Consider the following 54,030-nt stretch of genomic DNA (forward strand, 5'->3'; position numbering starts at 1 on the left):
GCAGCGGCAATGGCCTGACCGTGTTCTTCCCGATTTGTTGACGGGTGTGAAGACTCAGCCGCCAGGGGCCAGGAGCCCAAAAACACGGTGCTAGCTTCAGTTTGAAACGATCCAAAGCAATGGCAGCTACTGCGCTGAGCGGTCAACTTCCCAAGTACATCGGCAGCACGGGTGGCCTGCTGAACGCTGCAGAAACAGAAGAGAAGTACGCCATCACCTGGTCCAGCTCCACTGAGCAGGTTTTTGAGCTGCCCACCGGCGGTGCCGCCCACATGAACGCCGGCGAAAACCTGATGTATTTCGCCCGCAAGGAGCAGTGCCTCGCCCTCGGCACCCAACTACGCACAAAGTTCAAGCCCCGGATTGAGGACTACAAGATTTACCGGATCTTCCCCGGCGGCGACACCGAATTCCTCCATCCGAAGGACGGCGTCTTCCCTGAGAAGGTCAATGAAGGCCGCCCCATGGTGGGCCACAACCCCCGTCGTATTGGCGCCAACCCCAATCCTGCGAACCTCAAGTTCACCGGCAGAAACACCTTCGACGCCTGATCGTCAGGCCTCGCACCAACTAGCACCTATAAAGGCGGGGCCCAAAGCCCCGTTTTTTTTGCCCACCGGTTGCCCGATGTCCAGCTCCGTTGGCCTAGCCAAGCAAGCCTTCCTCGACCAAGTGGCGGCCGGTAAAAGCTTCATCCCCCTGTGGAAATGCTGGCCGGCCGACTTGGAAACACCCCTCAGCACCTGGCTGAAGGTGGGGGCTTCCAGTAGCCATGGGGCCCTGCTGGAATCGGTGGAAGGGGGCGAGCGCATCGGCCGCTGGAGCTTTGTGGTCAGCGATCCCCTCTGGACCCTCAAAAGCCGAGGTGGGGTGAGCGAGCGCCAATGGCGCGATGGCCGCTCTGAGCAGCTCGAGGGCAACCCCTTTGACCTGCTCCAGGAGTGCCTGGCCCCCCTGGCCACCGTGCCGGTGCCGGGCCTGCCGCCCGTGGGCCAGCTGTTTGGCTTTTGGGGCTACGAATTGATCCGCTGGATTGAAACGAGCGTGCCGGTGCACGCCAGCGACGGCGACTCCCCGCCCGACGGCTGCTGGATGCTGGCCGACAGCCTGCTGGTTTTCGACCAGGTCAAACGCCAGATCACGGCGGTTGCCTATGCAGACCTAAGCGGTGGCCAGGATCCAACCACCGCCCATGGCGCGGCGGTAGCCCGCATCGAGGCCCTGGAGCAGCGCATGCACCAACCCCTGTCCACGGGGATTGTTCCGCTCAAATGGCACGACGCCAGCGCCGCCGAGATCGCCAACAACCTAGTAACCAAGAGCAATGTGGGGCAGGAGGCCTTCGAGGCATCCGTGCGCAGTGGAGCCGCACACATCGAAGCTGGTGATGTGTTCCAGCTGGTGCTTAGCCAACGGCTGGAAACCACGATCAACCGCGATCCCTTTGACCTTTACCGCAGCCTGCGGATGGTCAACCCTTCGCCCTACATGGCCTTTTTCAACTTCGGCGGCTGGTATTTGATCGGCTCGAGCCCCGAGGTGATGGTCAAGGCCGAACCGGCCAGCGACGGCACAGGCGCGGTGCACGCTTCCCTTAGGCCCATTGCCGGCACCCGGCCAAGGGGGCAAAACGAGGCAGAAGACCTGCGGCTAGAGGCTGATCTGCTGGCGGATCCAAAGGAATGTGCCGAGCACGTGATGCTGGTGGACCTGGGCCGCAACGACCTGGGCCGCGTCTGCTGCGCGGGCAGCGTCAAAGTGGCTGAATTGATGGTGATCGAGCGCTATTCCCACGTGATGCACATCGTCAGCCAGGTGGAAGGGCTGCTGGCCCAGGGCAAAACTGTCTGGGACCTCCTGATGGCCTCCTTCCCTGCAGGCACCGTCAGCGGAGCACCGAAGATTCGCGCCATGCAACTAATCCACGACCTGGAGCCCGATGCCCGGGGCCCCTATTCCGGGGTCTACGGAGCCGTCGATCTCACCGGCGCCCTCAACACGGCGATCACCATCCGCACGATGGTGGTGCTGCCCAAAGGTGATGGGGAGTGGCGCGTGCAGGTGCAGGCCGGTGCCGGGGTGGTGGCCGATTCCAAGCCAGAGGCCGAATACCAAGAAACCCTCAACAAGGCTCGGGGCATGCTCAAGGCCCTGGCCTGCCTGCAATGAATATGTCCAATGGGCCAGACACTTTTGCCATGGGCACGACCCGTCTGCTGAAGGGCTTCGAGGTGGAGCTCTACACCGGTCGCCCCGATGGCACCGTGGTGGGCTGTGCGGCCGATGCGGCCAGGGAACTGGAGGGTTTCGTCACCGAGCCCGACCAACGCAACCTCGAATACATCACCGCCCCCGACGCCAGCTACACCACCCAAAGGAAGCTGCTGCTGGAGCCCCGCAGGCGCCTGCGCCAGTGGCTTGCCCCCAGGGGCCTAACCCTGCTGCCGGGCAGCACCTTGAGCCTGGGCGACAGCCACCGCTTTGAGCGCTCAGACCCCCTAAACGACTACCACGGCTACATCGAGAGCACCTATGGCACCCGGGTGGTCACCGCCAGCGTGCACATCAACCTGGGGGTCCCATCGATGGACGCCCTGTTTGCGGGCCTGCGCTTGCTGCGCTGTGAGGCGGCCCTGCTGCTTGCCCTAAGTGCCAGCTCCCCCTTCCTCGATGGGGCCCCCACCGGCGCCCATTCCCAGCGCTGGCTGCAATTTCCCCTAACTCCAGCCCAGGTGCCCCTGTTCAAGGACCAGGCCCACTACATCGAATGGATGGATGAACAGCTGGCGGCGGGCACGATGCAAAACGTGCGGCACCTCTGGACCTCCGTGCGGCCCAATGGCGACAACAGGCCCCATGACCTCAACCGCCTGGAGATTCGCATTTGCGATTTGGTCAGTGATCCCGACCTCCTGCTGGCCATCACGGCCTTTATTGAGCTGAGGCTCCAGCAGCTGTGGCAAGAGAGCGGGCGCTGGGATCCGCTCCTGGCCAGCAGCCTGGGCACCAGCGAATTGGCCGCCCTGGCCGATGCCAACGATCAAGCCGCGGCCCGCAGCAGCCTGGATGCCCAGCTGCAGCAGTGGAGCAATGGGGAGCCCATCGCTGCCCGCGACTGGCTGGCTTCCCTGCTGGCCTCAATGGCGCCCCTGGCCGAACAACTGGAGCTCACAGGCCGGCTCAGCCCCCTGCAAAATGTGCTGGAGCAGGGCAACCAGGCCATGCGTTGGCTCAGTCGCCATCAGGCCGGAGAAGGGATCGGCGCAATCTTGGCCAGCGAAGTCCGCTTGATGGACAGCCAGGAGAGGGATCCTTTGGGATGATCAGCTCCACGAGCACTGGCCTTCCGGCCCCCATGCCGCAGAAACTGCCCAACCCAACCCCGCCAGCCAGCGACCCATCCCCCCGGGTGACTCGTCTGCTGGGCGAGCGGCTCGAGCTGGTAGAAGACCTGTGGCAAACCGTGCTGCGCAGTGAATGTCCGCCTGAGCAGGCCGAGCGGCTACTGCGCCTCAAACAACTCAGCGAACCGGCGGAAGCCGCCGATGCGGCCGCGGCCATCGTGCAGCTGATCCGGGAGATGGATCTGGCCGAGGCGATCGCCGCCGCCAGGGCCTTCTCCCTCTACTTCCAGCTGGTCAACATCCTCGAGCAACACATCGAGGAAGACAGCTACCTCGACAGCCTGAAAACTTTGGTCGAGCCCGTTGACACCGATCCTTTTTTGCCGGCCCTGGCCAGCCAGAGCGATCCGGCCACCTTCCGCCAATTGTTTGAACGCCTAAGGGCCCTGAACGTGCCGCCGGCCCAGCTGGAAAACCTGCTGCGCGACCTTGACCTGCGCCTGGTGTTTACGGCCCACCCCACCGAAATCGTGCGCCACACCGTGCGGCACAAGCAAAGGCGGGTGGCAAACCTGATCCAAAAGCTGGAGCAGGACGAACTGCTCAACAGCCTGGAGCGCCGCAGCCTAAGGATGCAGCTGGAGGAGGAGATCCGCCTCTGGTGGCGCACCGATGAGCTGCACCAGTTCAAACCCACCGTGCTCGATGAGGTGGATTACGCCCTGCACTACTTCCAGCAGGTGCTGTTTGATGCGATGCCCCAGCTGCGCCAGCGAATTCGCACGGCCCTGGGCGTCAGCTATCCGGATGTGGAGCCGCCCCGGGATGCCTTCTGCACCTTTGGCTCCTGGGTTGGTTCAGACCGCGATGGCAACCCCTCGGTAACCCCGGAGATCACCTGGCGTACGGCCTGTTATCAGCGGCAGCTGATGCTCGAGCGCTACATCAAATCGGTCGGTGAACTGCGCGACCAACTGAGCATTTCAATGCAGTGGAGCCAGGTGAGCCCGGCCCTGCTCGAATCGCTGGAGATGGACCGGCTGCGCTTTCCGGAGATTTACGAACAGCGCGCCGCCCGCTACCGCCTGGAGCCCTACCGGCTCAAGCTCAGCTACACCCTTGAGCGCCTAAGGCTCACCCACAGCCGCAACCAACACCTCGCCGAGGTGGGTTGGGAATCCCCCTGGGATGGCCAGGGCAACTCCAGCCAGGAGCTGCACTACAGCACCGTTGATGAATTCAGAAGTGATCTGGAGCTAATCCAGGGGAGCCTCGAGGGCACTGGCTTGAGCTGCGAAGCACTGCAGCATCTGATCAGCCAAGCCCAAATCTTTGCCTTCTGCCTGGCGAGCCTGGATATTCGCCAGGAGAGCACCCGCCACAGTGCCGCCCTAGATGAGCTGAGCCGCTACCTCCAACTGGCCGTGCCCTACGGCGAGATGGATGAGCAGCAGCGGGTTACCTGGCTGCTCTCTGAGCTGCAAACCCGCCGCCCCCTGATACCGGTGGCAGCCAGCTGGAGCGAAGCCACCGCAGAAACGATTGCCGTGTTCCGAATGCTGCAACGGCTGCAGCAGGAGTTTGGCCAGCGCATCTGCCGCACCTACGTGATCTCGATGAGTCACACGGTCTCCGACCTCCTGGAGGTGCTGCTGCTGGCCAAGGAGGCCGGCCTGGTGGATCCGATGGCCCAAATGGCCACCCTGCTGGTGGTCCCCCTTTTTGAAACGGTGGAAGACCTCCAGGGGGCGCCCGAGGTGATGGAGCAGCTATTCAGCCAGCCCTTCTACCGCCGCTTACTTACCAGCAACGAGGCCAACCAGCCCCTGCAGGAAGTGATGTTGGGCTACTCCGACAGCAACAAGGATTCCGGCTTCCTTTCCAGCAACTGGGAAATCCACAAGGCCCAGATCGCCCTGCAGGCCATCGCCATCGGCAATGGGGTGGCCCTGCGGATCTTCCACGGCCGGGGGGGCTCGGTGGGACGCGGCGGCGGCCCTGCCTACCAGGCAATTCTGGCCCAACCCGGCGGCACCCTGGGCGGCCGGATCAAGATCACCGAACAGGGGGAGGTGCTCGCCTCCAAGTACTCCCTGCCGGAGCTGGCCCTCTACAACCTGGAAACGGTCACCACCGCCGTGCTGCAAAACAGCTTGGTGAGTGCACCGGTCGATGCAAACCCCAGCTGGAACTCCCTGATGGGCCGCCTGGCCGCCCGCTCCCGCGACCACTACCGCGCCCTGGTCCACGACAATCCAGACCTGGTGGCCTTCTTTCAGCAGGTCACCCCGATAGAAGAGATCAGCAAACTGCAGATTTCCAGCCGGCCGGCCCGCCGTAAGGGGGGAGCCAAGGATCTCTCGAGCCTGCGGGCCATCCCCTGGGTATTCGGCTGGACCCAGAGCCGTTTCCTGTTGCCCAGCTGGTTTGGGGTGGGGGCCGCCCTGCAGGACGAGCTGGAGCAGGACGCCCAACAGCTGGAGCTATTGCGGCTGCTCTACCAGCGCTGGCCCTTCTTCCGGATGCTGATTTCCAAGGTGGAAATGACCCTGTCCAAGGTCGACATCGACCTGGCCCACCACTACGTACAAGCCCTGGGTCGCCCCGAAAACAAAGAGGCCTTCGAGCAAATCTTCGAGACCATCGCCACTGAATTTGCCCTAACCCGCGACCTGGTGTTGCAGATTTCCGGCCACACCCGCCTGCTCGATGGGGATCCCGCCCTGCAGCTCTCCGTGGACCTGCGCAACCGCACGATCATTCCCCTGGGCTTTTTGCAGGTGGCCCTGCTGCGGCGCCTCCGCGATCAAAACCGCCAGCCCCCGATGAGTGAGGCGATTGGCAGCAGCGAAGACGGCCGCACCTACAGCCGCAGCGAGTTGCTGCGCGGTGCCCTGCTCACCATCAATGGCATTGCCGCTGGCATGCGCAATACCGGCTAGGCGAGGTGCTTCCCTTTCGCAGCCAGCCAGCGCCCCCCTCCCTGCCGGAGGGCTACAGCCTGGTATCCGATCCCTACCCCGATGCCGACGCCCTCAATGGCCTGCTGGTTGGCTGTGGCGACAGGCCCCGGGAAGCCCAGCGCTGGCAGCGGGTGCTCGAGCACAGCATCTGGCATCTCGGCATCTATCGACCCGGCGGCCAGTTGGTGGGCTTTGTGCGGGCCACCAGCGACCTGGCCCTAAACGCCAACCTCTGGGACCTCTGCTGCGATCAGGCTGAAGCCGACCAGGCCGGCCTCCTGGCCGTTCTTGTCTATGCGGCCCTGGGCAAGCTGCGGCGGGAACTCTCGGGCTGCAGCATCTCCCTTTCAGCGCCCCCAGCGGCGGTAAAGCCCCTGGAGCACTTTGGTTTTGTGGTGGATCCAAGTGGCATTAGGGCCATGGGGCTTGCCATAAAAAAAACTCCCCCCGCTGATGCAGAGGGAGCAAAACGAGCATGGAGAGACTCGAACTCCCGACCCTCAGAACCGGAATCTGATGCTCTATCCAACTGAGCTACATGCCCATGCGCTTCTAGGCTTTAGGGCAAGCCTTGAACTGGCAAGCCATAAGCGTTGAGGCCAACCAGGGCCAGGCCCCGATGGCCCTACCTTAACCGCTCATCGCATCAGCCCTATCCGCTTGCACCACCTGGAGCTGCGGCACTTCCGCAACCTGCAGCCCCTGAAGCTGGAGCTGGATGCCCCGCGCCTATTGGTGATTGGCTCCAATGGGGAAGGCAAATCCAACCTGCTGGAGGCGGTGGAATTGTTGGGCAGCCTGCGCTCCCACCGCACCAGCTCCGATCGCGACCTAATCGCCCATGGCGAGCCCAGCAGCCGCCTGGCTGCGCTGACCAGCTCAGGCGACAGCTTGCAACTGGATTTACGGCGCAGTGGCGGCCGCAGCGCAAACCGCAATGGCAAGCAGCTCGATCGCCAACTGGACCTCCTTGGATCGCTGCGCTGCGTGGGCTTTAGCGCCCTCGACCTCGACCTGGTACGGGGCGAGCCCGCTGGGCGGCGCCAATGGCTAGATCGGGTGGTGCTGCAGCTGGAGCCGGTCTATGGCGAGCTGTTGAGCCGCTACGGCCGGCTGCTGAGGCAACGCAGCCAATTGCTGCGCCGCGGCCTGGGCGGCAGTGAAGTCGCGGCCCTGCTCGATGCCTTTGATCTGCAGATGGCCCTGGTCGGCACCCGCCTGCACCGGCGCAGGGCTAGGGCCCTGCGCCGGCTGGAACCCCTGGCCGCCGCCTGGCAGCAGCGGCTAAGCGGCGGCCGCGAGCAACTGCGGCTGGAATATCAAAGCGGCACCTTGCTAACGGGCGATGACGGCGAGGAAGGGCCCTGGCGTGAGGCCCTGGCGGCCCAAATGGCCGCCCAACGCCCCGAGGAATTGCGGCTGGGTCAATGCGCGGTTGGCCCCCACCGCGATGAGGTTGGCCTGCTGCTCAGCGAACAGACCGCCCGCCGCTACGGCTCGGCTGGCCAGCAACGCACCCTGGTCCTGGCCCTGAAATTGGCCGAGCTGGAACTGGTGCAAGAGGTGCTGGGCGAGCCCCCATTGCTGCTGCTCGATGACGTCCTGGGAGAACTCGATCCGGATCGCCAACAACTGCTGCTGGAGGCGGTGGGGGAGGGCCACCAATGCCTGGTTAGTGCCACCCATCTCGGCGCCTTTGAGGGGGGCTGGCAAGCCCAGAGTCAGGTGATCAAAATGCGCGCCGGCTGCCTGGAGATCGGCACTTAAGGTGGCCGGCTTGTCAGCTCGGATTCGATGACCCAGAGCCTGCCCTGCCTCCACCCCAACCCGGGATGGACCGGTGCTGCCTCCATGGCCCCTGCCGATTCTTCCCTTTCCGACACGGTTGGAAAACACTGCATTCTCGAGCTCTACAACTGCGATAGCGCCAAGCTCGACGACGAAGCCTTTCTCAGGACAGCGATCACCACGGCAGCCAAGCAGGCTGGTGCGACGCTCCTAAATCTGATCACCCACCGGTTTGATCCCCAGGGTGTGACGGGTTTGGCCCTGCTGGCCGAATCCCACATCTCGATTCACACCTGGCCCGAATCGGGCTACGCGGCGGTTGATGTGTTCACCTGCGGTGACCACACCATGCCGGAAAAAGCCTGCCAGGTGTTGGCCGAAGAACTGGAATCGGGCCGCCACAAGCTGACCAGTTTCCGCCGGGAAACCCCCGGCTGCATCGCCGGCGCCGAAAGGGATCCAGCCAAAACCGCCAACCCCCTCTAGGCCGATTGGGGGCCAGGGCCAGATGGGGGGCCAGGGCCAGATGGGGGGCCAAAACCGGCCAGATCCCGGTTGAGCTTGCCGCTCACCAGGCCCTCCAGGTCCAGGGCAACGGCGCTGAAGCCGAGTTGGCGAAACTTTGTCACCAGCTCCTGGCGCGCCCCCGGTTCGGCCCAGCCCAGCAGCGCGGCATCCAAACAGGCCTCCGGCAATTCGATTCTTGCCGTGCTCCCCTGGCTGCGCACCCGCAGTTGGGGCCAACCCCGCTGGAGCAGCCAAGCCTCAGCCGCCGCCACCCGCTCCAACCTTTGGGCCGTGATCGGCTCGCCGTAGGGAAAGCGTGAGGCCAGGCAGGGCTGGGCGGGCTTGTCCCACCAAGGCAGGCCCAGGGCCTTGGAAATCTGGCGCACAGAAGCCTTATCAATGCCCGCCTCTGCCAAGGGGGAGAACACCCCCTGCTCCCTTGCGGCCCGAATGCCGGGTCGATGGTCGCCCAGATCATCCAGGTTCACCCCATCCAGCACCCTGGCCCCAGACGCCGCTGCCGCGATGGGGGCCAGCTGCAGATGCAGGGTCTGCTTGCAGGCGTAGCAACGCTCCTCGGGGTTGCTGGCATAGGCGGGATCGGCCAATTCAGCGGTGGCAATTTCCCGGTGGGCGATCCCCAGCCAGGCCGCCTGTTGGCTTGCCTCCCGGCGCAGGTGGGGCGCCAGGGCTGGAGATACGCCGGTAATTGCCACGGCGCGGCTGCCCAACTGCTCCAGGGCAATGGCCGCCACCAGGGAGCTATCCACCCCGCCGGAATAGGCCACCACCACGGAGCCCTCAGCAGCCACCAGCCCGCGGAGCTGGGCAAGGGCCGCCGCCGTGGGCTCCGGCAGGGTTTCAAGCAGGGTGAAGGGCTGGCTCAAGGGCCTGGCAATCGCCGGTAGCATCCAGTCTCACCCCAGCGCCCCCATGGCCCCCAGCAGCACCCAAACGCCGCAAAGGGGCACCGGCAAGGGGATCGGCATCCGCACCGCCGCCGGCAGCGATGAAAGGGCCCATGGCCAGCTGCATGTCTACGACGGTGATGGCAAGGGCAAAAGCCAGGCTGCCCTTGGCGTGGTGCTGCGCACCATTGGCCTGGGCATCTGCGAGCAGAAACGCACCAGGGTGCTGCTGCTGCGCTTCCTCAAGGGCCCCGGCCGCGCCTACGACGAAGACGCCGCCATCGAGGCCCTCCAGCAGGGTTTCCCCCACCTAATCGACCAAGTCCGCACGGGCCGTGGTGATTTTTTTACGGCCGAGGAGGCCACAAAATTTGATCGCCAAGAGGCCCAGCGCGGCTGGGATATCGCCAAGGGCGCCATCGCCAGCGACCTCTATTCCGTGGTGGTGCTCGACGAGCTCAACCCCGTGCTCGACCTGGGCCTATTGGATGCCGCCGAGGTGGCCAAAACCCTGGCCTCTAAACCTGCGGGGATGGAGGTGATCTGCACCGGCAGGGGCGCTCCGCGCGAGCTGGTCCAACTGGCGGATTTGCACTCGGAGATGCGGGCCCATCAACAGGCCGATCCAGGCATCACCGGCATCGAGATCTACACCGGTGAAGGTAAGGGCAAATCCACCAGTGCCCTGGGCAAGGGGCTCCAGGCCATTGGTCGGGGCATCAGCCAGGACAAAAGCCACCGGGTGCTGATCCTCCAGTGGCTAAAGGGGGGTTCTGGTTACACGGAAGATGCCGCCATTGCGGCCCTGCGCGAGAGCTATCCCCACCTGGTGGATCACCTGCGCTCTGGCCGCGATGCCATCGTCTGGCGGGGCCAGCAGCAACCGATCGACTACGTGGAAGCGGAGCGGGCCTGGGAGATAGCCAGGGCCGCCATCGCCAGCGGCCTTTACAAGACCGTGATCCTCGATGAGATCAACCCCACGGTGGACCTCGAACTGCTGCCGGTGGAACCGATTGTGCAAACCCTGCTGCGCAAACCGGCCGAAACGGAGGTGATCCTCACCGGCCGCTGCAAGAACCGCCTGGCCTACTTCGAATTGGCGAGCGTCTTTTCAGAAATGGTCTGCCACAAGCACTATGCCGAGAGGGGCATAGACCTCAAGCGCGGCGTGGATTACTAACCAGTGGTGGATTCCCAGCGGAGCCCTGCTGCTCAATAGCGGGGGACGCTCGAATCGACCTGCTGGCTCCAGGCGTCGATACCGCCCTCCACATTGATCCCTTCGATGCCATGGCGCTTCAAGGCAATTAGGGCCTTGGCGCTGCGGCCACCCAGCTTGCAGTGGGCATAGAGCTGTTTGCCCTCCACCAGCTGTCTGATGCGCTCCACGGCCGTGCCGTTTTCAATCAGATCCAGGGGAAACAAGCTGGCCCCAGGGATCACCCCAATTTCCGCCTCCGGTGGATTGCGCACGTCGATCAGCACCAGGCCGCTGCTGTCGCCATCGAGCAGGGTTTTCAGCTCCGTAACCGAAATGCTTTCCACGGCTCCCGCCTCCTCCTGGCCTGGAGCGCTGCCGCCCACTCCACAAAACTCCTGGTAATCCACCAGCCTGTCGATCACCGGCCGCTCGGGGTTAGGGCGCAGCTTTAACTCCCTGAACTTCATCCCCAATGCATCGAACAGCAGCAGCCGGCCGCTGAGGGTGGTGCCGATGCCCGTGATGATCTTCAAGGCCTCGGTGGCCTGGATCACGCCGATGATCCCCGGCAATACCCCCACCACGCCGCCCTCTGCGCAGGAGGGCACCATCCCAGGCGGTGGCGGCTCGGGAAATAGATCGCGGTAATTGGGGCTCTCCGCATCCAGGTTGAACACCGTGGCCTGGCCCTCAAAGCGGAAGATCGAACCGTACACATTCGGCTTGCCCAGCAGCACACAGGCGTCGTTCACCAGGTAGCGGGTGGGGAAGTTGTCGGTGCCGTCGCAGACGATGTCGTATGGGCGAATTATTTCTAGGGCGTTGTCGCTGGTGAGGGCGGTTTCGTAGAGATCCACTTGGCAGTGGGGGTTGATCTCCAGGATCCGGGCCTTGGCCGATTCGATCTTGGGCTTGCCCACCCAGCTGGTGCCGTGGATCACCTGGCGCTGCAGGTTGGAGTGGTCGACCACATCGAAATCGACAATCCCGATCCGGCCCACTCCCGCCGCGGCCAAATAGAGAAGCAATGGTGAGCCCAACCCGCCCGTGCCCACGCAGAGCACGGCGGAGGCCTTAAGGCGCTTTTGGCCCTCCATTCCCACCTCGGGAAGGATCAGGTGCCGGGCAAAGCGAGCCACCTCATCGGGGCTGAGCTGAACGCCGCTGGTGTCGGGAGGAAGCATGGCTAGAGGATCAGCTCCCCATTCTCCATGGCAGGTGCTGGGGCTTAACACCATTGTCCTCAATCCACCAGCAGCGCAATACCGGCGGACCACCCCCTGCAGCCAGCCCCTGAATCACCATCAACACTGGTGCCACCGCCAGTTCCAGGTCGGTGGCCGATGGATCAGGGCCAGCCTGGGGATGGCTGTGGGCAAATCCCAATACCGCCTGTTTGTGCAGCCGTGCCCATTTTTGAGCCAGCAATTGTTCGCACGGATCCACCGCGAACCTGCGGCCCCGTTCAGCCGCCTCTGGCCAACGGTTACAACAGGGCCAAATCGACCGCAGCACAAGGGCATCGCCCTGTCTTTGCCCCAGCAATAGGGCGCAGCCCTCCTGGGGGTTTGCCGCAGCCAGGATCCGCTCGAGCACCCCAACCAGACGGAGATCCGCCATAACCAGAGCTGGCGTTTGGGGGTGCATACCGATACCTTATGAAGCAATATCCTTTCCCTGTGCGAACTTCGGTCCATGAGTGACTTCCCTACCGACGTGCAGGAGCAGGGCACCGAAGCCAACAGCAACCTTTTTGGTGAAGGCGACGCTGGCACCTCCTTTACAGAGAAATACAGCGATGTGCTGGGCAAAGTCAACGATGCCCTCGACCAGGTCGACTGGAATCAAATGGGTCGGATTGGCAAAGCCACCGGCGTCATCGTGGCCGTTTGTGTGGTGCAGATCCTGATCAAGGGTGTGCTCGACACGATCAATTTGATGCCGATTCTGCCCGGCCTACTAGAACTTCTGGGCCTGGTAATCGTGGGTCAGTGGAGCTGGAAAAACCTCACCACCAGCCAGAAACGTGATGCCGTGGTGGCCAATCTCCAAAACCTGCGCAAGGAGTATCTGGGCTAGGCCCCCAGCTGGGATTTAGGCAAAACCCCAGCTCTCCAACAGAGTGTCGATGCTGGCCTGGGCCTGGCCCCAGTAGCCCCCTCCAAAAAGGTTGGCGTGGTTCAACAGGTGGTACAGGTTGTAGAGCTCAATGCGAGCTCCTGCTCCGGCTTCTAGGGGCCAAACCTCCCCGTAACCAGAGAAAAACGCCGGCGAAAAGCCCCCAAACAATTTGGCCATGGCCAGGTCCACCTCCCGGTCGCCCCAATAGACCGCAGGGTCAAACAGCGCCGCTTCTCCGTTTTGCAGCAAGGCCCCGTTACCGCTCCAGAGATCCCCATGCACCAGGGCGGGCAGCACCGCATGCTGCAGCCGTAGGGGCAACTGCTCCAGGAGTTGCTCTGAACCCCTGGGGCGATGGCCCTGGCGGGCCGCCCAGTCCAGTTGGGGGGCAAGGCGACATTCGCTAAAAAACACCCCCCAATCGGAGCGCCATTCGTTGGACTGGGGTGCCGCGCCGATGAAGTTGGCGGAGGGCCAGCCAAAGCGCTCTTGGGCTGCGCTACTGGCCAGGTGCAACTCGGCTAGGGCCGCCCCAAAGGCCCGCCAGCCCAGGCTGTTTTCCCCTGGCCTGGCGCTTTGTAAATCGAGCCAAGGCAGCAGCAGTAAAGCCCGATCCCCCGCAGCGCCGAGATCAGCTACACCCATCGCCAAGGGCTGGGGCACCCGGATCGGCGGCTGCGCCCACCGGGCCAAAGCCTGCAGCCCGGCAGCCTCGGCCTCCAGCAAAGGCAGGGCGGTGGGGTCGTTGCTCTTCAGGAAAAAGCGGCGGCCATCGCCCAGCTGCAAACGCCAGGCCCTGTGGATGCTGCCGCCACCCACCCGGGCTATGGCTGCCAACTCCAGGGGGCCTGGGGCCGCCAGCTGCTGGCCAAGCCACTGGGCCAATTCAGGCTTGGGTAAAAGCGCCAACCACGCGCCCGGTATCTAGCTGCCAGCATGCCGCCTGAGCTTTAAACCTGCCGCCATGGAGCACCGGGTTGACGTGGCCGTCGTTGGGGCAGGCATCGCCGGGCTGACGGCAGCAGCCCTTTTGGCCCGGGCTGGCCTCAAGGTGGAATTACTAGAAGCCCACAGCCAATCCGGTGGCTGCGCAGGTACCTTCCGCCGCGGGCCATACACCTTCGACGTCGGAGCAACCCAGGTGGCCGGCCTCGAAGCCGGGGGTATCCACAGCCGCCTATTTGCCCACTTGGGGGTACCTGCCCCAGAAGCCACCCCCCTTGACCCTGGCTGTGTGGTGGATCTGGGGGATGGCAGCGCGCCGATCCACCTCTGGCGCGATCCAGAGCGCTGGCGCCTGGAGCGGCAGCGCCAATTTCCCGGCAGCGAGCGCTTTTGGCAGCTCTGCGCCGCAATCCATCGGGCCAACTGGCACTTTGCCGCCAAGGATCCAGTCCTGCCGGCGCGGAACTGGTGGGATTGGGGCCAACTGCTGGGTTCCCTGGGCCCCGGCAACCTGGCCAGCGGCCTCCTGACCGGCGCCACCATCGCCAACCTGCAGGACCTCTGCGGCTGCGGCCAGGACCAGCGGCTACGCCGCTTTTTGGACCTACAGCTCAAGCTCTATTCCCAGGAGCCGGCTGATCGCACGGCGGCCCTGTACGGGGCCACGGTTTTGGCCATGGCCCAGGCGCCTTTGGGCCTATTTCACCTCCAGGGCTCCATGCAGAGCCTCTGCGATGCCCTCGAAAGCGCCTTAGCAAGCGGCAGCGGTGGAGGCGGCGGCGGCGTCCTAAGGCTGCGCCATCAAGTTGGGCAGCTGGAGGCCGCCAACGCAGGCCAGGGCTGGCGGGTGCGGGGAAAAGTTCTTGCTGGCAAAGGTTTGGCTAACGGCAAAGCAACCAAGACCAACTTGGAAAGCTTTGAGCTGGAGGCGGCCGATGTGGTGATTGCCATCCCGCCCCAGGCCCTACCACCCCTGCTCGGTGACGGCTTGAAGGCCAACTACAAGCAATGCCTCGAAGGGCTGGGGGAGCCCTCGGGTGCCCTGGTGCTCTATGGCGCCGTGGATCGATCGGCCCTGCCGCCGGATTGCGCCAGCCATCTCCAGCTGGCCTGGGAGGAGCCAGGTTCGCTGTTTGTCTCCATTAGCCAGGAGGGCGATGGGCGGGCTCCTGCGGGCCAGGCCACGGTGATTGCCAGTGTCTTTACCCCAGCCAAGCAATGGTTTGGCCTTGAGCCCCAGGCCTATGCCGCCAAAAAAGCGGCGGCCCAATTGGGCATCAACCGCGGCCTCTCGGCCCTATTGCAGCTGGAGCCTGGCGACTGGCGCCACCAGGAACTGGCCACCCCCAGGGGCTTTGCCGGTTGGACCGGCAGGCCCTGGGGCTATGTGGGGGGATTGGGGCAGCACCCGAGTCGGTTTGGGCCCTTTGGCCTGCCCAGCCGCACGCCCCTGCCGGGCCTATGGCTCTGCGGTGATGCCATCTACCCCGGAGAGGGCACCGCCGGGGTGAGCATGTCGGCCCTAACCGCCTGCCGCCAGCTGCTCCAGACCCGGGGCATCGGCCTGGCGCTGGAGCGTTAGTCGGGCGCTGGAGCGTTAGGGCTGGCAGCCACAAATTGCGGCCGCAGGGCCTGGGCCTGGGCGAGGGTCGCCTGCAGATCCTGCCAATGGCCCTCCTGCAGTTGCTGCTCCAGGGCCTCGATCCCCTCGCGATAACGGCCCAAGGCGGTGAGCAGGGCCGCCCGGTTGGTGCGCGCCATCAGGCTGCCCAGCTCAGGGTTGCCCCCACCCACCCGGGTCGTGTCGGCAAAGCCCGTGGAGGCAAGCGCTCGCACCAAAGCAGGCAATTCAATGCCGCCCTCCTGGGCTGCCCCATCGGCCACCTGCAACAGGGCCGCACCGGCCAAAACGGGCAGATGGGAGATGAGGGCCACAGCTTGGTCGTGCAGGCGGGGATCGCAGGTAAGCCACTGGGCCCCGAGGGCCAATGCCAAATCACGCACGGCAGCGAGGGCCTCCGGGTCCGTGGAGAAATTGGGGGTGGCCACCCAAGGTCGACCGGCAAACAACCCGGGCAACCCCGCTTCCACCCCCGCCTCGGCGGTACCCGCCATCGGATGGCTGGCCACAAAGCGATCCACCAGCCTTTGCCAACGCTCCAAAACGGAGCCCTTCACCGAACCCACATCCGTAACCACGGCGGCCTGGGGAATGGCCGCCAACCATTCGGGCGCCGGATCCAGCAAACGGTCTAAAGGCACGGCCAAAATCACCAGGCCGCAGCCCTCCAAGACCGCCGGATCGGTGCTGACCGTGCCGGCCAAGCCCCTGGCCAAAGCCCTTTGGGCAGTGACTGGGCGATGCACCAGGGCCCGCACCTCTGCGCCGAGGCGACCCAGATCAAGCCCAATGGAACCGCCGATCAGGCCCATGCCGACGATGCCAACGGGCTGGCTACGCCATAGGGGGGAGGGGGCGTCTGTCATCCCTGCTGCAGTGCGATGACGCCAGCTTCCTACGCTTTTGGTCCGATGGCCGATCGCGGATGCTCGAAGCCCGCGCCCACCACCAACTCAAGGCCCTGCTGCAAAGGGAGGGAGCCCATGGCTGGCCCCACCACCTGAGCATGGGCCGGCTGGTAGCCCGTAGCCTGCGAAGGCAGGACCACACCCTGCTGCGCCTGGCCCCTGGCAGCGAAGAGAACTGGTGGATCAGCCTGCTGGTGCCCCTGGCCCTGGCCGAAGAACGGCTGGCCTTGGTGCTCAGTGAGTCAGCCCGCCAGCGTCTCCAACAGGTGGAGTTGCCCCGGCTGGCGGCAGCCGACGCCTGCCTCGCCCTGCCCTGGTTTGAAGGGCCCACAGCACCTAGGGAGGCGCGGGTTTGGGTACTTAGCCACCGCCAACTGGTTGAGGCCTGGCAAGCCGGACTCCTGGACAACCGCCAACTGGTGATCCCCGAAGCAGAAAAACTGGACAACCAGCTGCGCCAAGCCCTTGCGGTGGTTATCCAGCCGGGGCACTGGGACCAACTGCGGCGCGCCCAGCCCAGGGCGGAAGCGGGCGTACTGGCCCTCCATGAACGGCTCAGCCGCCAACTGCTCGCCCAGCCGCGCAATCCCCAAAAGCAGGTAGCCATAGCCCCCGAAGACGAAGCCCCACTGCGCCACCTGCTCCAGGTGCTTGGCCCCTTGCCCCAGCCATGGCCGGCCTGGCTAGCTGCCGCGGGCCAGGGCTGGACCAGCTGGGCCCAGGTGGATCCCAACCAGCTGCAATGGGAGCTACATCGCCAGCCCCTGGAGCCGGAAAATGCCTTGCCAGGGATCCTGGAGGCACGGGGCTGCATCCTGCTCGGCCAGGGCCTGGGCCCAGAACAAGGGGGCGCCCAACAGCTGGGCCTGGAGCCAAATGTGGTGGTCGACCTTGGAGATCCGCCGCTGGCGGACCCACTGCCCCTGTTTGCGCCCCTGCGCCAACCCCTGCCAAACAGCCCTCACTACGGCGAACACCTTCTCGACCAATGCCGGCGGCTAGTGCTGGGCCAAAAGCAATTGAGCGTGGTGCTGCTCGACGACCAGGCCCTCAGACTCCAGCTCACCAGCGGCCTGGCCGCGGAATTTGGCAGTCGGGTTAGCCACCAGAGCACGGCCCCCGATAGCAATGGGGTGATCTGCGCCAGCTGGGGTTGGTGGATCGAACACCAGGCGCGCCTGCCCCTGCCCGGCCAGCTGGTCGCCGCCCTGCTGCCCCTGGCCAGCCTGGAAGATCCCCTCACCGCCGCCAGGGTTGGGGCGCTGCGCCAGGAGGGCCGCGACTGGTTCCGCGAACGGCTCCTTCCCGACGCCCTAATCCAAATCCAATTGGCCAGCGCCGGTGTAAGGCGCAACGGCGGCCGCCTGGCCGTGCTCGACGGGCGCCTACGGGGCCGCAGTTGGGGACAAAACGTTTTTAGGTGCCTGGAGCCCTGGGTGGCCTTAAGCCGGTTGCTGCCTCATTAGCCTGGACCTATCAGTAAGTCCCTAACCCAGTTCCGATGGGGGAAGCCAAGCGTCGCAGCAGCCAGGGGCTGCCACCGAAATCGCCCAAACGCAACCAGCCGGACACCTCGCCGCGCCTGGTGGAGTGGTTTCCCCTGACCCGTAACCAGGCGGATCAATTCGTGAAGGTGAGCACCAAGGGTGCCTGGGTTGGCATAGCGGCCCTGGTGTTGTTTTGGGTGATCGTGCGCTTCATCGGGCCGGCAGCTGGCTGGTGGTCGCTAGCCGACGGCTAAGGGCCACACCATCAAGGGGAAAATGGTTAGTCGCATCGACGACAACCGCAAATCTGAAGAAAACCCTAAAATCAATCCATCTGAGCGGATGGCCCATGTTCCCCCGGCTGGCTGAGCAATACCGATCTGTGGTTCAAGACCTGGTGATGAGCCTCCAGGCCCTGGCGATCAGCCTGCAGGATCGGGAAATCGCCGCCAGCTGCTACATCTGCGGCGATGGCCTTGACGGCAAAGGAGCCTCCTTTGTGGCCAACCTCGGCGAAAATCACATGGTGCGCTTTTTGGTTTCCGATTTCGGCATTAGCTGGGTCGAATCCCGCAATGGCCTCGAGCTGGTGAAGCTAGAAGGGGCAGAGGCCATCCAGGAACTGCAGCGGATAGCCCAGGCACTGCAACACCCAGCCAAGACCAGCAAGACACAAAAAGGCGCCGTCACCGGCGCCTAATCGTTCAGATTCAGCCCGCCACTGGCAGCTCCTCTAGGGCCTCCATGGGTGTTGCGGCGGCAGCCTTAGCGGCAGCAGCTAAGGGCTTCATTGAATTGGCACTGACCTCGGAGCCCTCGGTGAGCTTCTTCCGGGTCAGCTGCTCAATCACCTCCTTTTGCCCAGGGTTTTGCTCCAACCAGGTGATGGTGTTGTCGCGGCCCTGACCAATGTTGTCGCCGTCGTAGCTGTACCAGGCGCCCTTGCGGGTCACCACGCCGGTCTCCTCAGCCAAGTCGAGGAGGCAACCCAGGATGCTGATGCCGCGGCCAAACAGGATGTCGAACTCGGCAATGCGGAATGGGGGCGCCACCTTGTTTTTGGCCACCTTGACCTTGGCGCGGATGCCGTATTCCTCGGTGCCACGCTTGAGGGTCTGAATGCGCCGAATATCCAGACGTACAGACGCATAGAACTTCAGGGCGTTACCGCCGGTGGTGGTCTCGGGGTTGCCGTAGGTAACTCCGATCTTTTGACGCAACTGGTTCAGGAAGATCACGGTGCAACCCGATTTGCCGATGTTGCCGGTGATCTTGCGCATGGCCTGGCTCATGAGCCGGGCCTGGGCCCCCACGGCCAAATCCCCCATCTCACCCTCAATCTCAGCCCGGGGGGTGAGGGCCGCCACGGAGTCGACCACCACGATGTCTACGGCCGCAGAACGCACCAGCTGGTCGACGATCTCTAGGGCCATCTCACCGGTATCCGGCTGGGAAACCAACAGGTTTTCAATGTCCACACCGAGGGCGGCGGCATAGACCGGATCCAGGGCATGTTCCGCGTCCACAAAGGCCGCCACCCCGCCACGCTTTTGCACTTCGGCAATGGCGTGCAGGGTGAGGGTTGTTTTGCCAGAGCTCTCGGGCCCATAGACCTCCACCACCCGGCCCTTCGGATAGCCGCCACCGAGGGCCAGATCCAGGGTCAGGGCACCAGTGGAGAAGGTCTCCACCCGCATGCGGGAGGCATCCCCGAGGCGCATGATCGAGCCCTTGCCGAAGTTGCGCTCGATGTGGTTCAGCACAAGGCCTAGGGCCTTGTCCCGCTCTGCCGCAGCGCGGGAATCTGCTGCTGCAGAACGGGAATCTGCTGCGCTGGAAGCTCCCCCAGATGCGGGCGAAGCGCCTTGGGCGGCCTTGGAATCAACGGGCATGGCAATCAAACAGAAAGATGGAACAGGCCGCAGGTATCGCGCAGTAGCCGTGCAAGACCAGCCCGAGGGGGCCATCCTGCGACCTCTAAGCAGCAAGTGCCACCTGAGGGGGCCGGCGTATCAATTGCGCATAGTACGCACGTACTCTAACTGATTAGGGCCATTGCGCCAGGGGGGCTGCAAAAATCTCCGGCTCCAACCAATGGATCCCGTCGGGCAATTGCTGGTGATCCCCGGGAGCTAGATAACCCCAACTGACCAAAAAACAACGCACGGCCGCAAGCTCGGCCTGGGAGCGCACCAGCTCGAGGGTCGGTCGGCGGTCTTCGACAAACCAAATCGGCCGGTATTCGCTGGCCAGCAACTGGGCCAACACCTCACACTTACTGCCCTGTTCGTGGCCAAATAGGGCCCACGGCTCAAGCCCGGCAGCCTGCAGGATTTGGCGGGCAAACTCGCCGCCCTTGGTGGTGAGCACAGCCCAGGGCGAGCCTGCGCAAGCCAATTGCTGGAGCCGCTCCAGCACACCCGGATAGAAGTGATGTAGGCGCAGCCAGCCAGGTAAATCCTTGCCAATTGCCTCCGAGCGCACCCGCTCGAGGGCCCCCTGGAGCTGGTCGGGGCTGAGGCCCCAGCGGAGCAAAGCCTGCTCCAGCTGAGCTTGATAGGAGGCCACCAGGGCCGCCAACTCCAGATCGGGGCGGCCCAATTCCGCCGCCATCAGCACCATCTCCCACCCCTTGTGGATCTGGGGTCGCAGCTTGGCAAAACCTGCCGGTGCCTGCTCCGGTAGGGAAAGGTCCGGCACTAGGGCCATGGCAGCCCTACGGGCCGACCACCAGTACTCGGCCATGCCATCCACCAGCACGCCGTCGAAATCAAAGACCAGCAGGGGAACCGATTGCTCAGTCATTGATTGCTCAGGCACTGATGAGTCAGGCACCGATGGAGGCTCCTGAAACACTTAAAAGGCCCGTAAAAACTGGGTCGCTAGGATTCGAACCTAGGAATGTCGGGACCAAAACCCGATGCCTTACCGCTTGGCGACGACCCAAAGCCCCGGCAACTACCGGTGCCTAGATAGTTACCCATAGCGCCCGGTCGTTCGTCAACCGAGACCCGCCACGACGGACCCCAATGCCCGCCACTTCAGGCTGGAAATACCCGCAGTCGCTGGGCCTGGCCCCGGCCAAGCACGGCCGTGCGCAGCTGGTAGTGGCCGGCAAATTCGGCCTGCAACTGGCGCACCCTGGCGCTGCGGGGCAATAGGTCCACCGGCTGGCCCTGGGGCAAAACCACCTCCTCAACCGCCAGGCGACATTCCTCCAGCCCCCCCAGGTCGTCGTCGAAATCGGGTCCTAGGGAATCGGCAAGGGCCTCGGAGGCCGGAATTGCCTGGTTGGCCAGCAGCCGCTCCAAGCCCCGCTGAATTTGGGGCAGGGCAGAACTTTTGATAACCAAAATCGGAATTCCCAACTCCTGGGCCTGGCGACGTACGTGGGGATCTCGACCCAGCTGCTGGCGCACGCTCAACACCACGTCCGCCAGCTCCACGCTGCCTGCGGGCTCAACCGGCATTTGCCGTCCACGCACCACCTGCTCCAGCTCACGCCTACTGATCCCAGCCCCGTAGACCCGCAACAGCGGCCGAACTGGCGGGATAAGCCGCAATGGGGAAACTGGCCGCAGGGTTGGGCCTGGCCGCAGGGTTGGGCCTGGCCGCAAGTTTGGACCTGGCCTAAGCGCTAGGGGGGCCGGCAAAACAGGCTCCTGCACTTGCATTTGGCCATCGGCGCCCAGCTCCCGCACCTGGGGCCTGGCCAGCTGCCCCCGCAACAGCAGGTCAACGGTGCCGGCTACCTCCTGGTGAACCAACCAGCGCTGGCGGCTGTGCATCTCCACCGCCAAGGGGAAGGTGGGGTCGGCCGCCCTCTCCAAGACTGTCTTCTGGCTACGGCGCCGGCGGGCTTCCTCATCGCCCAAGGTGACCGTCTGGATACCGCCGATCAAGTCCGCAAGGGTCGGATTTTTAATCAGGTTTGCCAACTCGTTGCCATGGGCGGTGGCCACCAACATCACCCCCCGCTCCGCAATCGTGCGAGCTGCCTGGGCCTCCAACTCGGTGCCGATTTCATCGATAACGATGACCTCAGGCATGTGGTTTTCCACGGCCTCAATCATCACCTGGTGCTGCAGCTCAGGCCTGGCCACCTGCATGCGGCGGGCCCGACCAATGCCGGGGTGGGGGATGTCGCCATCGCCGGCGATTTCATTACTGGTGTCAATCACCACCACTCGGCGGCCAAAGTCGTCCGCCAAAACCCGGGCGATTTCCCTAAGGGCCGTGGTTTTGCCCACCCCGGGCCGCCCCATCAACAGCAGGGATTGGCCCGAATCGAGCAGATCACGCACCATCGCCACGGTGCCAAACACAGCACGACCCACCCGGCAGGTGAGTCCCACGACGGTTCCGCTGCGGTTGCGAATGGCGCTGATGCGGTGCAGGGTGCGCTCAATGCCAGAGCGGTTATCTCCGCCAAAGCTGCCGAGTTGATCAACCACCAACGCCAGATCAGCCCGGCTCACCGCTTCCGTGCCTAGGTCCCGCACCCGATCTGGATAGCGGGCCTCCGGCACCCGACCCAAATCCATCACCACCTCAATCAGTTGATCGCGGGCCTGGGCAGACGCCAGGGCCCTCCTGATCGCTAGGGGCAACACCGTGAGCAGGCGATCGAGATCGTCCGTAATCTGCTGGTGGGTGATCGGTTGGGAGCTCAGCACCGCTGGCCTGGGAATGGCTGCCGTTCTAGCCAAGGCTGCACCAAAGACCGGGCCTCCCCCAGGGCCTGGGGCCACAGCTCGGCATCGGCGAGCAGGCCCTGGCCCCGCTCCTGGGCGGCCAGTAGCCAGGGTTGGAGCAGGCGGCGCGCCACCCCGCCAAAGGCCACTCCAGCCACAAAGGGGGCGAGTTTTGGCCTTAGCTGGAGCTGCACCAGGGTTTGGCCATTGGTACCGCCCGCCAGTTGCAGGGGGCCCGGCGGGGCCAGGGGTAGGCGTGCGGCCAGCAACTTCACTGCGGCATGGGCCATGCCACCCCCCACATCACCGCTCATCGGCCGGCCATCCAACTGCCAAAGCGGCGCCAAGCCGAGATCGCGCAGCAGGCGATAACGCTGCCAAAGCTCCGCAGGCTGCACATCGATGGCCGCACTCACCGCCAGACGCCCCAAGCTGATGCCACTGGCAACCACCTGGCCAAGGCGCTCGGCAAAAGCATCTAGCCGGCCCGGCTGGGTATGGATCTCAACCGCATCGGGCCGGATCGAGGCCAGCAGGGGGGGCACGGCAGCCGGTGCCAGCACCTGGGAGTGCTCCCCAATCAGGCCATGGGGGCAGGCCGGCAGGCAGCGGCCACAGCCATAGCAACGCTCGGCCAGCACGCCCATTGAGCCGGTAGCCGCCTGGCCAATCGCCAGGGCCGGGCAGACCCTTTCACAGGGCCTGGGGCAGCCGGTTGGGCAGCGCCCGGGATCAAACCAGGCCTTGCGGAAGTGGGGATCAGCCCCATCACTGAGGCTCACCATCAGCCAGGGCCTGGTTGCACCGCGCGCCTGTGCCCAGGCGATTCCCCTTTCGATCGCCGCCGCCACGGCCAGATCAGCCGCGCCGTCGATGCAATGCACGCCTGCAAGTGCATAGATGCCGCAGAGATCCTCAATCGCGGCCAAATCCTGGTTGCTCGCCCCACAGATCAACTTGACCCAACGCCCCTGGGCCAGGGCCTGCTCAGCCACCAAATCCCTCAGACCAGAAGTTGCTCGAGGGGCTGCCAACGCAGGGAACGGGAGCCGCCCATTTCCACCACGAGCTTCAGGCGGGGCTCCCGGCGACACAGCGCCACCAGCGAACCCAACTCCGCCGTTGAGAGCACCTGGCCCTCCAAAAGCCAAAGCAGGATGGGCTGGCTGCCCTCCAGCAGGGCCCCCAACTGGGGCATCACCATCTGCACCTCTCCGACCGCTGCTCCCCGGCCCACGCTTTGGTGACCGAGGTGAGGGGGGCGCACGCCATGGAGACCGAGGAGATAGGCCTCCGGGTCACCGAGGCCCCGGGCCGAGGCCATCTGGGCCCGGTAGCCGGCCGCCCGCAGGCGACGCATCAAGCGGGTTTCGGCACCCCCTTCAAGGGGGGCGTACAAAGCCAGGGCGCCGGACCGCTCAAGGTCCTGGCGAAAACCGCGTCCTGAAAGCAGGAGAGGCATTACAAGCAGTCGCGGAGCTGGGCGCCATTCTGACAGCCAACTTCTCCAGTGCAGGGCAGACCGTGGGGTATGTTGGCCAACTGTGCTACTAATTTGTGCCCGTCCGCTAGCCGGGCCTCCAAATCACTGCACAAGGTCACCAGTGGTGGTGACCTACCTAGGCCAGTACGGAAAAAGCCGTTTGCTGTGTAAACAGCATTTCTGCAAAACCGTCGGGAAACTGCCAGAACGCACCCAATCCACTGCGATTGGGCCCGGTTCAGACAAGTCCCAGCCCGCTGATCAGAGCCCTGATCTGTCTCGCTAGCCCCTTGGTTATCGCCCCAGTTGTTGCCCGAGGCTCCGCCTTGGCCAATTGAGGCGTCCCCTTCGAGCTCTAGCCCCACAGTTCAAACGGCCCGATTCAGCTTTCATCGGCCCCACCTTTGCCTCTTGGCATGGATGGTCGATGGTCCAGCTGGCGTTGTACCTCTTCCTATGTCTATCGGCATTCTTGGGAAGAAATTGGGCATGTCCCAATTCTTCGACGACGAGGGCAGATCCATCCCGGTCACATTGATCGAGGCCGGTCCCTGCCGCATCACCCAACTCAAATCCACCAGCACCGACGGCTACGCCGCCGTGCAACTTGGTTTTGGCGACGTTCGCGAAAAGCTCGTGAACAAGCCCGCCAAGGGGCACCTGGCCAAGTCAGGCTCTGAAGTGCTGCGTCACCTGAAGGAATATCGGGTCGACAACGTGGATGGCCTGGAGCTGGGTGCCTCCATCACCGTGTCTGCCTTTGAGGCTGGCCAGAAGGTCGACGTGAGTGGCGACACCATGGGTCGCGGCTTCGCCGGTCTGCAAAAGCGCCACGGCTTCAGCCGCGGCCCCATGACCCACGGTTCCAAAAACCACCGCGAACCCGGATCGATCGGCGCAGGCACCACCCCTGGCCGCGTCTATCCCGGCAAGCGCATGGCTGGTCGCTACGGCGGCAAGCAAATCACCACCCGGGGCCTCGTGATCCTGAAAGTGGACACCGTGCACAATCTGCTGGTGGTTAAAGGTTCAGTGCCCGGCAAGCCCGGCGCCCTGCTGAACATCCGCCCGGCGAACCGGGTGGGCGCCAAAGCTGGGAACTGAGGAAAACACCTATGGCTAACTGTGTAATCCGCGACTGGCAGGGCAAAGAAGCCGGCAAGGCTGCCCTCGACCTCAAGGTCGCCAAAGAAACGTCTGCCCACGACCTGGTGCACCGCGCCGTCGTGCGTCAGCTGGCCCACGCCCGCCAGGGCACGGCCAGCACCCTGACCCGTGCCGAAGTGGCCGGTGGTGGCCGCAAGCCCTACAAACAGAAGGGCACCGGTCGGGCTCGCCAGGGCTCGATCCGCACCCCGCTCCGCCCAGGCGGTGGCGTGGTGTTCGGGCCCAAACCCCGCAGCTACAACCTGGCGATGAACCGCAAGGAACGTCGTTCGGCCCTGCGCACCGCCCTGATGAGCCGCATCGGCGACATCACCGTGGTCAAGGGCTTTGGAGCTGGGATTGAAACCCCCAAAACCAAGGAAATCACCGCCGCCCTCCAGCGTTTAGGCATTGATGCCGGCGCCAAGGTGCTGGTGGTGCTCGATGGCGCCTCCGATGCGATTCGTCGCTCGGTCCGCAACCTCGAAAAGGTCAAGTTGATCGCCGCCGATCAACTCAACGTGTTCGACCTTCTCAACGCCAACAAGTTGGTGCTGAGCGAAGAAGCACTCACGAAGATCCAGGAGGTCTACGGAGATGACTGAACGTTTTGCAGGTCGGCTCGCGGATGTGATCCGCCGGCCGCTGATCACCGAGAAGGCCACCCGCGCCCTCGAGCTCAACCAGTACACCTTTGAGGTGGATCACCGGGCTGCCAAGCCCGACATCAAGGCCGCCGTTGAACAGCTGTTCGACGTCCGCGTGGTGGGTGTGAGCACCATGAACCCCCCGCGCCGTTCGCGCCGCGTGGGCCGCTTCGCCGGCAAACGCGCCCAGGTGAAGAAAGCAGTGGTGCGCCTGGCCGAGGGCAACGCCATCCAGCTATTCCCTGAGTCCTGAGGCGTCTGAAAAACCATGGCAATCCGTAACTACCGCCCCATCACCCCCGGCACACGCACCCGCGTCGCCAGTGACTTCTCTGAGGTCACCGGCCGCGGTCGCGAGCGGGGCCTGGTGGTGGCCAAACACCGCAGCAAGGGCCGCAACAACCGCGGCGTGATCACCTGCCGCCACCGCGGCGGTGGCCACAAGCGCCTGTATCGCATCGTCGACTTCCGTCGCGACAAAGTCGGCGTGGTGGCCAAGGTGGCCGCCATCCACTACGACCCCCATCGCAACGCCCGCCTGGCCCTGCTCTTCTACACCGATGGTGAGAAGCGCTACATCCTGGCTCCGGCAGGCATTGAGATCGGTCAACAGTTGGTGTCGGGCCCCGATTCCCCGATCGAAACCGGCAACGCCCTGCCCCTTTCGGCCATCCCCCTCGGCTCGAGCGTTCACAACGTGGAGCTCTACGCCGGCAGGGGTGGCCAAATGGTGCGCACCGCTGGTGCCAGCGCCCAGGTGATGGCAAAAGAGGGCGATTACGTCGCCCTCAAGCTGCCCTCCACCGAGGTGCGTCTGGTCCGCCGTGAGTGCTACGCCACCATCGGCGAAGTGGGCAACGCCGAGGTGCGCAACACCAGCCTCGGCAAAGCTGGCCGCAAGCGCTGGCTGGGTCGCCGTCCGGAAGTCCGCGGCAGCGTCATGAACCCTTGCGATCACCCCCACGGTGGTGGCGAAGGTCGCGCTCCGATCGGCCGGTCCGGCCCTGTGACACCCTGGGGCAAACCGGCCCTAGGCCTCAAAACCCGTAAGCGGAACAAACCCAGCAATCGGTTTGTGCTCCGGAAACGTCGCCGCACCTCCAAGCGGAGCCGTGGCGGACGCGATTCCTGATGAACCACACCGCTTTGCTTTCTGCTTAAACCGCCATGGGACGTTCACTCAAAAAAGGTCCGTTTGTTGCCGACAGCCTGCTTCGCAAGCTGGAGAGACAAAACGCCGCCGACGACAAGTCCGTGATCAAAACCTGGTCACGTGCTTCCACCATCCTGCCGATGATGATTGGCCACACGATTGCCGTGCACAACGGCAAATCCCATGTGCCGGTCTACGTGACAGAACAAATGGTGGGCCACAAGCTCGGGGAATTCGCCCCCACCCGCACCTTCCGGGGCCACATCAAGGACAAGAAAGGAGGTCGCTGACGCTATGGCAAACACATCAACCAACCAAGCCCTCGCCCACGGCCGCTTCATCCGCGGTTCCGTGTCCAAAGTGCGGAGGGTTCTCGACCAGATCCGCGGCCGCACCTATCGCGAGGCGCTGATCATGCTCGAGTTCATGCCTTACCGCTCCACCGGCCCCATCACCAAGGTGTTGCGGTCGGCCGTGGCTAACGCAGAACACAACATGGGCCTTGACCCATCAACCCTGGTCATCAGCCAGGCGATCGCCGACATGGGTCCGTCCCTGAAGCGTTTTCGCCCCCGCGCCCAGGGTCGCGCCTACGCGATCAAGAAACAGACCTGCCACATCAGCATTGCTGTGGCTCCTTCCGCCTGACCCCCGAGGACACCGACTGATGGGACACAAGATCCATCCAACCGGCCTGCGCCTGGGGATCACCCAGGAACACCGCTCGCGTTGGTACGCCCCCAGCAAGACCTATCCGACCCTCCTCCAGGAGGACGACCGGATTCGTAAGTTCGTACACAAGAAGTACGGCGCCGCAGGCATCAGCGATGTGCTGATTGCCCGCAAGGCCGACCAATTGGAAGTCGAACTCAAAACCGCTCGCCCCGGCGTGCTCGTTGGCCGTCAGGGCAGCGGCATTGAGGAGCTGCGCACCGGCATCCAAAAAACCCTCGGTGATGCGACCCGCCAGGTGCGCATCAACGTGGTGGAAGTGGAGCGGGTAGATGCCGACGCCTTCCTGCTGGCCGAATACATCGCCCAGCAACTGGAAAAGCGCGTGGCATTCCGTCGCGTGATGCGGATGACCGTGCAGCGGGCCCAACGGGCCGGCGTGCTCGGCCTAAAGATCCAGGTGAGCGGCCGCCTTAACGGCGCCGAAATCGCCCGGACCGAATGGACTCGCGAAGGTCGTGTGCCCCTGCACACCCTCCGCGCCGACATCGACTACGCCACCAAGCTGGCCAGCACCACCTATGGGGTGTTGGGCATCAAGGTGTGGGTGTTCAAAGGCGAGGTTCTTCCTGGCCAAAAAGAGCAGCTGCCCGTGGGTGCAGCTCCCCGTCGGCGGACCAGCCGGCAGCCCCAACAGTTCGAAGACCGCTCCAATAAGGAGTGATCAGGAAGCCGAATCATGCTGAGTCCTAGACGCGTCAAATTCCGCAAGCAACAGCGAGGCCGCATGCGCGGTGTCGCTACTCGCGGAAACACCATTGCCTTCGGGGAATTTGCCCTGCAGGCCCAAGAGTGCGGGTGGATCACCTCCCGCCAAATCGAAGCGAGCCGGCGGGCCATGACCCGCTACGTCAAGCGGGGGGGGCAAATCTGGATACGGATTTTCCCCGACAAGCCCGTCACGATGCGCCCCGCCGAAACCCGCATGGGTTCCGGCAAGGGCAACCCAGAGTTCTGGGTGGCCGTGATCAAGCCAGGTCGCATCCTGTTCGAGATAGGGGGTCCCGACATCACCCCCGAAATCGCCAAGGAAGCCATGCGCCTGGCCCAATACAAGCTGCCTTTAAAGACCAAGTTCCTCACCCTGGCTGACCAGGAAGCGGAAGCTCTGGCCACCTCTGGCAAACCCGCCGCAGTGGAGTCCTGACCATGGCCCGACCCAACATCACCGAGGTTCGCAAGCTCTCGGGCGAAGAGATCAACGAACAGATCAATGCCACCCGGCGTGAACTGTTCACTCTGCGCTTCGAGCAAGCCACCCGCAGGCTCGAAAAGCCCCACCGTTTCAAGGAAGCTCGCATCAAGCTGGCCCATCTGATGACGGTTCAGCAGGAGCAGAAACGCTCCGCCGCCACTGCTGACTCCCCCTCCTGATTCCCCCCCCTAATTCCCATGGCAACCAAGGAAAGGGTCGGCACCGTCGTCAGCGACAAGATGGACAAAACGGTGGTGGTGGCGGTCGAAAACCGCTTCCCCCACCCCATCTATCAAAAGACGGTCAGCCGGACCACCCGTTACAAAGCCCACGACGAGGCAAACAACTGCCGCGTCGGCGACCGGGTTCGCATCACTGAGACCCGACCGCTCAGCCGCACTAAGCGCTGGACTGTGGCCGAGGTTCTCAACAGCACCAACGCCGGTTGAGGAGAGCACCCCAATGATTCAACAAGAGACCTACCTGAACGTCGCTGACAACAGTGGCGCCAAGCGCATCCAGTGCATCCGGGTGCTCGGTACCAATCGGCGCTACGCCCACGTGGGCGACGTAATCGTGGCTGCCGTCAAGGACGCCATGCCCAACATGGGCGTCAAGAAATCGGATGTGGTCAAAGCCGTGGTGGTCCGCACCAAGGCGACCCTGCGCCGGGAAACCGGCAACTCGATTCGCTTCGACGACAACGCTGCCGTGATCCTTGGTGGCGACAACAACCCCAAGGGCACCAGGGTTTTCGGCCCTGTGGCCCGGGAACTGCGCGAACGCAATTTCACCAAGATTGTGTCGCTCGCCCCGGAGGTGATCTGAAATGGCCACCGCAACCCCCAAGGCCAAGCCCCAGGTGCGCATCAAGATGCGCATCAAAAAAGGTGACACCGTCCAGGTGATTGCCGGCAAAGACAAGGGCAAAACCGGTGAAGTGATCCGCACTCTGCCGATCGAAAACCGGGTGGTTGTGCAGGGAATCAACCTGCGCACCCGCCACGTCAAGCCCACCCAGGAAGGCGAAACCGGCCGCATCGTGACCGAGGAAGCATCCGTGCATGCCTCCAACGTGATGCTCTATTCCACGACCAAAAACGTGGCCAGCCGCGTTGAGATCACGGTCGACAAGGACGGCACCAAAAAGCGCCGCCTTAAAAAGACTGGAGAAATCCTGGATTGAGTTGCCAGGCCCTTTGGGCCCAACTCCCACCCCACTCCTTTCCCGCCCCATCCACTCCTTCTGACCCAGACCAGAAGCGCTTTCCCCTCCCCGTCATGTCACTCAAAAAGAACTATCGGGAGAAGATCCAGCCCAAGTTGCTGAAAGATCTCAATCTCTCCAATATTCACGAAGTCCCCAAGGTGGTGAAAATCACCGTCAACAGGGGCCTCGGTGAAGCCGCCCAAAATGCCAAGGCCCTTGAGGCCTCGATCGTGGAGCTGGCCAACATCACCGGTCAAAAGGTGATGGTGACCCGCGCCAAGAAGGCTATTGCCGCCTTCAAGATCCGCCAGGGCATGCCGATTGGCGTGGCTGTGACACTGCGCGGTGAGCGGATGTATGCGTTCCTGGAGCGCCTGATTCACCTGGCTCTGCCCCGCATCCGTGATTTTCGCGGTGTGAGCCCCAAGAGCTTTGATGGCCGCGGGAATTACACCCTGGGGATCCGCGAACAGATCATTTTCCCCGAGATCGCCTTCGACAAGATCGATGCGATCCGGGGGATGGACGTCACCATCGTGACCAGCGCCCGTAGCGACGAAGAGGGCCGGGCCCTCCTCCGCGAGATGGGAATGCCGTTCCGCAGCAATTAGCCCTCTTCGGACCCGACCTATGGCCAATCACGACCCCATTTCTGACATGCTCACCCGCATTCGCAATGCGAGTGAGAAGCGTCACGAGACCACAAAGATTCCAGCTTCACGGCAGGTGCGCAACGTTGCCAACGTGCTGCAGCAGGAGGGCTTCATTGCCGCCATCACCGAAGAAGGTGAAGGCGTCCTGAGGCACCTGGTGCTAGAGCTGAAATACAGCGGCAAACACCGCCAGCCCACCATCCGCTCAGTGCAAAGGGTTAGCAAGCCTGGCCTGCGCGTTTACAAGAACAATCGTCAGCTGCCCAAGGTTTTGGGCGGCCTCGGTGTGGCCATCATCTCCACCTCTAAAGGAGTGATGAGCGACCGCGACGCCCGCAAGCAGGGCGTCGGTGGCGAAGTGCTCTGCTACGTCTACTGATCCTGGGAATTTGATCCATGTCTCGTATTGGTAAAGCACCGATTCCCCTCCCCGAAAAGGTGAGTGTCAGCCTCAATGGCCTGGCAGTCACCGTGAAGGGCCCCAAGGGTGAACTTTCTCGCACCCTCCCCGATGGGGTGCAAATCTCCCAGGACGGCAACACTCTGGTGGTGAGCCCCAGCACGGAAACCCGACGCTCCCGCGAGCGCCATGGCCTGTGCCGGACCCTCGTCGCCAACATGGTGGAAGGCGTCAGCCAGGGCTACACCAAAAAGCTCGAAATCGTTGGCGTGGGCTACCGCGCCGCCGTGCAGGGCAAAAAACTGGTGGTGAGCGCCGGCTACAGCCACCAGGTGGAAATGCTGCCCCCCGATGGAGTCACCTTCACCGTGGAAGGCAACACCACCGTTTTTGTCTCTGGTGCCAACAAGGAACTTGTGGGCAATGAGGCCGCCAAGGTCCGCGCCATTCGTCCGCCGGAGCCCTACAAGGGCAAGGGCATCAAATACGAGGGTGAGCGCATCCTGCGCAAGGCCGGTAAGACCGGTAAGAAATGAGGTCTGCCTGAGAGCCGTTACCCTGTATCCCTATGTCTTCCATTTCCCGCAAACAGCAGACCCAGAAGCGTCACCGCCGCCTGCGTCGCCTTCTCTCCGGCACTGCCCAACGTCCGCGTTTGGCCGTGTTCCGTTCCAACAATCACATCTACGCCCAGGTCATCGACGACGCCTCCCAGAACACCCTCTGTGCAGCGTCGACCCTCGACAAAGATCTGCGCACCAGTCTTGAAACCAGTGCCACCTGCGATGCCTCCGTGGCCGTTGGTGCCTTGGTCGCCAAGCGTGCCCTGGCTAAGGGCATCCAGCAGGTGGTCTTCGATCGCGGCGGCAACCTGTACCACGGCCGGGTGAAAGCCCTGGCTGACGCCGCCCGGGAAGCGGGCCTTCAGTTCTGATCCCTGCTCTCACCATGACCGAATCCAACGACCAGATCCAAACCAACGCCATTCCTGGAGCGGCGGATGTTCCTGCAGCGGCCGATGGCCAGCAGGAGCGCCGCGGTGGCCGCGGTGAAGGCCGTGGCGGCGGCGGCGGCGGCGGCGACCGCCGTGGCGGCGGCGGCGGCCGGGGCCGCGACAACCGCAGGGGCCAGGAGCGCGACTCCGAATGGCAGGAGCGCGTGGTGCAAATCCGCCGTGTCTCCAAAACCGTCAAGGGCGGCAAGAAGATGAGCTTCAGGGCCATCATTGTTGTCGGCAACGAACGGGGCCAGGTCGGCGTTGGCGTCGGCAAGGCCGGTGATGTGATCGGCGCCGTCCGCAAGGGCGTGGCCGATGGCAAGAAGCACCTGGTGAAGGTGCCCCTCACCCGCCACAGCTCCATCCCAACCCTCAGCAATGGCCGCGATGGCGCCGCCAGTGTCTTGATTCGGCCGGCCGCCCCAGGTACCGGTGTTATCGCGGGTGGTTCGATCCGCACGGTGCTGGAACTCGCCGGCATCAAAAACGTGCTCGCCAAGCGCCTGGGTTCAAAAACCCCCCTCAACAACGCCCGCGCTGCCATCGAAGCCCTGGCTGGCCTCCGCACCCACAAGGAGACCGCCAAGGAGCGGGGCATCTCCCTCGAGCAGATTTACTCCTGAGATTCCCCATGTCTTTCACTCTTCAAACCCTTAAGTCCAATCCCGGTGCAAGGCGCCGCAAACTGCGCAAGGGCCGTGGCATCGCCGCCGGCCAAGGTGCCAGCTGCGGTTTCGGCATGCGTGGTCAAAAGTCCCGCTCGGGTAGCCCCACCCGGCCTGGCTTTGAAGGTGGCCAAATGCCCCTTTACCGTCGCATCCCCAAGCTCAAGCACTTTGAACTGGTGAACCGCAAGGAATTCACCGTGATCAACGTGGCCAAGCTTGCCGAGATCAAGGCCGGCAGCACGGTGAGCCTCGATTCCCTCGTCAAAGATGGAATTGTCACTAGCCCCAAGCATCCCCTCAAGATCCTCGGGAATGGTGAGTTGGCCGTCAAACTCACCGTCCAGGCAACCGCCTTTACGGCCAGCGCCCGCACCAAAATCGAAGCAGCTGGCGGCAGCTGCGAACTGGTCTGATCACCTCCTTTCTCTGGTCGCCCAATGGCCTACGGGGTTGGGCGGTCTAAGGTCTGAGCCGTCTGCTTGAGCCCCTGGCCAGCAGGCGGCTTTTGTTTGGCTAGTCACCGCCCAGGGCCCACCCCAGGCATGCTGCCAGCTGGATCCCATCCCTCTCCCGCCCAGATTCACCATGCTGCTTAGCCGGGGCCGAAACCCCAGTGCCGGGGAAATCCTCAGCCAGTTGATCCAATCCAAGGGCCTGCGCGACCGGGTGCTCACCACCCTGGCCCTGCTGCTTGTGGTGCGGCTGGGGATCTACATCCCCATGCCGGGCATTGATCGGGTGGCCTTTGCCGACTTCCTTTCAAAAGGCGGGCAGCTGATTGGCTTCCTCGACATCTTCACCGGCGGCGGACTCTCCACCCTGGGGGTATTTGCCCTGGGGATCCTGCCCTTCATTAACGCCTCGATCATCATCCAGTTGCTCACGGCAGCCCTTCCCCAGCTGGAGGATCTCCAAAAAAACGAAGGGGAGGCTGGTCGGCGCAAAATCGCCCAAATCACCCGCTATGTGGCCCTGGGTTGGGGGATCCTGCAAAGCACGGTCTTTGCCCTGATCCTGAGGCAATACGCCACGGAGGGCCTCTCGGAGCCGGTGTTTGTGATCCAAACGGCCCTGGCGCTGGTCACAGGCTCGATGGTGGTGATGTGGATATCTGAGGTGATCACTGAAAGGGGAATTGGCCAAGGCGCATCCCTGGTGATCTTCGTAAACATCGTGGCCACCCTGCCCAAGGCCCTGGGCTCCACCGTCGAGTTGGCCCAAAGCGGCGACCGCAGCACCGTGGGGGGAATTGTGGTGCTGGTGGTTGTTTTCCTACTCACCATCGTGGGCATCATCTTTGTGCAGGAGGGCAACCGCCGTATCCCCATCGTCAGCGCCAAACGCCAGGTGGGCGGAGCCAGTCTGCTGGCCGCACGCCAGAGCTACCTGCCGCTCAAGCTCAATGCCGGAGGCGTGATGCCGATCATTTTTGCCTCGGCAGTTGTGTTCCTGCCCCTAACCATCGCCAACCTGACCCGCAACCCATTGCTGATCCAGGTGGCGGGATACCTCAATCCCAACAGCAATACGCCCTGGGTTTACGCCCTGGTGTTCTTCGGCCTGATCTGCGGCTTTGGCTTTTTCTATGCCTCGCTCACGGTCAATCCGGTCGACATCGCCACCAACCTCAAGCGGGGCGGCGTAGCGATCCCAGGCATCCGGCCAGGCTCCGCAACCGCCACCTACTTGAGCGGAGTGCAAAACCGTCTCACCCTTCTAGGCGGCGTGTTCCTCGGGGCGGTGGCGATCATCCCCTCCGCTGTTGAAGGCGCCACCCAGGTGCGGACCTTTCAAGGCCTGGGGGCCACCTCCCTGCTGATCCTGGTGGGCGTCGCCATCGACACCGCCAAGCAGGTCCAGACCTACGTGATCTCCCAGCGCTACGAAGGGATGGTACGCCAATAGGCCCGAGGGCGGCCAGGGCAAATTCCTGCCAAACCCGCCAGCTGTTTTCCGTTTATTTGCATTGCAAGCCATGAAACAACGCCTTCTTTTCCTCGGTCCCCCCGGGGCCGGCAAGGGCACCCAGGCCCAACAACTGGCCGTGGCCAAGGGCCTGTTGCACCTCTCTACCGGCGACCTGCTGCGGGCAGAGGTCCAGGCCGGCAGTGCCTTGGGGCAAGAGGCCGAGGCCGTCATGGCCAGGGGCGAGCTCGTGAGCGATGCCCTGGTGCTGGCGATCGTGCGGGGCCGACTAGAGAGCCATCAGGGCGGCTGGCTGCTCGATGGCTTTCCCCGCAACCTGGCCCAGGCCGAAGCCCTGGGCCAGCTCCTTGATGACCTGGGCCAACAGATCGAATTGGTTGTGCTGATGGAGCTCGACGACGACCTCCTGATCCAACGCCTGCTGAGCCGGGGCCGCACCGATGACAACGAAGCAGTGATTCGCCACCGCCTCGAGGTCTACCGCGAACAGACCGCACCGCTGATCAGCCACTACCGCAGCAGGGGCCTGCTGGAGGCGGTCGAGGCCGCTGGCAGCGTCGAAACGATTGCCGATCGCATCACAGACCTTCTGGCCTGAGGCCAGTTGACCTGTGTGATAGGTTGCTCGTTTGCAATTTCGGAGAGCACTACTCCCATGAAGGTGCGTGCCTCAGTGAAAAAAATGTGTGAGAAGTGCCGGGTGATTCGTCGCCACGGCAGGGTAATGGTCATCTGCACCAACCCCAAGCACAAGCAGCGCCAGGGCTGACCAGCCCCATGGCCGCCCTCCGGGGCAGCTGCTCCAGCCCGTTTACGCCAATTTGGCCCGGGCTGAGCTCCATTTGTTCCAACTGAATCGTTTTCCCACGTGGCTCGGATTGCCGGCGTTGATATCCCTCGCGACAAGCGAGTCGAGATCTCTCTCACCTATGTGTATGGCATTGGCTTGACCCGTGCCCACAAGATCCTGGCCAAAACCGGGGTCAACCCTGACACCCGGGTGAAGGATCTCAGCGACGCCGACGTGCAAAAGCTGCGCGGCGCTGCTGAGGGCTTCACCCTCGAAGGGGACCTGCGGCGCCAGGAGGGCATGGCCCTCAAGCGTTTGCAGGACATCGGCTGCGTCCGCGGCCGTCGCCACCGCATGGGCCTGCCCGTGCGCGGTCAACGCACCCGGACCAATGCCCGTACCCGCCGTGGTGCGCGCAAAACCGTGGCCGGCAAGAAGAAATAGGCCCCAGCGGCCCCTTCTTCACCCCAGCCCGACTCCCTGTCTTAAGGCTCCATTCCCCAAGCAGCCCTGCCGCCAACCTCCCCGTAAGCCTGATTTTTCAGGCCTGCCCAAGGGTCACCGGCGTCACCAGGGCGCTCCCCAGACGTTTCCTGATCACCTCCTGCTCCTGCAGGCCTACCAACCATGGCAAAGCCAGCCAAAAAATCGGGCCCCAAAAAGGCCAAACGCAATGTGCCCAACGGCGTTGCGCACATCCAAAGCACCTTCAACAACACGATCGTGTCGATTACCGACACAGCCGGTGAGGTGATTTCCTGGAGCTCCGCCGGAGCCAGTGGCTTCAAGGGCGCCCGCAAAGGCACCCCCTTTGCCGCCCAAACCGCTGCTGAAGCAGCCGGTCGCCGGGCCATGGAACAGGGCATGCGCCAAATCGAAGTGCTGGTGAGGGGCCCCGGTTCCGGTCGGGAAACCGCCATTCGCGCCCTTCAGGTTGCTGGTCTGGAAATCACCCTGATCCGCGATGTCACACCCCTGCCCCACAACGGCTGCCGTCGCTCCAAGCGTCGTCGCGTCTGATTTGTCGTTGACCTAGCCCCTCGGGCGCAACTTTCCAACCTTTCGACCCTTCAGACCGTGTTGCATTACCAAATTGACCGGATTGAGCACCAGATCTCTGAAGATCGCTCCCAAATGGGCGTCTTCCTGATCGGCCCCCTCGATCGCGGCCAAGCCACCACCCTGGGGAACGCCCTGCGCCGGGTCCTGATTGGCAGCCTCGAGGGCAGTGCCATCACCGCCGTCCGCATCTCCGGCGTTAACCACGAGTACGCCACGGTCCCCGGGGTGCGCGAAGACGTGCTCGACATCCTGCTCAACTGCAAACAGATCTCGGTCAACAGCCGCAACCGGGAGCTCGAGATCGGCCGCCTGACGGTCAACGGTCCCGCCACCGTGACCGCCTCAGATCTGCAGTTTTCTTCCCAGGTGCAGGTAATCGACGGCAACCGCCTAATCGCCACCGTGGCCGAAGGCCACAACCTGGAGTTGGAAGTGCATGTGGAGCGCGGCGTTGGCTACAGGCCTGTCAATCGCCACAGCGAAGACACCAGCGCCATCGACCTGCTCCAAATTGATGCGGTCTTCAAACCCGTCAAACGGGTCAACTACACAGTCGATGAAACCGCCGTGGGTGAAGGTGGTTCGGCCCGAGAGCGCCTGCGCCTGGAAATTGAAACCAACGGCAGCGTCACCCCCGACGACGCCATGGCCCAAGCCGCCAACCAGTTGATCGCCCTGTTCCAGCCCCTGGCAAGCCTTTCTCTGGTGGAGGAGCCAGGCCTGGAGCCCGAGCCCTCGGCCGAGGCCCAAATCCCCCTCGAGGAGCTCAACCTCTCGGTGCGGGCTTACAACTGCCTGAAGCGGGCCCAGGTCAACTCCGTATCCGACCTGATGGGCTTCAGCTACGAAGACCTGCTCGAGATCAAAAACTTCGGCTCCAAGTCGGCCGATGAAGTTATCGAAGCGCTAGAGCGCATCGGTATCATCCTCCCCCAAAGCCGCACCAGCGCCTGATCGGCGGCCCCGCCCCCTACCTAACCAGACCCATGAGACACCAGTGCCGAGTCCCCATGTTGGGACGCCCCGCCGACCAACGCAAAGCGATGCTGCGGGGTCTTACCACCCAGCTAATCCGCGAGGGCCGGGTGACCACCACCAAGGCGCGGGCCAAGGCCCTGCGCGATGAAGCCGAGCGAATGATCAGCCTGGCCAAGGACGGCAGCCTGCCTGCCCGCAGGCGGGCGATTGGCTACATCTATGACAAACAGCTGGTTCACGCCCTGTTTGACAAGGCCCAGGACCGCTACGGCGATCGCAATGGCGGCTACACCCGCATCATTCGCACCGTGCCCCGTCGGGGTGACAACGCCGAAATGGCAATCATCGAGCTGGTTTGAACCGGAACCGATCTAATCCAGGCCGCGGCGAGCCCAGGTTCACCGCGGTTTTTTAATGGCTTCACTTACCCCCAATTTCTGCGAAAACCCCCAGGGCCAGCTCCAAAGGATTGCCCTCTGCCTTCAATACGACGGCTCTTCCTACTGCGGCTGGCAAAAGCAGCGCAACGCCCCCAGCGTTCAAGAACGGCTGGAGAAGGCGATTGCCGAGCTAGATCCCCACAGGCCGGTCCATAGCGTGGCGGCGGGACGCACCGACACCGGTGTGCATGCGGCAGGCCAAGTGGTGCACTTTGATGCGGCCGGGCCCATACCTCCAGAACGCTGGGCCAAGGCCCTCAATGGCCGCCTACCGGCCACGATCCGGGTGCGCTCCGCAACGGTGGTGAAAAGCGATTGGCACGCCTGCTTCGCTGCCAACTACCGGCGTTATCGCTACACCATTTACAACGGCCGCACCCCCAACCTATTTCTGGCGCCCTGGTCCTGGCACCGCTACCGGCGGCGACTGGATGAAAGGGCCATGGCCGAGGTTCTTGAAGAAATGCTCGGGGAGCACGATTTCTCCGCCTTTCAGCGGGCCGGAAGCCGCCGGGCCAACGCCCGCACCACCCTGCAAGAGGTGCTAGTCGAGCGCCAGGGCGATCTGGTAACTACGGAACTGCAGGCCAGCGGCTTCCTCTACGGCATGGTCAGGCTGGTGATGGGCCAATTGGTGGCCGTCGGCGAGGGCAGCCTGGGGACGGCGGCCTTCAGGGAACGCTGGCGCAATCTGCGCCGCAGTGAAATCAGGGATTCCGCTCCCCCGCAAGGGCTTTGCCTGCTACGGGTGGGCTATCCCCAGGAGATATTCCAAAAAGCTGCCTGGTATGATTCACAACCGCGGTATTCGTTGGAATGCCCCGATTCGCCTCCGTTGTGCTAGCCCCGTCTCCCCACCAAGGGCGACGACAGGCCAAGCGGTAAGGTCATTGAATCAGGTTGAAACCCTGTCTCGGCAGTTCAACCCATCTCCCAACGCACCCATTCCCAGCATTTGCGTTGGGGCCCTCCTATCCGGCTCGCCGGTGTTTGATCAGGCGACATGAACAAGACCCCTCTTCCTTCCATTGATTCCCTAGAGCGCCAGTGGTATCTGGTGGATGCTGAGAATCAAACCCTCGGTCGCCTGGCGAGCGAAGTGGCCCAGGTTCTGCGCGGCAAGAACAAGCCCTGCTACACCCCCCACCTGGACACTGGTGATTTTGTGGTGATCATCAACGCCGACAAGGTGAGGGTGAGCGGTAACAAGGCCAACCAAAAGATCTACCGCCGCCATTCCGGCCGTCCCGGCGGCATGAAGACCGAAACCTTTGAGCACCTGCAAGCTCGCCTGCCCGAGCGGATCGTCGAGAAGGCGATCAAGGGCATGCTTCCCCACAACGCCCTGGGCCGTCAGCTGTTCCGCAAACTGAAGGTTTATAAGGGTGCCGAGCACCCCCACGGCGCCCAGCAGCCCCAAGCCCTCGCCCTCGATCCCGCCACCGCCGCCAACCAATGAGCACCTCCAACAAAGTCGTCTATTGGGGTACAGGTCGTCGCAAGACCGCGGTGGCCCGTGTGCGCGTAGTTCCCGGCAGTGGCACCGTGACCATCAACGGCCGCCCCGGTGACAACTACCTGAACTACAACCCGGTTTACCTGGCGGCAGTCCAAGCTCCCCTCAAAACCCTGGGCCTGGCCAAGGAGTACGACATCCTTGTCAATGTGCGTGGCGGCGGCCTGACCGGCCAAGCCGATGCCATTAAGCAAGGTGCGGCCCGCGCCCTTTGCGAGCTTTCCCCCGACAACCGCAAGCCGCTGAAAACCGAAGGTCACCTCAGCCGCGACCCCCGCGCCAAGGAGCGCCGCAAGTACGGCCTGAAGAAAGCCCGTAAGGCTCCTCAGTTCTCCAAGCGCTGATTTTCTTTTTTCCCTTTCAGCAGCATTCTTTCCCAGCCATGGCCAAGGCAGACATCCATCCCACCTGGTACCCCGATGCCAAGGTGATTTGCAACGGAGAAGTGGTTATGACCACTGGCTCCACCTCACCTGAGATCAACGTTGATGTGTGGAGTGGCAACCACCCCTTCTACACAGGCACCCAAAAAATCCTCGATACCGAGGGAAGGGTGGACCGCTTCATGCGCAAGTACGGCATGGGTGGTGGTGAAGCCGCTGCCCCCGCCGACAAGAAGGCTGCGCCAGCCGAAGCAGCTCCAGCCCAGCCAGCGGCGAGCGCGATGGAACCACCCGCTGAAGCACCCGCTGAAGCAGACGCCTGATTGGGCCAGGGCGGTTTGACGCCCAAACCCCATCGCCATGGACCTAAACCTGCTCCACGGGCGTCTGGAAACGGCCCGTCGCACCTTTGAAACCCTGGAACGGCAGCTGGCCGATCCAGCTGTGGCCTCCAACCCCACCCAACTGCAGGCCATAGCCCGGGAGCGTTCCCGGCTAGAACCCCTGGTGCTCGACCACCAGCAGCTGCAAAAGCTGGAGCAGGAAGAAAGTGATGCCAGGGCCCTGCTCAAGGAACACCGGGGCGACCCGGCGATGGAGCAACTTGCCAACGAAGAGCTGGCCTGCCTTGCAGAAGCCATGGCCGGCCTGCGCCAGAAGCTCACCCTTGCCCTGCTGCCCAGGGATCCCCGCGACGAACGCAGCGTGATGCTGGAAATCAGGGCCGGTGCCGGTGGCGACGAGGCGGCCATCTGGGCAGGGGATCTGGCCCGAATGTATGAGCGCTATGCCCAAACCATCGGCTGGAAGGTCGATCCGGTCAGTGCCTCAGAAGCCGAACTTGGCGGCTATAAGGAGTTGATCCTGGCCATCAAGGGGGAAGGGGTTTTTAGCCAGCTCAAATTTGAGGCGGGGGTCCATCGGGTACAAAGGGTGCCGGCCACCGAATCCCAGGGGCGGGTGCACACCTCAACGGCCACCGTGGCGGTAATGCCCGAGGCAGACCCCGTGGAGGTGCAAATTGACCCCACCGAAATTGAACTGAGCACGGCCCGTTCCGGTGGCGCTGGCGGTCAAAACGTCAACAAGGTGGAAACGGCCGTCGACCTGCTGCACAAACCGACAGGCATCAGGGTCTTCTGCACCCAAGAGCGCTCCCAGCTACAGAACAGGGAACGGGCCATGGAGATCCTGCGGGCCAAGCTCTACGAGCGCAAGCTGGCTGAGGCAAATGCCGAGGAGCGCTCCATTCGGCTAGCCCAGGTCGGCAGCGGCGACCGCAGTGAAAAAATCCGCACCTACAACTACAAGGACAGCCGCACCACCGACCACCGCCTAGGCCGCAACTTCAGCCTGGAGCCGGTGCTTAATGGGCAGCTGCAGGACCTAATTGGGGCGTGCATTGCCGCCGATCAAAGCCGCCAACTGGAGGAACTGGCCGCCGAAGTGGCCGGCTAGGCAGCCCTTTCATCGCAGCTGCCAATCACGTACTTGGCCCACTCCAGGTGCTGGCCAGCATGGATTTGGCGGCGGGCCTCAAAACTGAGACTGCCCATGGGCCGATGGGGGCTGCGGGCCAGGGGCATGCCCGCCTCCTTCGGGGTGCGGTTGCCCTTGCGCACATTGCAGGGCAAACAGGCCGTGGTCACGTTCTCCCAGGTGTCGCCGCCGCCCCGGCTGCGGGGGAAAACATGGTCTACGGAGAGACGCTCTCCGCTGCAGCCGCAGTATTGGCAGCGGTGGCCATCGCGCTGAAAAAGATTGCGTCGAGTCAGGGGCAACTGCCTGTAGGGCACCCGCACAAATTGCCGCAGGCGAATCACGGTAGGCAGGAGATAATCCTCCCTAATCACGTGGGCTTGATCATGCTCAAGCCCCACTGCCTTGCCCTTGAGCAACATCACCATGGCCCGCCGCCACGTGGTGATATTCAAAGGTTCGTAGGACGCGTTCAGAACGAGAACGTGGCCCATGCCAGCACCCGTATTACGCGGCATGCTAGTGCCAATAATCCGCGACGATGGTGACCCAGGCCACCAATCCACCTTGGCCCCAGGCCAATTTCCCAAGCGCTGAGGGGCTGGAGCGCCAGCGCGCCTGGGTGGAGGTGGATTGCTCCGCCATTGCCGCCAATGCCCGAAGCATTCGGCTGCAACTGGCCGAATCCACCCAACTAATGGCAGTGGTCAAGGCCGATGGTTACGGCCATGGCGCTGTAGCCGTGGCCCAGGCCGCCCTTTCTGGAGGTGCCAGTTCGTTTGGGGTGGCGACCCTGGCTGAAGGCATTGAATTACGCCAGGCCGGCATCCGGGCCCCAGTACTGGTGCTGGGAAACCTCAACAGCGTTGAGGAGTTGCGCAATTGCCTGCACTGGGAGCTGATGCCCACCATTAGCGGCATGCGCGAAGCCCTGCTCTGTCAAAACCTGGCCCAAAGCAGTGGCCGGCGCATGGCCCTGCAGCTCAAGCTGGATACGGGCATGGCCCGCCTCGGGGCCGACTGGCAGGAGGGCCCCAGGATTGTGGCCGCCATCGCCGACCTAGACGCAGTAAACCTGGCGGGGGTCTATTCCCACCTGGCCAGTGCCGATGCCCCGCCCAACTCCGACGATGGCACTACGGATGAACAGCAGCGGCGCTTCGAGGCGGTGCTTGGGGCCCTCCAGACGCAAGGCCTGGATTCGGGTTGTCGCCACCTGGCCAATTCGGCGGGCACCCTGCGCCACCAAAATCTCCACTACGACCTGGTGAGGGTTGGACTGGCCCTCTACGGCCACAGGCCCGCCGCCCATTTAGGCAATGGGATGCCCCTGAAAAGCGCCATGCGCATCCATGCGCGGGTAAGCCTGATCCGGGAGGTGGCAGCCGCGGTTGGCGTCAGCTATGGCCACCGCTTCCGCACCAGCCGGGCCAGCCGTCTGGCGGTGGTGGGGATCGGCTACGCCGATGGCGTGCCACGCCAGCTCTCAAACCAAATGGAGGTGCTGTTTGGCCAGCAGCGCCTGCCCCAGGTGGGCGCCATCACCATGGACCAGCTGGTGGTCGATGCCAGCGACTGCCCAGGCCTGGAGGTGGGTTCGGTACTGACCCTGCTGGGCGAGGAGGGCGGCCAAGAAATCACCCCAGCCGACTGGAGTGGGCGCTGCCAAACAATCCCCTGGGAAATCCTCTGTGGCTTCAAGCACCGACTACCCAGGCTTGATGCCAAGGGCTGACGGCTCCCAACCAAGCGTCAGTGCACTGATAAGCTCATCGGGCCACTGGAGAGGTGGCTGAGTGGTTGAAAGCGGCTCCCTGCTAAGGAGTTATAGGAGGTAACTTCTATCGAGGGTTCGAATCCCTCCCTCTCCGTTGTCTAAGCCAATCCACCTGCCACGGCTTTAACTGCGGCAGGTGGAAGTTAGGCGTGCGGCCAACTCCGGCAGCAGTTGGACATCGCGGGCACAGCCCTCGCCCTCACTGAAGACCACCAGCAGCATGGGCCTGTGGCCTGGCGCTTCCACGTAGGCGGCGTCATGGCGTGCCTGGCTCATCCAGCCGGCCTTGCTCCACAGCCGAGCCCCCTGGGGCAGACCAGCCCCTAAAAAACCATCCACCTGGTTTTCCGGATCGGCAGCCCGCAGCTCCCGATCCAAACTGCGCTCCAGCAGCCCGCGCATGCGGCCGCAGGCGGGCGGCGAGACCAGGGCCGAAGCCATAATCCCTTGGAGCAGGCGGGCCGTTAGATCGGTGCTGAGGCGGTTACGGTTTTCCAGCTGGGCCCCGTAAAAATCCCGCTCGCGGCCAAAGGGTCCATCCCCCCAGGTTTTCTGGCAGACATTGCAGCCCGACCATTCAGGCCAAGCCAGCTGGCCATACCACCGGTTCACCAGCTGGCGCTGGCCAATCCAGGCTGCCATCGCTTCAGGCGCCAGCTCCGGGCCACTGGTGGTCCCGCTGAGGCGATCTACCACCAGGGAAGTGGCATCGTTGCTGGAATCTCGGATCATGGCGGCCAGGGCCCGGCGCAATTCGTCCGATTCCTGGAGCCAATCGGCCTGGAGCCAGGCCTCAGCTGCCACCAAATAAAAAGCTTTGACCACGCTGGCTGGATAGCGGGGTCGATCTCCTGCCCAGCTGGCAGCCTGCACGGGCCTGGACCAAAACTCTGCCCCGCCCAGATCAGCTGCCTGCCCCACCAGGGAAGACTCGTAACTCAACCAGGTGATCGAGAGTTGCTGGGCCAGGCCGGGGCGGCCCTCGAGCTCCAGGGCGCGTACCAAATCGGCCAGGGTCTGGCCCATGGCCGGATCAGGGTTGTAGAACGCCATCACTGCCGGCAAGCGCTGTGGCGACATTAGGCACCAGGAACCCTGTCGTTTTAAGCCCCGTGCCTTTGGGTTCACCTGCGGCCCCCGAATGGTTACGGGCAGGCACTATCTGGCGGCTGCTGGGGCCGATCAACCTCTTCAGCCGTCCGAGGGGTTCCTCCCTGGCAACCCAGGCCTGGGCCGGTCGCCACCTGCTGGTGCTCGAGGGGCCAGCGCCCCAAGCCATGGCGACGGCGGCTATCTCCCGCAGATTGCCAGTGCGCCTGCTGGATGATGGCTATCCGGGCTGGATTGAAGTAGATGCCCTGCTGGGCCAGGCCGTTAGCGCCCAACGCCCGAGGAACCAGCTACTGGATCGCAGCGCCATTGCCAAGCGGCTTGATGGGGTTGTGGCGTGGGCCCTTGCCGCCCAGCAACAGGCCAACAGCTACCTCTGGGGCGGCAGCCTCGGGCCTGATTTCGACTGCTCGGGCCTACTGCAAAGTGCCTATGCCTCCCAGGGCATCTGGATACCCAGGGACGCCTACCTGCAGGAGCGCTTCTGCCAGCCGGTGGCCGTACGGCCTGGGGTGAGCCAGCTGATGTTGCCTGGAGATCTGATCTTTTTTGGCACTCCCCAGCGCTGCACCCATGTGGGCCTCCATCTGGGCCAAGGCGCCTACCTGCACAGCTCCGGGTCAAGCAACGGCCACAACGGTCTGGCCATCGACAACCTGGCCCCCCAGAACAGCAACCCCGTGGCCTGCCACTACCGGGAAAGCCTTCGGGGCGCCGGCAGGGTAATGCGCTGCCATGACGGCACTGCTCTGCCATGAAGACCCTGCCCGCCTAGTTTCGAGGCCTGGAGCATCCACCCCATGTCTGCTGTTCAGCTCTCCGTAGTGGTGCCCCTCTACAACGAGCAGGAGAGCCTCAGGCCCCTGATGGGCCAACTGCTCGGCGCCCTAAGGCCCCTGGGTTTGGGCTTTGAAATAGTGCTGGTGGATGACGGCTCCAAGGATCAAACCGCTGCCGTACTGGCCGAGCTGGGCGGGGAGGTGCCAGAGCTGGTGGCGGTGCTGTTGCGGCGCAACTACGGCCAAACAGCTGCCATGGCCGCAGGCTTCGATGCCAGCAGCGGCGCCGTGATTGTGACCCTCGATGGGGACCTCCAAAACGATCCCGCCGACATTCCCCTGCTCCTCAACCGACTGGAGGAGGGTTACGACCTGGTCAGCGGCTGGCGACATCGACGAAAAGACGCAGCCATCAGCCGGTTGCTGCCATCCCTGCTGGCCAATTTGCTGATCGCCCGGGTCACCGGCGTGCGCCTACACGACTACGGCTGCTCCCTAAAGGCCTACCGCCGGGAGGTGCTGGAAGACCTCAACCTCTACGGCGAACTGCATCGCTTCCTACCCGCATTGGCCTTCATCGAGGGCGCCAGGATCAGCGAAGTGAAGGTGAACCACCAACCGCGCCGTTTTGGTGAAAGCAAATACGGGATCGATCGCACCTTCCGGGTGCTGATGGATCTGCTGACGGTGTGGTTCATGAAGCGCTTTCTGACCCGACCAATGCATGTCTTTGGCCTCTGGGGCCTCGGATCGATCGGGCTGGGAATGGTGCTCAGCTTCTATCTCCTGGGGGAAAAGGTGTTTGCCCAGGCCGACATCGGCAACCGGCCGCTGCTGATGGTGGCGTTTCTAGCCCTGATTACCGGAGTACAGCTCTTCTGCTTTGGCCTGCTGGCAGAGGTACAAATGCGCACTTATCACGAAAGTCAAGGCCGACCCATCTACCGGGTCAGGGCGGCATTGCGGGGCAAACGCCCCTGAGGCTTGGCGCTGGCCAAGGCCCCTGGACTGCCCCTGAAAAGATCCATGGCCCGAGCCGCCTCATGGGCCACCTGGGGGCTGACATCGCGCAGGCCACGCTTCAGCAAAGGCAGGGTGCTGCGGTGGCCCCAGGCCCGAGCGGCCTGGATGGCAGCCAAGCGCGAGCCAGTATCTCCCTGGAGTTGATGTTGCAAAAGGCGAAGCAAGTCAGCTCGCTCGCGGGCCCCTGCAGGGGCAACAAAAGCTGCGGCAGTGCCGCCAGCCACGGCAGCAGCCTCCTGGACCAGCTCAATTTGGGTCCTGTTCAACAGGGCAACGGCGGCGGCATCGAGACCGACCAGCGGCGAAGGCCGACGCCGGCTGCTTAACCACAACAGGACGGCCAAAACCGCTGCAGCTGCACCAAGGGATTGGGGGTTCATGGATTGAACTTTTATGTCGCCAAATCGGGCCCAGGAAGGTGGCCCCGGGCGAGCTCTTTACAGTACCAACGGTTGTTATTGGCCCCTGCCATGACTGGAGAATTTGCTGCAGCCTGGCTGCCCTCGGTGTTCGTGCCCCTAGTAGGGATCCTTGGGCCAGCGGTGGCCATGGCCCTGTTGTTCAACGTGATCGAAGCCCGCAACTGAGCTGCGCCCTGAGCCCAATGCCCTTCCTTCTGCCGACCTACCTATCGCCACCATGACCGTGACCCCCGTGGCCGACCCCTGCGTCGGCAATTTGGCCACCCCCGTTAACAGCAGCTATTTCAGCCGGGCATTTTTGGGTGCTCTGCCGGCCTACCGCCCTTCCCTGTCCCCGAATCGCCGCGGCTTGGAAGTTGGTATGGCCCATGGCTTCTTTCTCTACGGCCCCTTTGCCATCTGCGGCCCCCTGCGCCTCACCGAGTACGCAAGCACCGCAGGCCTCCTGGCCACCATTGGCCTGGTCTCGATCCTGACGGTTTGCCTGTCGATCTATGGCACCGCGGGCAATGGTCCGAACGTCCAGCCGGCCGATGCCACGATCGACAATCCCCCCTCCGACCTATTCACCAAGGCTGGTTGGGCTGAATTTGCCAGTGGCTTCTGGCTTGGTGGTTGCGGTGGTGCCGCCTTCGCCTGGTTCCTGGTGGGCACCTCAATCGTTGCCCCCCTGGTCAATATCGCCGGTGGCGTCTGGAGCGTTAACTAAACCAGCCCCCAAGCTCAACAAGCCCTGCCAAATCGGTGGGGCTTTTTTAATGGGCAGGCACTAGGCCAATCAACAAGCAGCCGCCCAATCAAGATGGCAGCAGCCAAGTCAGTACAACCCCATGACTATCCGCCCCCTGCTGCTGACTGGTTTCAGCCTGGCAGCAGCATTGCTCTTGGCTGGCTGCCAGAACTTTTGCCCCAAGGCCGAGCCAGCTGCTGCGGGCCATCAGGCCACCATCACCTGTCTGCGCAGCGAGCGCGCCCAGACCGATGGCATTGAGCTGAAGTGCGAAGACTGGAGCTACGTGCAAAAGAACTACCCAACTGCCTCTGGCCATAAAAAACCCCCGGGGTGAACCGGGGGTGAGGTCGTCCCTCGAGGTGGAGCAAGTGGCTGAAATCAGCCAAACTTGCCAGAAGTAGATGCGATCAGGAAGGCTGCGTACGTGAGTATGTAGCCGATCGTGAAGTGGGCAAGACCCACCACACGGGCCTGAACGATCGAGAGAGCCACAGGCTTATCGCGCCAGCCCACCAAGTTGGCGAGCGGAGTGCGCTGATGGGCCCAGACAATCGTCTCAATCAGTTCCTGCCAATAACCGCGCCAGGAGATCAGGAACATGAAGCCGGTGGCCCACACCAGGTGACCGAACAGGAACATCCAGGACCAGACGGCCAGGTTGTTACTGCCAAACGGGTTGTAACCGTTGATCAGCTGGGAGCTGTTGAGCCACAGGTAGTCGCGGAACCAACCCATCAGATAGGTGCTGGATTCGTTGAACTGGGCCACGTTGCCCTGCCAAATAGCAAGGTGCTTCCAGTGCCAGTAGAAGGTGACCCAACCCACGGTGTTCAGAGCCCAGAAAACCGAAAGATAGAAGGAATCCCAAGCTGAGATGTCACAGGTACCGCCGCGGCCGGGGCCGTCGCAGGGGAAGGAGTAGCCGAAGTCCTTTTTGTCGGGCATCAGCTTGGAACCCCGGGCATCCAGGGCTCCCTTCACCAGGATCAAGGTGGTGGTGTGCAGTCCCAACGCGATGGCGTGGTGCACGAGGAAGTCGCCAGGGCCAATCGGCAGGAACAGATCGCTGCTGCCGTTGATGGCATCCATCCAACCGGGCATGTAGGCAGCACCGGCGGTGCTGGCGGCGCTGCCGGCGTTGGACAGGAGCACATCCATGCCATACATCGCCTTACCGCTAGCGGCTTGAACGAATTGGGCAAAGACAGGCTCCACCAGGATCTGCTTCTCGGGGGTACCGAAGGCAACTACTACGTCGTTGTGGACGTAAAGACCCAGGGTGTGGAAACCGAGGAACAGGGAAACCCAGCTCAGGTGGCTGATGATTGCTTCCTTGTGCTCAAGCATCCGACCAAGGACGTTGTCCTTGTTCGCTTCCGGGTCGTAGTCGCGGATGAAGAAGATCGCACCGTGGGCGAAGGCACCGCACATCAGGAAGATGGCGATGTACTGGTGGTGGGTATAGAGGGCAGCCTGGGTGGTGTAGTCCTTTGCGATAAACGCATAGGACGGCATCGCATACATGTGCTGCGCCACCAAACTCGTCACCACACCAAGGCTGGCCAGGGCCAAACCAAGTTGGAAGTGGAGAGAATTGTTGATGGTGTCGTAAAGACCCTTGTGGCCAGCTCCAAGTGCGCCGCCAAAGGGGGTGCCCTTAGGGGGGTTGTGGGCATCAAGGATCTCCCGGATCGAATGCCCAATACCGAAGTTGGTCCGGTACATGTGGCCGGCGATCACAAAGAGACAGCCAATCGCCAGGTGGTGATGGGCAATGTCGGTGAGCCAGAGAGCTTCGGTTTGGGGGTGGAAACCACCAAGGAAGGTGAGGATGGCGGTGCCTGAACCCTCAGTCGTACCAAAGATTTGGTAGGCGGTATCAGGGTTCTGGGCATATACACCCCAGTTACCGGTAAAGAACGGCGCCAGGCCGGCGGGGTGGGGCAGAACGGAAAGGAAGTTGTCCCAACCGACGTGCTGACCACGGGCCTCAGGGATGGCGACGTGCACCAGGTGACCGGCCCAAGCAATCGAGCTGAAGCCGAACAGAACAGCCAGGTGGTGGTTCAGGCGGGATTCAGCGTTCTTGAACCAGGCCAAGGAAGGCCGGAACTTGGGCTGGAGGTGTAACCAACCGGCGAACAGGGCCCAAGCCGACAGGATCATCATGAAGATGGAACCCTGGTAAAGCTCGGCGTTGGTGGTCATACCGATCGTGTACCACCAGTGGTACAGACCGGAATAGGCAATGTTCACCGGAGAAGAAGCACCCGCTTGGGTAAAGGCAGCAATTGCGCCCTCGCCAAAGTGGGGATCCCAGATCGCGTGTGCGATGGGACGGACATGCAGCGGATCGGCGACCCACTGCTCAAAGTTGCCCTGCCAGGCGATATGGAACAGGTTGCCCGAAACCCAGAGGCCAATGATGGCCAGGTGACCGAAGTGGGTGGAGAACAGCTTTTGGTAAAGCCGCTCCTCGGTCATTCCGTCATGGCTCTCGAAATCGTGAGCCGTGGCGATGCCGTACCAAATACGGCGGGTTGTCGGGTCCTGTGCCAGACCCTGGCTAAACGAAGGAAATTTCGTTGCCATGAGGAAAGGTCAGGAGGAGGTCAGCCGACCGCGACAATGCGGGCCAGGAAGAATGCCCAGGTCGTAGCAATACCGCCCAACAGATAGTGGGCGACACCGACGGCACGGCCTTGGGTGATGGAGAGCGCCCGCGGTTGAATCGCAGGAGCCACCCTCAGCTTGTTGTGAGCCCAGACGATGGACTCAATCAGTTCTTGCCAGTAGCCGCGGCCACTGAACAGGAACATCAGGCTGAAGGCCCAGATGAAGTGGGCACCTAGGAACATCAGGCCGTAGGCACTGGAGCTCGAGCCGTAGCTGTTGATCACTTGTGCGGCCTGGGCCCAGAGGAAGTCCCGCAGCCAACCATTAATGGTGATGGCGCTTTGGGCAAAGTTGCCGTTGGTGATGTGCTGGACACTGCCGTCAGCATTGACGGTGCCCCACACGTCGCTCTGCATCTTCCAGGAGAAGTGGAAAATGACGATCGACAGGGAGTTGTACATCCAGAACAGGCCGAGGAACACGTGGTCCCAAGCCGACACCTGACAGGTACCGCCACGGCCAGGGCCGTCGCAGGGGAAGCGGAAGCCCAGGTTTGCCTTGTCGGGCACAAGCCTGGAGCTGCGCGCATAGAGCACACCCTTCAGCAGGATCAACACGGTGACGTGGATCGTGAAGGCGTGGATGTGGTGCACCATGAAGTCGGCCGTTCCCAGGGGGATCGGACCGGCGGCGACCTTGCCACCCACGGCCACAACCGTGCCGTTGAACACTTCGCTAACGCTGGCTAGGGCGTTGGGCGCTGTGCTGCCGGCGGCGGCGGCGTGGAGGCCTTGGATCCATTGCGCGAAGATGGGCTTCAGGGCAATGGCGGAGTCGCTGAACATGTCCTGGGGACGGCCCAGGGCACGCATGGTGTCGTTGTGGATATAGAGGCCGAAGCTATGGAAGCCGAGCCAAATGCACACCCAGTTGAGGTGGCTGATGATGGCGTCACGGGCCTTGAGCACCCGGTCGAGCACGTTGTCTACGTGCTTAGCGGGGTCGTAATCGCGAATCATCGCGATGGAGGCGTGGGCCCCCGCACCAACGATCAAGAATCCGCCAATCCAGGTGTGATGGGTAAAGATCGACAGCTGGGTGGGGTAATCGATCCCGATGTAGGGATAGGGAGGCATCGCATACATGTGCTGGGCCACGATGATGCTCAGGGATCCGAGCAGCGCGAGGTTCACAGCCAGTTGGGCGTGCCAAGAAGTGGTCATGAACTCAAAGAGTCCGTCATGACCATTGGGGGCAGGGAACAGGAGGGGATCACCCTTCTGGCCTTCCAGAATCTCCTTAATACTGTGGCCAATGCCCCAGTTGGTCCGGTACATGTGACCGGCCACGATGAACAGCACCGCAATCGCCAAGTGGTGATGGGCGATGTCAGTCATCCAGAGACTTCCGGTAACGGGATTCAGACCACCCTTAAAGGTGAGGAAATCGCCATAGGCGGCCCAGTTACCCGAGAAAAAGGCTGAAACACCAGCCCCGAAACCGGGGTAAATCTGGGAAATCAGATCCTGATTCAGGAACTCGTGGGGCAGGGGAATGTCTGCATAGGTGGCGATGGTCTTGCCGTTGAGCACCAGCGGGTTGCCGGCGTCGATGGCATCCATCAGCGCAGTGGTGGGAAGGGACACATGCAAGAGGTGCCCAGTCCAGGAAAGGGAGCCCAAGCCGAGGAGGCCAGCCAGATGGTGGTTGAGCATCGACTCAACGTTCTGGAACCACTCGAGCTTTGGAGCTGCCTTGTGATAGTGAAAAACGCCGGCATTGAGCATCAAGCCGGCCATCACCAGAGCACCGATGGCCAGGGCCAACAGCTGGGTTTCGTTGGTGATGCCCCAAGCCCTCCACACGTGGAAAAGACCTGAGGTGATCTGAATGCCGTGGAAGCCGGCACCCACATCGCCATTGAGAATCTCCTGGCCAAAAATTGGCCAGACAACCTGCGCGGAAGGCTTTACGTGCAGGGGATCTACCAACCAACCGGAGTAGTTGGAGAAGCGGGCTCCATGGAAGAAGGCGCCGCTAAGCCAGATGAAAATGACGGCCAGGTGGCCGAAGTGAGCCGAAAAAATCTTGCGAGAAACCTCTTCGAGGTCGCTCGTGTGGCTATCGAAATCGTGAGCGTTGGCGTGGAGGTTCCAAACCCAGGTTGTGGTTTTGGGACCCTTGGCAAGGCTGCGGTCGAAGTGGCCGGGCTTTTCGAAAAGCTCGAACGACACCGGAACTGGGTTCCGGTCGACCATGTCCTTTGCCTTGTTCCCACGCTCTGGTGGGCTGATGGTCATCGAGAGGTTCCTCGAGGGACGGAATCGAGGTGGAAGGTCCACCCCTGGAGGCGGATGCACCGGTAGAGCTGCAAAAACAGCAAAACCAACACAAACCACCGTGGGCCCCATGGGGACAACGGTCGAAACCGTCGAGCCAGCCATGGGCTCTAGCCAGAGCAAGCAGGTCCACGGAAACCGCGAAACCGCCTGATACAACTAGGGCTTGGGCCCCAGATAGGGGACCGCTGAATGGACTATAGGCTTCAAATCCAGGGCCTTTAGGGGGTCAGTTACAAAGGTTCAATCCCGGTGCATTCCAGGCCAGCACTGGGCTCTTCTAGAGGCAAAGAATCATGAACTCTGCCCATCTTTGATCGAAATAAATCTACTCAACAATCCAAATTTTTTAGATACTCGACGGCTCAATTCATAGTGGTGCCTTGCCGCAGCAGAATGCTGGCAAGTCCATGCCGAAGCCAACAAGCATGAGCGCAGGCAGCGCCGCCATCCCTCGCCAGGCCAGGCGCCCAGGGGCAAAGCGCCCCTGGACAACTTTTTTGGTGGGTTTTCTGCTGTGCGTTTTGCTGCTGCTGCCCAGCGGCTGCCAGGCCCAGGCAAAGTCGGGGGGAGGCTCGCCTGAGGCCAGCGCCAATCCCCTGGCCAAGCTCAAGCCCCTAATCAAACCAAGCGTTCCTACTGGCCAGCTCCAGGAGGTGGCAGCCCCCCTGGCAGTCCAGCAAATCCAAGCAGCCCTTGCCGATCGCCAACCCAGGATTTCGATTCAATCCCCGAGCGACGGTGCAGATCTGCCGAGCGGCAACTGGAACCTGCGCATTCAAGTGAGTGACTGGCCCCTCAGCGAAGCTGGCTCCATGGGGCCCGGCCCCCATGTGGTGGTGCAGGTCGATGGGCAAACACCAATTCAGATCACCTCAACCAATCTTCCTGGGGCCAAACCAGCAATACAAATCAGCCTGCCCCCCTTGAGCCCAGGCAGCCATCGCATCACCGCCTATGCGGCGATGCCCTGGGGAGAAGTGGTCCGCAGCCCTGGAGCTGCAAGCCAGATTCGCGTCCAGCGGGTGGCGGCTAATCCACTTACTTTGCCTAAAAAAGGCAGCCCCCAACTGCTGCTTGCCAGCCCTCCCGCGGAGATAGGAGCAGAACCCGTATTACTGGATTGGTTACTGCTAGATGCCCCCCTCCAAAGGCTGCGCGACAACGATGGAAGTTGGCGGCTAAAAGTAAATCTGAACGGCGACAGTTTTGTCACTGATAAGGACTCACCAATTTGGCTGAAGGGCTGGAAAACTGGCAGTAACAGCCTCCAATTAGACCTGCTTGATGGCAGGGGCAATCCTCTCAATTCGCCATTTAACAGCCTGGTTTCTGAAGTAATCCTCAAATCCTCGGGCCCCAAGCCCCGCTGGCAGCAACAGCCCTTGAGCCCCGCCGAGCTCGCTGTCCTAATTGGCCAGGAGCCTGCCCCCAAGCCAGAGACCATTAAGGCAAAGCCGATCGAAGAAAAAGTCAGCCAACCAGAGGCAGCCGCAAAGGAGGCAAGCCCCGAGGCACCAAAAGAAACGCCATTAAGCGAGAACTTACCTAGCGAGGACCTACCTAGCGATGACCTACCTAGCGAAGACCCACCTAAAGAGGGCCCATCAAACAAAAACGAAGTTGTCGAAGCCCCTGAAAGCGAAGAGACGGGCCCACAGGACCCAGAAGTAAATATTGAAGAACCTGAAGAGATCGGCGAGCAACCCGGCGAGCAAGAAGAACAAGCTGCAGAAATAGATGGCCAGACTGAAGAACCTAATGGCCAATATGAAGAGACTAATATTCAAGCCGAAGATACAAACTCTTTAAGCCAAAATGAGACTGGCGAACTAGAAACATCTATCCAAACTCCCGAACCCCAAGAGCCCGCACCAGACGAA

At 62.9% G+C, this 54,030-nt stretch carries 65 protein-coding genes and 3 tRNA genes (2 of these 68 only partly in view); 51 read left to right on the top strand and 17 right to left on the bottom strand.

What is annotated here, in order from left to right; genetic code table 11:
• The 5 genes from KBY49_RS10550 to ppc form a co-directional block, all read left to right on the top strand.
• On the top strand, window positions 1-41 hold the 3' end of the coding sequence (locus KBY49_RS10550; protein WP_254934782.1) for a sensor histidine kinase. Its footprint begins 1,369 nt before the window's first position; 41 of the gene's 1,410 nt are visible here — the last part of the coding sequence; the start codon falls outside the window, past its left edge; the stop codon is at window positions 39-41.
• A 78-nt stretch (window positions 42-119) separates the two neighbouring features.
• The gene (locus KBY49_RS10555; RefSeq protein ID WP_254934783.1) at window positions 120-551 is read left to right on the top strand and encodes a photosystem I reaction center subunit II PsaD; all 432 of its coding nucleotides are present in this window, start codon (window positions 120-122) and stop codon (window positions 549-551) included.
• Between the two features lie 76 nt (window positions 552-627).
• A complete protein-coding gene (locus KBY49_RS10560) occupies window positions 628-2,169 on the top strand; it encodes an anthranilate synthase component I family protein (RefSeq protein ID WP_254934784.1) in 1,542 nt (513 codons plus the stop codon).
• A 29-nt stretch (window positions 2,170-2,198) separates the two neighbouring features.
• The gene (gene gshA, locus KBY49_RS10565) at window positions 2,199-3,323 is read left to right on the top strand and encodes a glutamate--cysteine ligase (protein WP_254934785.1); all 1,125 of its coding nucleotides are present in this window, start codon (window positions 2,199-2,201) and stop codon (window positions 3,321-3,323) included.
• Window positions 3,324-3,355: 32 nt separating this feature from the next.
• The gene (gene ppc, locus KBY49_RS10570; RefSeq protein WP_254934786.1) at window positions 3,356-6,286 is read left to right on the top strand and encodes a phosphoenolpyruvate carboxylase; all 2,931 of its coding nucleotides are present in this window, start codon (window positions 3,356-3,358) and stop codon (window positions 6,284-6,286) included.
• Window positions 6,287-6,777: 491 nt separating this feature from the next.
• On the opposite strand, the gene KBY49_RS10580 is transcribed toward ppc, so the two are convergent.
• Window positions 6,778-6,851, bottom strand: a tRNA-Arg gene (locus KBY49_RS10580).
• A 110-nt stretch (window positions 6,852-6,961) separates the two neighbouring features.
• Here KBY49_RS10580 and recF point away from each other — a divergent pair.
• On the top strand, window positions 6,962-8,074 hold the full coding sequence (gene recF, locus KBY49_RS10585) for a DNA replication/repair protein RecF (RefSeq protein WP_254934871.1): 1,113 nt from the start codon (window positions 6,962-6,964) through the stop codon (window positions 8,072-8,074).
• 27 nt (window positions 8,075-8,101) lie between these two features.
• Complete coding sequence (gene speD / locus KBY49_RS10590) at window positions 8,102-8,581, top strand: adenosylmethionine decarboxylase (RefSeq protein ID WP_254934787.1); 480 nt, start codon at window positions 8,102-8,104, stop codon at window positions 8,579-8,581.
• Here speD and larE read toward each other — a convergent pair.
• A complete protein-coding gene (gene larE / locus KBY49_RS10595) occupies window positions 8,578-9,489 on the bottom strand; it encodes an ATP-dependent sacrificial sulfur transferase LarE (protein ID WP_396099853.1) in 912 nt (303 codons plus the stop codon). The two genes, speD and larE, sit on opposite strands and share 4 nt — an antisense overlap.
• A gap of 46 nt (window positions 9,490-9,535) precedes the next feature.
• On the opposite strand from larE, the gene KBY49_RS10600 reads away from it, so the two are divergent.
• Window positions 9,536-10,693 (top strand): cob(I)yrinic acid a,c-diamide adenosyltransferase, encoded by a 1,158-nt coding sequence (locus KBY49_RS10600; RefSeq protein ID WP_254934789.1) that lies wholly within the window; start codon window positions 9,536-9,538, stop codon window positions 10,691-10,693.
• Between the two features lie 32 nt (window positions 10,694-10,725).
• Here KBY49_RS10600 and moeB read toward each other — a convergent pair whose 3' ends face one another.
• Window positions 10,726-11,898 (bottom strand): molybdopterin-synthase adenylyltransferase MoeB, encoded by a 1,173-nt coding sequence (gene moeB / locus KBY49_RS10605; protein ID WP_254934790.1) that lies wholly within the window; start codon window positions 11,896-11,898, stop codon window positions 10,726-10,728.
• A gap of 10 nt (window positions 11,899-11,908) precedes the next feature.
• Entirely contained in the window at window positions 11,909-12,334 is a 426-nt protein-coding gene (locus KBY49_RS10610; protein WP_254934791.1) for a M67 family metallopeptidase, read from the bottom strand.
• A gap of 75 nt (window positions 12,335-12,409) precedes the next feature.
• On the opposite strand from KBY49_RS10610, the gene KBY49_RS10615 reads away from it, so the two are divergent.
• A complete protein-coding gene (locus KBY49_RS10615; protein ID WP_254934792.1) occupies window positions 12,410-12,793 on the top strand; it encodes a CAAD domain-containing protein in 384 nt (127 codons plus the stop codon).
• A gap of 15 nt (window positions 12,794-12,808) precedes the next feature.
• Here KBY49_RS10615 and KBY49_RS10620 read toward each other — a convergent pair whose 3' ends face one another.
• Window positions 12,809-13,744 carry a fructosamine kinase family protein gene (locus KBY49_RS10620; RefSeq protein WP_254934793.1) on the bottom strand — a complete coding sequence of 312 codons (936 nt, stop codon included), beginning with the start codon at window positions 13,742-13,744 and terminating at the stop codon, window positions 12,809-12,811.
• Window positions 13,745-13,799: 55 nt separating this feature from the next.
• Here KBY49_RS10620 and crtD point away from each other — a divergent pair, with 55 nt between their 5' ends.
• Window positions 13,800-15,362 carry a C-3',4' desaturase CrtD gene (crtD, locus tag KBY49_RS10625; protein WP_254934794.1) on the top strand — a complete coding sequence of 521 codons (1,563 nt, stop codon included), beginning with the start codon at window positions 13,800-13,802 and terminating at the stop codon, window positions 15,360-15,362.
• On the opposite strand, the gene KBY49_RS10630 is transcribed toward crtD, so the two are convergent.
• A complete protein-coding gene (locus KBY49_RS10630; protein WP_254934795.1) occupies window positions 15,359-16,267 on the bottom strand; it encodes a prephenate/arogenate dehydrogenase in 909 nt (302 codons plus the stop codon). The genes crtD and KBY49_RS10630 overlap by 4 nt on opposite strands.
• A 59-nt stretch (window positions 16,268-16,326) precedes the next feature.
• Here KBY49_RS10630 and KBY49_RS10635 point away from each other — a divergent pair, with 59 nt between their 5' ends.
• The 3 genes from KBY49_RS10635 to KBY49_RS10645 all read left to right on the top strand — a co-directional run bounded on the left by KBY49_RS10635 (window position 16,327) and on the right by KBY49_RS10645 (window position 18,496).
• A complete protein-coding gene (locus tag KBY49_RS10635; RefSeq protein ID WP_254934796.1) occupies window positions 16,327-17,775 on the top strand; it encodes a helicase in 1,449 nt (482 codons plus the stop codon).
• 35 nt (window positions 17,776-17,810) lie between these two features.
• On the top strand, window positions 17,811-18,050 hold the full coding sequence (locus KBY49_RS10640) for a DUF2839 domain-containing protein (RefSeq protein WP_254934797.1): 240 nt from the start codon (window positions 17,811-17,813) through the stop codon (window positions 18,048-18,050).
• Window positions 18,051-18,145: 95 nt separating this feature from the next.
• Window positions 18,146-18,496 (top strand): DUF1815 family protein, encoded by a 351-nt coding sequence (locus KBY49_RS10645; RefSeq protein ID WP_254934798.1) that lies wholly within the window; start codon window positions 18,146-18,148, stop codon window positions 18,494-18,496.
• A 10-nt stretch (window positions 18,497-18,506) separates the two neighbouring features.
• Here KBY49_RS10645 and recA read toward each other — a convergent pair whose 3' ends face one another.
• The 6 genes from recA to KBY49_RS10675 form a co-directional block, all read right to left on the bottom strand.
• Entirely contained in the window at window positions 18,507-19,688 is a 1,182-nt protein-coding gene (gene recA, locus KBY49_RS10650; RefSeq protein ID WP_254934799.1) for a recombinase RecA, read from the bottom strand.
• A 154-nt stretch (window positions 19,689-19,842) separates the two neighbouring features.
• Window positions 19,843-20,601: an HAD family hydrolase gene (locus KBY49_RS10655; RefSeq protein WP_254934800.1), complete on the bottom strand. Its 759-nt coding sequence runs from the start codon at window positions 20,599-20,601 to the stop codon at window positions 19,843-19,845.
• 69 nt (window positions 20,602-20,670) lie between these two features.
• Window positions 20,671-20,742, bottom strand: a tRNA-Gln gene (locus KBY49_RS10660).
• 95 nt (window positions 20,743-20,837) lie between these two features.
• Window positions 20,838-22,454, bottom strand: a complete 1,617-nt coding sequence (locus KBY49_RS10665; RefSeq protein WP_254934872.1) for an AAA family ATPase — start codon at window positions 22,452-22,454, stop codon at window positions 20,838-20,840.
• 11 nt (window positions 22,455-22,465) lie between these two features.
• Window positions 22,466-23,488 (bottom strand): LdpA C-terminal domain-containing domain, encoded by a 1,023-nt coding sequence (locus KBY49_RS10670; protein WP_254934873.1) that lies wholly within the window; start codon window positions 23,486-23,488, stop codon window positions 22,466-22,468.
• A gap of 5 nt (window positions 23,489-23,493) precedes the next feature.
• A complete protein-coding gene (locus KBY49_RS10675) occupies window positions 23,494-23,952 on the bottom strand; it encodes an NAD(P)H-quinone oxidoreductase subunit N (RefSeq protein ID WP_254934801.1) in 459 nt (152 codons plus the stop codon).
• A gap of 477 nt (window positions 23,953-24,429) precedes the next feature.
• On the opposite strand from KBY49_RS10675, the gene rplC reads away from it, so the two are divergent.
• The 30 genes from rplC to prfA all read left to right on the top strand — a co-directional run bounded on the left by rplC (window position 24,430) and on the right by prfA (window position 41,327).
• Window positions 24,430-25,077 (top strand): 50S ribosomal protein L3, encoded by a 648-nt coding sequence (gene rplC, locus KBY49_RS10680; protein WP_254934802.1) that lies wholly within the window; start codon window positions 24,430-24,432, stop codon window positions 25,075-25,077.
• A gap of 11 nt (window positions 25,078-25,088) precedes the next feature.
• On the top strand, window positions 25,089-25,724 hold the full coding sequence (rplD, locus tag KBY49_RS10685; RefSeq protein WP_254934803.1) for a 50S ribosomal protein L4: 636 nt from the start codon (window positions 25,089-25,091) through the stop codon (window positions 25,722-25,724).
• Window positions 25,717-26,019, top strand: coding sequence for a 50S ribosomal protein L23 (locus KBY49_RS10690; RefSeq protein ID WP_254934804.1), 303 nt, complete (start codon window positions 25,717-25,719; stop codon window positions 26,017-26,019). Before rplD ends, KBY49_RS10690 begins: the two co-directional genes overlap by 8 nt.
• Window positions 26,020-26,034: 15 nt before the next feature.
• Entirely contained in the window at window positions 26,035-26,898 is an 864-nt protein-coding gene (gene rplB, locus KBY49_RS10695; protein WP_254934805.1) for a 50S ribosomal protein L2, read from the top strand.
• Between the two features lie 35 nt (window positions 26,899-26,933).
• The gene (gene rpsS, locus KBY49_RS10700; protein ID WP_254934806.1) at window positions 26,934-27,209 is read left to right on the top strand and encodes a 30S ribosomal protein S19; all 276 of its coding nucleotides are present in this window, start codon (window positions 26,934-26,936) and stop codon (window positions 27,207-27,209) included.
• A 4-nt stretch (window positions 27,210-27,213) separates the two neighbouring features.
• Window positions 27,214-27,567, top strand: a complete 354-nt coding sequence (gene rplV / locus KBY49_RS10705; RefSeq protein ID WP_254934807.1) for a 50S ribosomal protein L22 — start codon at window positions 27,214-27,216, stop codon at window positions 27,565-27,567.
• A gap of 19 nt (window positions 27,568-27,586) precedes the next feature.
• On the top strand, window positions 27,587-28,315 hold the full coding sequence (gene rpsC / locus KBY49_RS10710) for a 30S ribosomal protein S3 (RefSeq protein WP_254934808.1): 729 nt from the start codon (window positions 27,587-27,589) through the stop codon (window positions 28,313-28,315).
• Window positions 28,316-28,330: 15 nt separating this feature from the next.
• Window positions 28,331-28,798: a 50S ribosomal protein L16 gene (gene rplP, locus KBY49_RS10715; protein ID WP_254934809.1), complete on the top strand. Its 468-nt coding sequence runs from the start codon at window positions 28,331-28,333 to the stop codon at window positions 28,796-28,798.
• Window positions 28,799-28,800: 2 nt separating this feature from the next.
• Window positions 28,801-29,025 carry a 50S ribosomal protein L29 gene (gene rpmC, locus KBY49_RS10720; RefSeq protein ID WP_254934810.1) on the top strand — a complete coding sequence of 75 codons (225 nt, stop codon included), beginning with the start codon at window positions 28,801-28,803 and terminating at the stop codon, window positions 29,023-29,025.
• A gap of 18 nt (window positions 29,026-29,043) precedes the next feature.
• Window positions 29,044-29,295: a 30S ribosomal protein S17 gene (gene rpsQ, locus KBY49_RS10725; RefSeq protein ID WP_254934811.1), complete on the top strand. Its 252-nt coding sequence runs from the start codon at window positions 29,044-29,046 to the stop codon at window positions 29,293-29,295.
• Between the two features lie 13 nt (window positions 29,296-29,308).
• The gene (gene rplN / locus KBY49_RS10730; RefSeq protein WP_254934812.1) at window positions 29,309-29,674 is read left to right on the top strand and encodes a 50S ribosomal protein L14; all 366 of its coding nucleotides are present in this window, start codon (window positions 29,309-29,311) and stop codon (window positions 29,672-29,674) included.
• 1 nt (window position 29,675) lies between these two features.
• On the top strand, window positions 29,676-30,032 hold the full coding sequence (gene rplX / locus KBY49_RS10735; protein ID WP_254934813.1) for a 50S ribosomal protein L24: 357 nt from the start codon (window positions 29,676-29,678) through the stop codon (window positions 30,030-30,032).
• A gap of 95 nt (window positions 30,033-30,127) precedes the next feature.
• A complete protein-coding gene (rplE, locus tag KBY49_RS10740) occupies window positions 30,128-30,667 on the top strand; it encodes a 50S ribosomal protein L5 (protein ID WP_254934814.1) in 540 nt (179 codons plus the stop codon).
• A 19-nt stretch (window positions 30,668-30,686) separates the two neighbouring features.
• Complete coding sequence (rpsH, locus tag KBY49_RS10745; RefSeq protein WP_254934815.1) at window positions 30,687-31,088, top strand: 30S ribosomal protein S8; 402 nt, start codon at window positions 30,687-30,689, stop codon at window positions 31,086-31,088.
• A gap of 17 nt (window positions 31,089-31,105) precedes the next feature.
• Window positions 31,106-31,645 carry a 50S ribosomal protein L6 gene (rplF, locus tag KBY49_RS10750; protein ID WP_254934816.1) on the top strand — a complete coding sequence of 180 codons (540 nt, stop codon included), beginning with the start codon at window positions 31,106-31,108 and terminating at the stop codon, window positions 31,643-31,645.
• 32 nt (window positions 31,646-31,677) lie between these two features.
• Entirely contained in the window at window positions 31,678-32,043 is a 366-nt protein-coding gene (gene rplR / locus KBY49_RS10755; protein WP_254934817.1) for a 50S ribosomal protein L18, read from the top strand.
• Between the two features lie 14 nt (window positions 32,044-32,057).
• A complete protein-coding gene (gene rpsE, locus KBY49_RS10760; RefSeq protein WP_254934818.1) occupies window positions 32,058-32,729 on the top strand; it encodes a 30S ribosomal protein S5 in 672 nt (223 codons plus the stop codon).
• An 8-nt stretch (window positions 32,730-32,737) separates the two neighbouring features.
• Window positions 32,738-33,187 carry a 50S ribosomal protein L15 gene (gene rplO, locus KBY49_RS10765; RefSeq protein ID WP_254934819.1) on the top strand — a complete coding sequence of 150 codons (450 nt, stop codon included), beginning with the start codon at window positions 32,738-32,740 and terminating at the stop codon, window positions 33,185-33,187.
• A 172-nt stretch (window positions 33,188-33,359) separates the two neighbouring features.
• Window positions 33,360-34,679: a preprotein translocase subunit SecY gene (gene secY, locus KBY49_RS10770; protein ID WP_254934820.1), complete on the top strand. Its 1,320-nt coding sequence runs from the start codon at window positions 33,360-33,362 to the stop codon at window positions 34,677-34,679.
• Window positions 34,680-34,749: 70 nt separating this feature from the next.
• Window positions 34,750-35,298, top strand: coding sequence for an adenylate kinase (locus KBY49_RS10775; RefSeq protein ID WP_254934821.1), 549 nt, complete (start codon window positions 34,750-34,752; stop codon window positions 35,296-35,298).
• 57 nt (window positions 35,299-35,355) lie between these two features.
• Window positions 35,356-35,469, top strand: a complete 114-nt coding sequence (rpmJ, locus tag KBY49_RS10780) for a 50S ribosomal protein L36 (protein ID WP_007100636.1) — start codon at window positions 35,356-35,358, stop codon at window positions 35,467-35,469.
• A gap of 99 nt (window positions 35,470-35,568) precedes the next feature.
• Window positions 35,569-35,934, top strand: coding sequence for a 30S ribosomal protein S13 (gene rpsM / locus KBY49_RS10785; protein ID WP_254934822.1), 366 nt, complete (start codon window positions 35,569-35,571; stop codon window positions 35,932-35,934).
• 183 nt (window positions 35,935-36,117) lie between these two features.
• Window positions 36,118-36,510: a 30S ribosomal protein S11 gene (gene rpsK / locus KBY49_RS10790; protein WP_254934823.1), complete on the top strand. Its 393-nt coding sequence runs from the start codon at window positions 36,118-36,120 to the stop codon at window positions 36,508-36,510.
• Window positions 36,511-36,567: 57 nt separating this feature from the next.
• On the top strand, window positions 36,568-37,506 hold the full coding sequence (locus tag KBY49_RS10795) for a DNA-directed RNA polymerase subunit alpha (protein WP_254934824.1): 939 nt from the start codon (window positions 36,568-36,570) through the stop codon (window positions 37,504-37,506).
• A 32-nt stretch (window positions 37,507-37,538) separates the two neighbouring features.
• Window positions 37,539-37,889 carry a 50S ribosomal protein L17 gene (rplQ, locus tag KBY49_RS10800; RefSeq protein ID WP_254934825.1) on the top strand — a complete coding sequence of 117 codons (351 nt, stop codon included), beginning with the start codon at window positions 37,539-37,541 and terminating at the stop codon, window positions 37,887-37,889.
• A 55-nt stretch (window positions 37,890-37,944) separates the two neighbouring features.
• Window positions 37,945-38,814 carry a tRNA pseudouridine(38-40) synthase TruA gene (truA, locus tag KBY49_RS10805; protein ID WP_254934826.1) on the top strand — a complete coding sequence of 290 codons (870 nt, stop codon included), beginning with the start codon at window positions 37,945-37,947 and terminating at the stop codon, window positions 38,812-38,814.
• Window positions 38,815-38,973: 159 nt separating this feature from the next.
• Complete coding sequence (rplM, locus tag KBY49_RS10810; protein ID WP_254934827.1) at window positions 38,974-39,429, top strand: 50S ribosomal protein L13; 456 nt, start codon at window positions 38,974-38,976, stop codon at window positions 39,427-39,429.
• On the top strand, window positions 39,426-39,830 hold the full coding sequence (gene rpsI, locus KBY49_RS10815; RefSeq protein WP_254934828.1) for a 30S ribosomal protein S9: 405 nt from the start codon (window positions 39,426-39,428) through the stop codon (window positions 39,828-39,830). The genes rplM and rpsI overlap by 4 nt, the downstream gene beginning before the upstream one ends.
• A gap of 38 nt (window positions 39,831-39,868) precedes the next feature.
• Window positions 39,869-40,192 (top strand): 50S ribosomal protein L31, encoded by a 324-nt coding sequence (rpmE, locus tag KBY49_RS10820; protein WP_254934829.1) that lies wholly within the window; start codon window positions 39,869-39,871, stop codon window positions 40,190-40,192.
• Between the two features lie 37 nt (window positions 40,193-40,229).
• The gene (gene prfA, locus KBY49_RS10825) at window positions 40,230-41,327 is read left to right on the top strand and encodes a peptide chain release factor 1 (protein WP_254934830.1); all 1,098 of its coding nucleotides are present in this window, start codon (window positions 40,230-40,232) and stop codon (window positions 41,325-41,327) included.
• Here the strand turns inward: prfA and KBY49_RS10830 are convergent.
• Window positions 41,324-41,842 carry an HNH endonuclease gene (locus KBY49_RS10830; protein ID WP_254934874.1) on the bottom strand — a complete coding sequence of 173 codons (519 nt, stop codon included), beginning with the start codon at window positions 41,840-41,842 and terminating at the stop codon, window positions 41,324-41,326. The genes prfA and KBY49_RS10830 overlap by 4 nt on opposite strands.
• Window positions 41,843-41,949: 107 nt before the next feature.
• Between KBY49_RS10830 and alr the strand changes: the two genes are divergently transcribed.
• Together alr and KBY49_RS10840 are read left to right on the top strand one after the other, a co-directional pair.
• A complete protein-coding gene (gene alr, locus KBY49_RS10835; RefSeq protein WP_254934875.1) occupies window positions 41,950-43,083 on the top strand; it encodes an alanine racemase in 1,134 nt (377 codons plus the stop codon).
• Window positions 43,084-43,130: 47 nt separating this feature from the next.
• Window positions 43,131-43,219: transfer RNA gene (locus KBY49_RS10840), tRNA-Ser, on the top strand.
• A 29-nt stretch (window positions 43,220-43,248) separates the two neighbouring features.
• Here KBY49_RS10840 and KBY49_RS10845 read toward each other — a convergent pair.
• On the bottom strand, window positions 43,249-44,178 hold the full coding sequence (locus KBY49_RS10845) for a serine hydrolase (protein WP_254934876.1): 930 nt from the start codon (window positions 44,176-44,178) through the stop codon (window positions 43,249-43,251).
• A 59-nt stretch (window positions 44,179-44,237) separates the two neighbouring features.
• On the opposite strand from KBY49_RS10845, the gene KBY49_RS10850 reads away from it, so the two are divergent.
• Entirely contained in the window at window positions 44,238-44,993 is a 756-nt protein-coding gene (locus KBY49_RS10850) for a C40 family peptidase (protein ID WP_254934831.1), read from the top strand.
• Between the two features lie 42 nt (window positions 44,994-45,035).
• On the top strand, window positions 45,036-45,995 hold the full coding sequence (locus tag KBY49_RS10855) for a glycosyltransferase family 2 protein (RefSeq protein ID WP_254934832.1): 960 nt from the start codon (window positions 45,036-45,038) through the stop codon (window positions 45,993-45,995).
• Here the strand turns inward: KBY49_RS10855 and KBY49_RS10860 are convergent.
• Window positions 45,956-46,417, bottom strand: a complete 462-nt coding sequence (locus KBY49_RS10860; protein ID WP_254934833.1) for a HEAT repeat domain-containing protein — start codon at window positions 46,415-46,417, stop codon at window positions 45,956-45,958. The genes KBY49_RS10855 and KBY49_RS10860 overlap by 40 nt on opposite strands.
• A 90-nt stretch (window positions 46,418-46,507) precedes the next feature.
• On the opposite strand from KBY49_RS10860, the gene KBY49_RS10865 reads away from it, so the two are divergent.
• From KBY49_RS10865 to KBY49_RS10875, 3 genes are all read left to right on the top strand, one after another.
• Window positions 46,508-46,624 carry a photosystem I reaction center subunit VIII gene (locus KBY49_RS10865; RefSeq protein WP_254934834.1) on the top strand — a complete coding sequence of 39 codons (117 nt, stop codon included), beginning with the start codon at window positions 46,508-46,510 and terminating at the stop codon, window positions 46,622-46,624.
• Between the two features lie 52 nt (window positions 46,625-46,676).
• Window positions 46,677-47,168: a photosystem I reaction center subunit XI gene (locus tag KBY49_RS10870; RefSeq protein WP_254934835.1), complete on the top strand. Its 492-nt coding sequence runs from the start codon at window positions 46,677-46,679 to the stop codon at window positions 47,166-47,168.
• Between the two features lie 121 nt (window positions 47,169-47,289).
• On the top strand, window positions 47,290-47,526 hold the full coding sequence (locus tag KBY49_RS10875) for a hypothetical protein (protein ID WP_254934836.1): 237 nt from the start codon (window positions 47,290-47,292) through the stop codon (window positions 47,524-47,526).
• Window positions 47,527-47,570: 44 nt separating this feature from the next.
• On the opposite strand, the gene psaB is transcribed toward KBY49_RS10875, so the two are convergent.
• Together psaB and psaA are read right to left on the bottom strand one after the other, a co-directional pair.
• Complete coding sequence (gene psaB, locus KBY49_RS10880) at window positions 47,571-49,784, bottom strand: photosystem I core protein PsaB (RefSeq protein WP_254934837.1); 2,214 nt, start codon at window positions 49,782-49,784, stop codon at window positions 47,571-47,573.
• Between the two features lie 20 nt (window positions 49,785-49,804).
• Complete coding sequence (gene psaA / locus KBY49_RS10885) at window positions 49,805-52,108, bottom strand: photosystem I core protein PsaA (RefSeq protein ID WP_254934838.1); 2,304 nt, start codon at window positions 52,106-52,108, stop codon at window positions 49,805-49,807.
• A 467-nt stretch (window positions 52,109-52,575) separates the two neighbouring features.
• Here psaA and KBY49_RS10890 point away from each other — a divergent pair, with 467 nt between their 5' ends.
• Window positions 52,576-54,030: the 5' portion of a hypothetical protein gene (locus KBY49_RS10890; RefSeq protein WP_254934839.1), read on the top strand. Its footprint extends 240 nt past the window's final position; only the first 1,455 of its 1,695 coding nucleotides appear in the window; the start codon lies at window positions 52,576-52,578; its stop codon lies off the right edge, out of view.

It is taken from the genome of Cyanobium sp. WAJ14-Wanaka, from assembly GCF_024345375.1.
Classification (GTDB): Bacteria; Cyanobacteriota; Cyanobacteriia; order PCC-6307; family Cyanobiaceae; genus Cyanobium_A.

Coding starts and splice junctions, on each gene's coding strand:
- KBY49_RS10860 (WP_254934833.1), bottom strand. CDS start 46,417: ATGAACCCCCAATCCCTTGGTGCAGCTGCAGCGGTTTTGGCCGTCCTG.
- rpsC (WP_254934808.1), top strand. CDS start 27,587: ATGGGACACAAGATCCATCCAACCGGCCTGCGCCTGGGGATCACCCAG.
- rplR (WP_254934817.1), top strand. CDS start 31,678: ATGTCTTCCATTTCCCGCAAACAGCAGACCCAGAAGCGTCACCGCCGC.
- rplM (WP_254934827.1), top strand. CDS start 38,974: ATGAACAAGACCCCTCTTCCTTCCATTGATTCCCTAGAGCGCCAGTGG.
- rplQ (WP_254934825.1), top strand. CDS start 37,539: ATGAGACACCAGTGCCGAGTCCCCATGTTGGGACGCCCCGCCGACCAA.
- KBY49_RS10875 (WP_254934836.1), top strand. CDS start 47,290: ATGACTATCCGCCCCCTGCTGCTGACTGGTTTCAGCCTGGCAGCAGCA.
- KBY49_RS10600 (WP_254934789.1), top strand. CDS start 9,536: ATGGCCCCCAGCAGCACCCAAACGCCGCAAAGGGGCACCGGCAAGGGG.
- KBY49_RS10865 (WP_254934834.1), top strand. CDS start 46,508: ATGACTGGAGAATTTGCTGCAGCCTGGCTGCCCTCGGTGTTCGTGCCC.
- KBY49_RS10610 (WP_254934791.1), bottom strand. CDS start 12,334: ATGGCGGATCTCCGTCTGGTTGGGGTGCTCGAGCGGATCCTGGCTGCG.
- rplF (WP_254934816.1), top strand. CDS start 31,106: ATGTCTCGTATTGGTAAAGCACCGATTCCCCTCCCCGAAAAGGTGAGT.
- rpsQ (WP_254934811.1), top strand. CDS start 29,044: ATGGCAACCAAGGAAAGGGTCGGCACCGTCGTCAGCGACAAGATGGAC.
- psaA (WP_254934838.1), bottom strand. CDS start 52,108: ATGACCATCAGCCCACCAGAGCGTGGGAACAAGGCAAAGGACATGGTC.
- rpmC (WP_254934810.1), top strand. CDS start 28,801: ATGGCCCGACCCAACATCACCGAGGTTCGCAAGCTCTCGGGCGAAGAG.
- moeB (WP_254934790.1), bottom strand. CDS start 11,898: ATGCTTCCTCCCGACACCAGCGGCGTTCAGCTCAGCCCCGATGAGGTG.
- KBY49_RS10645 (WP_254934798.1), top strand. CDS start 18,146: ATGTTCCCCCGGCTGGCTGAGCAATACCGATCTGTGGTTCAAGACCTG.
- KBY49_RS10560 (WP_254934784.1), top strand. CDS start 628: ATGTCCAGCTCCGTTGGCCTAGCCAAGCAAGCCTTCCTCGACCAAGTG.
- prfA (WP_254934830.1), top strand. CDS start 40,230: ATGGACCTAAACCTGCTCCACGGGCGTCTGGAAACGGCCCGTCGCACC.
- rplP (WP_254934809.1), top strand. CDS start 28,331: ATGCTGAGTCCTAGACGCGTCAAATTCCGCAAGCAACAGCGAGGCCGC.
- KBY49_RS10830 (WP_254934874.1), bottom strand. CDS start 41,842: ATGGGCCACGTTCTCGTTCTGAACGCGTCCTACGAACCTTTGAATATC.
- crtD (WP_254934794.1), top strand. CDS start 13,800: ATGGAGCACCGGGTTGACGTGGCCGTCGTTGGGGCAGGCATCGCCGGG.
- rplN (WP_254934812.1), top strand. CDS start 29,309: ATGATTCAACAAGAGACCTACCTGAACGTCGCTGACAACAGTGGCGCC.
- rplX (WP_254934813.1), top strand. CDS start 29,676: ATGGCCACCGCAACCCCCAAGGCCAAGCCCCAGGTGCGCATCAAGATG.
- speD (WP_254934787.1), top strand. CDS start 8,102: ATGACCCAGAGCCTGCCCTGCCTCCACCCCAACCCGGGATGGACCGGT.
- rplO (WP_254934819.1), top strand. CDS start 32,738: ATGTCTTTCACTCTTCAAACCCTTAAGTCCAATCCCGGTGCAAGGCGC.
- ppc (WP_254934786.1), top strand. CDS start 3,356: ATGCCGCAGAAACTGCCCAACCCAACCCCGCCAGCCAGCGACCCATCC.
- KBY49_RS10615 (WP_254934792.1), top strand. CDS start 12,410: ATGAGTGACTTCCCTACCGACGTGCAGGAGCAGGGCACCGAAGCCAAC.
- KBY49_RS10855 (WP_254934832.1), top strand. CDS start 45,036: ATGTCTGCTGTTCAGCTCTCCGTAGTGGTGCCCCTCTACAACGAGCAG.
- KBY49_RS10630 (WP_254934795.1), bottom strand. CDS start 16,267: ATGACAGACGCCCCCTCCCCCCTATGGCGTAGCCAGCCCGTTGGCATC.
- rpsK (WP_254934823.1), top strand. CDS start 36,118: ATGGCAAAGCCAGCCAAAAAATCGGGCCCCAAAAAGGCCAAACGCAAT.
- rpsE (WP_254934818.1), top strand. CDS start 32,058: ATGACCGAATCCAACGACCAGATCCAAACCAACGCCATTCCTGGAGCG.
- rpmE (WP_254934829.1), top strand. CDS start 39,869: ATGGCCAAGGCAGACATCCATCCCACCTGGTACCCCGATGCCAAGGTG.
- recA (WP_254934799.1), bottom strand. CDS start 19,688: ATGCCCGTTGATTCCAAGGCCGCCCAAGGCGCTTCGCCCGCATCTGGG.
- secY (WP_254934820.1), top strand. CDS start 33,360: ATGCTGCTTAGCCGGGGCCGAAACCCCAGTGCCGGGGAAATCCTCAGC.
- KBY49_RS10690 (WP_254934804.1), top strand. CDS start 25,717: ATGACTGAACGTTTTGCAGGTCGGCTCGCGGATGTGATCCGCCGGCCG.
- gshA (WP_254934785.1), top strand. CDS start 2,199: ATGGGCACGACCCGTCTGCTGAAGGGCTTCGAGGTGGAGCTCTACACC.
- rplC (WP_254934802.1), top strand. CDS start 24,430: ATGTCTATCGGCATTCTTGGGAAGAAATTGGGCATGTCCCAATTCTTC.
- KBY49_RS10775 (WP_254934821.1), top strand. CDS start 34,750: ATGAAACAACGCCTTCTTTTCCTCGGTCCCCCCGGGGCCGGCAAGGGC.
- truA (WP_254934826.1), top strand. CDS start 37,945: ATGGCTTCACTTACCCCCAATTTCTGCGAAAACCCCCAGGGCCAGCTC.
- rplD (WP_254934803.1), top strand. CDS start 25,089: ATGGCTAACTGTGTAATCCGCGACTGGCAGGGCAAAGAAGCCGGCAAG.
- KBY49_RS10870 (WP_254934835.1), top strand. CDS start 46,677: ATGACCGTGACCCCCGTGGCCGACCCCTGCGTCGGCAATTTGGCCACC.
- KBY49_RS10675 (WP_254934801.1), bottom strand. CDS start 23,952: ATGCCTCTCCTGCTTTCAGGACGCGGTTTTCGCCAGGACCTTGAGCGG.
- KBY49_RS10845 (WP_254934876.1), bottom strand. CDS start 44,178: ATGGCGTTCTACAACCCTGATCCGGCCATGGGCCAGACCCTGGCCGAT.
- KBY49_RS10635 (WP_254934796.1), top strand. CDS start 16,327: ATGCTCGAAGCCCGCGCCCACCACCAACTCAAGGCCCTGCTGCAAAGG.
- psaB (WP_254934837.1), bottom strand. CDS start 49,784: ATGGCAACGAAATTTCCTTCGTTTAGCCAGGGTCTGGCACAGGACCCG.
- rpsH (WP_254934815.1), top strand. CDS start 30,687: ATGGCCAATCACGACCCCATTTCTGACATGCTCACCCGCATTCGCAAT.
- rpmJ (WP_007100636.1), top strand. CDS start 35,356: ATGAAGGTGCGTGCCTCAGTGAAAAAAATGTGTGAGAAGTGCCGGGTG.
- KBY49_RS10640 (WP_254934797.1), top strand. CDS start 17,811: ATGGGGGAAGCCAAGCGTCGCAGCAGCCAGGGGCTGCCACCGAAATCG.
- rpsI (WP_254934828.1), top strand. CDS start 39,426: ATGAGCACCTCCAACAAAGTCGTCTATTGGGGTACAGGTCGTCGCAAG.
- rplB (WP_254934805.1), top strand. CDS start 26,035: ATGGCAATCCGTAACTACCGCCCCATCACCCCCGGCACACGCACCCGC.
- KBY49_RS10555 (WP_254934783.1), top strand. CDS start 120: ATGGCAGCTACTGCGCTGAGCGGTCAACTTCCCAAGTACATCGGCAGC.
- KBY49_RS10655 (WP_254934800.1), bottom strand. CDS start 20,601: ATGACTGAGCAATCGGTTCCCCTGCTGGTCTTTGATTTCGACGGCGTG.
- rplV (WP_254934807.1), top strand. CDS start 27,214: ATGGCAAACACATCAACCAACCAAGCCCTCGCCCACGGCCGCTTCATC.
- rpsS (WP_254934806.1), top strand. CDS start 26,934: ATGGGACGTTCACTCAAAAAAGGTCCGTTTGTTGCCGACAGCCTGCTT.
- rplE (WP_254934814.1), top strand. CDS start 30,128: ATGTCACTCAAAAAGAACTATCGGGAGAAGATCCAGCCCAAGTTGCTG.